Genomic DNA, 56,461 nt, shown 5'->3' with positions numbered 1-56,461 from the left:
GGCGCTGCTGATCAAGGAGCGCGAGGGCGGCGACAGCACGGTGACGGTGCTCACCGCCGGGCCCGAGCGTGCCACCGAGGCGATCCGCAAGGCGCTGTCCATGGGCGCCGACAAGGCGGTGCACCTCGTCGACGAGGGTCTGCACGGCTCGGACATGGTGCAGACCGGGTGGGCGCTGGCCCGCGCGCTGGGCACCATCGAGGGCACCGAGCTGGTCATCGCCGGTAACGAGGCCACCGACGGAACCGGTGGAGCCGTGCCGGCCATCATCGCCGAGTACCTCGGCCTCCCGCAGCTGACGCACGTGCGCAAGCTCACCGTCGAAGGCGGCAAGGTCACCGGCGAGCGCGAGACCGACGACGGCGTGTTCACCCTCGAGGCGAACCTGCCCGCCGTGGTCAGCGTCAACGAGAAGATCAACGAACCGCGCTTCCCGTCCTTCAAGGGCATCATGGCCGCCAAGAAGAAGGAAGTGACGAAGCTGACGCTCGCCGAGATCGGCGTGGAAGCCGACGAGGTGGGTGTCGCCAACGCCGGGTCCAAGGTGCGGACGTCGACGCCGAAGCCGCCCAAGACCGCGGGCGAGAAGATCACCGACGAGGGCGAGGGCGGCACGAAGATCGCCGAGTACCTGGTCGCCCAGAAGATCGTCTAGCAGATCGTCTAGGCACCCCCCTCCATTCCCCCCTTCCATCACCGAAAGACTCAGAGGCAACGAATCTCATGGCTGAAGTACTGGTGCTCGTGGAGCACGCTGAAGGTGCGCTGAAGAAGGTCACCTCCGAACTGATCACCGCCGCCCGCACACTGGGCGAGCCCTCCGCCGTCGTGGTGGGCAAGCCCGGCACCGCCGACGGGCTCGTCGACGGACTCAAGGCAGCCGGCGCTGCGAAGATCTACGTCGCCGAATCGGACGACGCCGAGAACTACCTGATCACCCCCTACGTCGACGTGCTCGCCTCGCTGGCCGAGTCCGCATCGCCTGCGGCGGTCATCCTGGCGTCCAGCGCCGACGGCAAGGAGATCGCCGGACGGCTCGCCGCACGCATCGGGGCGGGCATCCTCAGTGACGTCGTCGAGGTCCGCGAGGGCGGCGTCGGCATCCACTCGATCTTCGGCGGGGCCTACACCGTCGAGGCCGAGGCCGTCGGCGACACCCCGGTGATCACCGTCCGTCCCGGCTCGATCGAGGCGGCGCCGTCCGACGGCGCCGGCGAGGTCGTCAACGTCGAGGTGCCCGCACCCGCGGAGAATGCGACCAAGATCACCAAGCGCGAGCCCGCAGTCGCGGGTGACCGTCCCGAACTGACCGAGGCGACCGTGGTCGTCTCCGGCGGTCGCGGGGTCGGTAGCGAGGAGAACTTCAAGGTCGTCGAAGAGCTCGCCGACTCGCTCGGTGGCGCGGTCGGCGCCTCCCGTGCGGCCGTCGACAGCGGCTACTACCCCGGGCAGTTCCAGGTGGGCCAGACCGGCAAGACCGTGTCGCCGCAGCTCTACATCGCGCTCGGCATCTCCGGGGCGATCCAGCACCGCGCCGGCATGCAGACGTCGAAGACGATCGTCGCGGTGAACAAGGACGAAGAGGCGCCGATCTTCGAGATCGCTGATCTCGGCATCGTGGGCGACCTGTTCAAGGTCACCCCGCAGCTGACCGAGGCCATCAAGGCTCGCAAGGGCTGATCGCCAGCAGCTACACCGAACGGCCCCCGTCTCCGCGACGGGGGCCGTTCGCTGTCACAAGGGTGCACACCCGAACCGTCACCCAGCGCTCATGAACACGTCACGCACCGCTTGCCGTCGCGCCGATCTCCTGCGCGACCGTGCTGACCATGAGCACTGCTTCTGTACTCATCTCCGCCCAAGACGCCCAAGCCAACCCCGACGACACTGACGGGGCGGCCGGCCCGGCGCCCCGCTACTCGCTGCTGCTGTGCCGCGACGACGCCTCGATCGAGGCCGCCCAGCGGCTGCGCCACGACGTGTTCACCTCGGAGCCGGGCTTCGCGCTCGCCGACAGCGGAGCCGATCTGGACGCCGACCGCTTCGACGAGTACTGCGATCACCTGCTGGTCCGCGAGGAGCGCACCGGCGAGCTGGTCGGGTGCTACCGCATGCTCCCCCCGCCCGGCGCGATCGCCGCCGGGGGTCTCTACACCGCCACCGAATTCGACGTCTCGGCCCTCGATGCGCTCCGGCCGTCGCTGGTCGAGATGGGCCGCGCGGTGGTGCGCGACGGGCACCGCAACGGCGCGGTCGTGCTGATGATGTGGTCCGGCATCCTGGCCTACCTCGACCACAGCGGCTACGACTACGTGACCGGATGCGTCTCGGTGCCGGTCGCCGATCCCGCCGGGATCGAACCCGCCGGCACCCACCTGCGCGGCGTCCGCGACTTCGTGACGCGCCGCCACCGCGCACCGCGCGAACTCACCGTCCACCCCTACCGCCCGGTGATCGTCGACGGCCGGGCCCTCGACGACATCGCGCCGCCCGCCCGGGCATCGGTGCCGCCGCTGATGCGCGGATACCTGCGGCTGGGCGCCCAGGTCTGCGGTGAACCCGCCCACGATCCCGATTTCGGCGTCGGCGACTTCCCGGCTCTGCTCGACAAGCGCCGAGCTGACACCCGCTATCTGGCGCGATTGCGCTCTGCAGGTGCGGCGACCGCGGCGGTCAGCGCGTCGTGAACGCCCGTCCCCACGCCTGGTTACCCGCCGCGTCATGCGGCCCGACCTGTATTTCCGCGGGCAGTGCGACGTCGAGTCGGCGCGCCGCGGTCGTCTGCCGCGTCGCGTTGCGGGCCACGCTGACGGTTCTGCTGCTGCCCACCCTGCCGCTGCTGGCGGTGCCGCTACCCGGCCGGTCCCATCTGCAGCGCCGGTACTGCCGCGTCGTACTGCGTTGCCTGGGTATTCGAATCACCGTGTCCGGCGGGCCGATTCGCAACGTGCCCGGGGTACTCGTCGTCAGCGGGCACGTGTCCTGGGTGGACGTCTTCGCGATCGGAGCCGTCATGCCCGGCGCCTTCGTCGCCAAAGCGGAGATGATCGGGTGGCCCGGGCTCGGCGCGCTGGCCCGGCTGATGAAGGTCATCCCCATCGAACGGGACAACCTGCGCCGCCTTCCCGAGGTGGTTCACGCCGTGGCCGAAAGGCTCCGCGCCGGACGCACCGTCGTGGCGTTCCCCGAGGGCACGACGTGGTGCGGCCTGGCATACGGCCCGTTCCGCCCGGCGATGTTCCAGGCCGCGATCGACGCCGGCCGGCCCGTGCAACCCCTGCGGCTCAGTTATCACCACCGCGACGGGCGGGCGTCGACGGCCGCGGCCTACATCGGCGACGACAGCCTGCTCACCTCGATCCGCAGGCTCGTCACAGCGCAACGCACCGTCGTGCACGTGCGTGTCGAATCGCTGCAGCTGCCGGGCGAGGATCGGCGAGACCTCGCCGCGCGGTGCGAGGCCGCCGTGCGGGGGACCGATACCTCCGCGGTCACCGCCCGCGGCCAGCGCCACGCCCTGGCGGCCTGAGCTCTCGACTACGGGCGCGACTCCGGTCACGGCTATTGTGGAGCGTTGTGACTGCGTCCGCGGTGTATCTCGACCACGCTGCCACCACCCCGATGCGCCCAGCTGCCATCGAGGCGGTGGCCGCAGCGCTGACCTCGGTCGGGAACGCGTCCTCGCTGCACGGATCGGGCCGCTCGGCGCGGCGCCGGCTGGAGGAGTCGCGTGAGACGCTGGCCGGCCTGCTCGGCGCGCGCCCCTCGGAGGTGGTCTTCACCGCCGGCGGTACCGAAAGCGACAACCTCGCCGTCAAAGGCATTTACTGGGCCCGCCGCGACGTCGATCCCGCCCGCCGTCGGATCGTCACGACGCCGGTGGAGCACCACGCGGTCCTCGACGCCGTCGAATGGCTGGTCGACCACGAAGGAGCCGAGGTGACCTGGGTGCCGGTCGATCGGCACGGGGTGGTCTCGGCCGAGGCGTTGCGCACCGCGATCGGCGATCCCGCCGACGTCGCCCTGGTATCGGTGATGTGGGCCAACAACGAGGTCGGCACGATCATGCCGATCGCCGAGCTCGCCGAGGTCTGCGCGGCCGTCGGCGTTCCGATGCACAGCGATGCGGTGCAGGCCGTCGGCCAGCTCCCGGTCGACTTCGCCGCGTCCGGGCTGTCGGCGATGAGCGTCACCGCCCACAAATTCGGTGGACCCACCGGGGTGGGCGCGCTCCTGCTGCGGCGCGACACCGCGTGCACCCCGCAGCTGCACGGCGGTGGTCAGGAACGCGACGTGCGTTCGGGCACGCAGGATGTCGCGGGCGTCACCGGTATGGCGGCCGCGGCGCGCGACGCCGTCGAGACCATGGATGCCACGGCCGCGCGGGTTCGTGCCCTGCGGGACCGGATGATCGCCGAGGTGCTCGCGACCATCGACGACGTCGACCTCAACGGCCCGACGGGGGCGGACCGGCTGCCCGGCAACACCCACTTCACCTTCCGCGGGTGTGAGGGCGACTCGCTGCTGATGCTGTTGGACGCCAAGGGAATCGAATGCTCCACCGGTTCGGCATGCACCGCCGGGGTGGCGCAACCCTCACACGTGCTGACCGCGATGGGCGCCGACCCCGCCAGTGCTCGCGGATCGCTGCGATTCTCGCTGGGGCACACCAGCACCGACTCCGACATCGACGCGGTCTTGGCGGTGCTGCCCGCTGCCGTCGAGCGCGCACGGCAAGCGGCTCTGGCGAGCGCCGCGGGACGGGCGTAGTCATGCGGGTTCTGGTCGCGATGAGCGGCGGCGTCGACTCCTCGGTGGCGGCGGCGCGGATGGTGGACGCCGGACACGACGTGACGGGCGTGCACCTGGCACTGTCGTCCGCGCCGGGCACGCTGCGCACCGGCTCACGGGGATGCTGCTCGAAGGAGGACGCCGGCGATGCCCGCCGCGTCGCCGATGTGCTCGACATCCCCTTCTACGTCTGGGATTTCGCCGACCGGTTCAAAGAGGACGTCATCGACGACTTCGTCGAGTCCTACGCGAGGGGTGAGACTCCCAATCCCTGCGTGCGCTGCAATGAGCGAATCAAGTTCGCGGCGTTGGCGGCTCGCGCGTTGGCGCTGGGCTTCGATGCGTTGGCCACCGGTCACTACGCCCAGCTGTCGGACGGGCGGTTGCGCCGCGCTGTGGATCACGACAAGGACCAGTCCTACGTGCTGGCGGTGCTGAGTGCAGAGCAGTTGCGGCACGCCGTGTTTCCGATCGGGGACACCCCCAAGGCGCAGATCCGCGAGGAGGCCGCCCAGCGGGGACTGTCCGTCGCCGACAAGGCCGACAGTCACGACATCTGCTTCATCCCGTCCGGGGACACCCGAGCGTTCCTGGGGGCACGGATCGGCGTGCGCCGGGGCACCGTCGTCGACACCACCGGTGCGGTCCTGGCCGAACACGATGGCGTGCACGGGTTCACGATCGGTCAGCGCAAGGGCCTCGGGATCGCCGGTCCCGGCCCCGACGGCCGGCCGCGCTACGTCACCGGTATCGACGCCGACACCGCCACGGTCTACGTGGGTGACGTCGCCGATCTCGAGGTGCACTCGCTGCGCGGCGAGCGTCCGGTGTTCACCTCGGGGGTGATCCCCGAGGGGCCGATCGAGTGCACGGTTCAGGTGCGCGCCCACGGCGGTATGGCGGACGCGGTGGCACACGTCGACGATGGTGTCGTGGTCGTCGATCTTCGTACTCCGCTGCGCGGGGTGGCGCCGGGGCAGACGCTGGTCCTCTACCGCCCGGACCCGCTCGGGGACGAGGTGCTGGGCAGCGCCACGATCACCGAGGCGCGCTGACCGAAGACTTCCGCTCAGGCGCGAGGCTTTCGGCGCGCCCCGACCGTGACTACACGGCGAAGGGAAAGCTGGTTGGTGGCCCGGACAGATAATCCTTGGCCTTGCGGCCGAGCGAGTCGAAGATCTCCACCTCGCCCGCCTCGAGCCCGTCGAGGGCCACGCTGACGAGGTCGGCGGGATCGATGGCAGCTCCCTCGGGCAATTCGATTCCGTGCTCTTCTGCGAAGTCGAAGAGCGTCTGCGTGCCGATCAGACCCGGAATCAGTGCTGCGACATGCGTGCCCTGCCCGGCGAGTTCCATGCGCACGTTGTTCGTCAGACCCCACTCGGCCGACTTCGAGGCAGCGTAGGCGGCGTTTCCATCGACAGTCGTCCACGCGGCCGCCGACAGGACGTTGAGGATCGCGCCGCCTCCGTTGCGGGCCAGGACGGGTGCGAATGCACGGATCACCGCCAGGGTGCCGTGGTAGTTGGTGTCCATCACGGACCTGATCGCCCGGGGGTCGCCCGTGATCAGGTTGCCCCCGGCGGTGTCGGCCGCGTTGTTGATCAGAAGGTCGACGTCGCCGGCGATCTCGGCGGCGGCGTCGACCTGGGCGGCGTCGGTGATGTCGAGGCGCAGGGCGCGGACGCCCGGGATGTCGACGAGCTCCGGACGCCGCACGGCGGCGTACACCGTCGCACCGCGGCGAAGGAGTTCGACGGCGAACGACCGGCCGAGGCCGCGGTTCGCGCCGGTGACCAGCGCGGTGGCGCCGTTGATCTGCATGATGGTCTCCTTGTCGGGCGGTGAACATGACCATGCGGTCATGTTTTTTACTCTGGCAGAAGATGACCGGGCGGTCAACTTGATACCCTGAGGTCATGTCATCACCCGCCAGAACCCAGCGCGCCGATGCCGCCCGCAATCGCGCGTCGCTGCTGGCGGCGGCCGAGAAGGTCTTCGCCGAGAAAGGCCACGCTGCCTCTGTGGCCGACATCGCGGCAGAGGCCGGGGTGGCCAAGGGTACCGTGTTCCGGCACTTCGCCACCAAAGAAGATCTGATCGCCTCGATCGTCTGTGATCACCTCGCCGTATTGTCAGGCGCGGCAAGGGAACTCGCTGATGCTCCCGATCCGGGAGAAGCCCTGCTGGAGTTCCTCACCGTCGCCGCAGACCAGCGGCGTCAGCACGACCTGACGTTTGCCCAGACCGCCAGCGATCACGATCCCCGAGTGGTGAACGCGCGCACCGAATTACACGAGAGCCTCGATGTGCTCGTCGGGCGCGCCCGGGAGGCGGGAGTGATCCGCGCCGACATCACCGAAGCCGACGTCTTCCTGCTGATGTGTGCACCGGTCCATGCCGTCGAGAACGTCGCCGATCCGTCGCCGACGCTGTGGCGGCGCTACCTCGCGATCATCTTCGACGGGTTGCGCCCGCAGGGCGCCCACCCGCTCCCGCACCCCGCGCCGGTGCTTCCCTAGCGCCGATCAGCCCGGCACGTTGTCGGCGATGTTCGTCATCACCAGATCGGGCACCGAGTCGGGGAACGAACACGACGTCACCTCGATCAGCACCACCGACTTCACCCGGTAGTCACGGCCGCACGAGCCCGGACGGATCTGCACCGAATCACCCGTCGCGACGACGTCGCCGACCAGCATCGGGCCCCGTTCGGTACCCCCGCAGGCCGAAACGCGCCGGGTCAGGTCGGTCAGTGCGGTCACCGCGGTCGCGGTGTCGCGATAACCGGCAGCGGCCTGAGAGAGCAGACCGCCCCGTCGGGGGCTCTGGTACGTGGTCTTGTGGAACTCCTCGACGTCAGGTCCGAACACCTCGGTCTCGGCGAGCAGCCAGCCGCACTCCTGCGGAAGATCCCGGGCGAATGCGTCGGGGAGAAACCCTTGATCCGTCGGAATGTCCACCGGCACTTTGCTTTCCATTCCGGGTACCGGTGTCAGATCGGAACCGGCACCGCTGAGCGCCTGCATCTGCGACCGATCCAACAACACGGCGTCGACATCGACCGGCGACCGGGAGTTCTCGTCGAGCGCGGGTACCGGCCGCGTGGCGGAGCCCGCGACGGTCTGTGTACACCCGGAAACGACGACGGCCAGCGCGCACAGCAGCACACGGCCCGTCATGCCCCGACAGTAGTGCGTCGCCTATCGTCGGGCGAGTGAGTGCTTTCGCCGCCGCGACAGGGATCGGATCGTGGCCGGGTACGTCGGTCCGTGAGGCGGCCGAGGTTGTCGTGGGGGAGCTGCATCGGCTGCCCCATCTGGTCGAGCTGCCGGGCCGCGGCGTGGGCGCGGACCTGATCGGCCGCGCGGGCGCGTTGCTGGTCGACATCACCCTGGACACCGTGCCGCGCGGCTACCGCATCGCCGGGGGGCGCAGCGCCGCGACGCGCCGTGCGATGAGCCTGCTCGACGAGGACGTCGACGCGCTCGAAGAAGCCTGGGAGAAGGCGGGATTGCGCGGTGGCGACCGGGTGGTCAAGGTGCAGGCCCCCGGCCCGGTGACGCTCGCCGCGCACCTGGAACTGGGTGGCGGACACCGCGCGATCACCGATGCCGGCGCCGTACGCGATCTCACTGCGTCGCTGGCCGAAGGCGTGGCGGTGCATCGCGCTCAGCTGGAGCGGCGCCTGCAGGCCACCGTCGTCGTGCAGTTCGACGAGCCCACCCTGCCGGCGGCGCTGACCGGCCGACTGAGCGGAGTGAGCAGTCTGAACCCGGTCCACCCGGTGGACGCCGCGGTGGTCGTCGATCTGCTCGATCAGTGCGTCGCCCGCGTGGGCGGCGAGGTCGCGGTGCACTGCTGCGCCGCCGACATCCCATGGACTGTGTTGCAGCGCAGCACGATTGCGGCGGTGATGGTCGATGTCGGCACCCTGAGCGCGACCGATCTCGACGGGGTGGGGGAGTTTCTCGAATCCGGTCGCACGGTGCTGCTGGGTGCGGTGCCGGCGGTCGCGCCCTCGCACCGGCCCGCCGTCGAGGAGGTCGCGGCCGCGGTCGCCGCGGTGACCGATCGGCTCGGCTTTCCCCGGACCGTGCTGCGCGACCGGGTCGGTGTCACTCCGGCGTGCGGGCTGGCTGGTGCGACGGCCGAGTGGGCCCGGCGTGCGGTCGAGCTGGCGCAGAAAGTCGCCGACGGCCTGGCCGAGGACCCGGATTCCGCCTAGCGCCGAGGGGTGCCGCTCAGGCGGTGCGCAGATCCTTGCGCAGGATCTTCCCCGACGCCGATTTCGGTATGGCGTCGATGAATTGGACCTTGCGCACCTTCTTGTAGGGCGCCACCTGGCCCGCGACGAACTCGATGACCTCGTCCTCGGTGAGGTCCGCGCCGGCCTGCTTCACCACGTACGCCTTGGGTACCTCTTCGCCCTCGTCGTTGGTCACCCCGATGACGGCCGCGTCGGCGATTCCGGGATGGCCCAGCAGCACGGCCTCCAGTTCGGCCGGCGGCACCTGGTAGCCCTTGTACTTGATGAGCTCCTTGAGCCGGTCCACGATGTACACGCACCCGTGGGCGTCGACCTGGGCGAGATCTCCGGTGTGCAACCACCCGTCGTCGTCGACGGTGCTGCGGGTGGCCTCGTCGTTGTTGAGGTATCCGGCCATCACGTTGGGTCCCTTGAACCACAGTTCGCCGGTGGCGGACAGGCCTTCGTCCGGCGGGTTGATGTCTTTGCCGGTCTCCGGGTCGACGATCTTGGACACTGCGTTGGACACCGTCCACCCCACCGAACTCAGCGGTGCGTCGACGTGCATGTCGTGGGCACCGGCGTCGAACGGGGTGATGTGGCTGACCGGGCTGAGCTCACTCATGCCGTATCCCTGCACGACCCGGCAGTCCAGCCGCTGCGCCACGGCGCGACCGAGTTCGGCGTCCAACGGAGCCGCCCCCGACATCACCACCTTCAGGGAGGACAGGTCGTGCTCGTCGACCATCGGGTGCTTGGCGAGGGCGACAGCCACCGGCGGCGCGATGAACGCGATCGTGGCGCGGTGCTCGGCGATGTTGCCGAGGAACTTGGCGAGATCGAAGCTCGGCATGATGACCAGGCGGGCGCGGGCGTGCAGCGCAGCGTTCAGCAGCACGGTCATCCCGTAGATGTGGAAGAACGGCAATACCGCCAGCACCACGTCATCGGGCACCATGCCGTGCAGCGGTCTGATCTGTGCGACGTTGGCCACCAGGTTGCGGTGGGTGAGCATCACACCCTTGGGGTTGCCCGTCGTGCCCGAGCTGTAGGGCAGCGCCGCCAGATGCGACGACGGGGCGAACGTCACCTCCGGTGCCGCGGCGTTGCCGTCGAGCAGTTCGACGGCATTGGGGTGACCGTCTGCCGCCCGTCCTGCTCCGTCGAGCACCACGAGGTTCTCCGCGGGCAAACCGACCAGTTCGACGGCCTCGGCGGCCTGCGGTGCCAGCGCCGACACCGTGATCAGCAGCGCCGCCCGCGAGTCCGTCAGCTGCTTGGCGATGTCCTTCGCGGTGAACAAGGCGTTGATGGTCGTCGCCGTCGCCCCGGATCGCAGAATGCCGTGAAATGCCACCGCGAATGCCGAGCTGTTCGGGGCGAGGAGTCCGACCACATCGCCGACGCCCAACCCCCTGGCAGCGAGCGCACCCGCGAATGAGTCGATGCGCCCGACCATTTCGCGGTAGCTGGTCTGCCGGCCGGTGGTGGAGTCGATCAACGCGATGCGGTCCAGGTGCTCGGCGTCGGGGCCCGCCAGTCCGGAGAACAGGTAGTCGTAGACGCTCGCGGTGGGGATGTCGACTTCGGGGAAGGGGCTAGAGAAGCTCATGGTGTCTCCGATCGAATCATGTCCGGACCGCGCCGGCTCGCTCTTCGTCGAGCTGCGTCATCAATTTGTTCAACGCCACCGAGAGCGTAGTCAGCAGGCGCGACCGGCGGTGTCGGTGCGCTTCGATAGCCTGCCAGGGTGAGTCCGAAGGCGTCCCCTGATCCCGAGGCAGTGCTGGCCGAGCAGGCCGACGACGCCCCGGACGCGGAGGTCCGGCGGCAGTGGCAGGAGCTCGCCGACGAGGTGCGCCAGCACCAGTTCCGCTATTACGTGCGTGACGCGCCGGTCGTCTCCGACGCCGAGTTTGACACCCTGCTGCGCCGCCTGCAGGCGCTCGAGGACGAACATCCCGAGCTGCGCACCCCTGACTCACCCACCCAGCTCGTCGGCGGCGCCGGTTTCGCGACGGACTTCACCCCGGCCGAGCACCTCGAGCGGATGCTCAGCCTGGACAACGTCTTCGATCCCGAGGAGCTGGCTGCGTGGGCGGCGCGTATCGCGGGGGAGATCGGTCCGCATGCCCAGTACCTGTGTGAGCTCAAGATCGATGGCGTGGCACTCGCGCTCGTCTATCGCGAGGGGCGGCTCGTCCGCGCGGCCACGCGAGGTGACGGGCGCACCGGCGAAGACGTCACACTCAACGCGCGCACCATCGAGGACATCCCCGAAACCCTCACCGCCACAGATGAATTCCCTGTCCCCCCGGTGCTCGAGGTGCGCGGTGAGGTGTTCTTCCGGGTGGCGGACTTCGAAGAACTGAACGCGGGCCTGGTTGCCGAGGGCAAGCCCCCGTTCGCCAATCCGCGCAACAGCGCCGCCGGCTCACTGCGCCAGAAGAACCCCGCGGTCACCGCGAAGCGCCGGCTGCGGATGATCTGCCACGGACTGGGGCACATCGAGAGCCCCGGCGGCTTTCCGTTCGCGACGCTGCACGATGCCTACCGCGCGCTCGGCGCGTGGGGGCTGCCGGTGTCCGACCACACCGCCCAGGTCAAGGGTCTTCAGGCGGCCACCGAACGCATCGCCTACTGGGGTGAGCACCGCCACGATGTCGAGCACGAGATCGATGGCGTGGTGGTCAAGGTGGACGAGGTGGCGTTGCAGCGCCGACTGGGGGCGACATCGCGAGCACCCCGGTGGGCGGTGGCATACAAGTATCCGCCGGAGGAGGCGACCACCAAGCTCCTCGACATCCGCGTCAATGTGGGCCGCACGGGCCGGGTGACCCCGTTCGCCTACATGGAGCCCGTGAAAGTCGCGGGGTCGACGGTCGGGCTGGCCACGTTGCACAACGGGTCGGAGGTCAAGCGCAAGGGCGTGCTGATCGGCGACACGGTGGTGATCCGCAAGGCCGGCGACGTCATTCCCGAGGTGCTCGGACCGGTGGTGGATCTACGTGACGGCTCCGAGCGTGAGTTCACGATGCCGACGCACTGCCCCGAGTGCGGAACCGAGTTGGCGCCGGCCAAAGAGGGTGACGCCGACATACGCTGCCCCAACTCCCGGTCCTGTCCGGCGCAGTTGCGGGAGCGGGTGTTCCACGTCGCCGGTCGCGGCGCCTTCGACATCGAGGGACTCGGTTATGAGGCCGCCACCGCACTGTTGCAGGCCGGCGTCATCACCGACGAGGGCGACATCTTCGGGTTGACCGCCGACGATCTGCTGCGGACCGAGTTGTTCACCACCAAGGCCGGTCAGGTCTCGGCGAACGGCAAGCGGCTGCTGACCAATCTGGACAAGGCCAAGGCGCAACCGCTGTGGCGGGTACTGGTGGCGCTGTCCATCCGACACGTCGGTCCCACGGCAGCGCGCGCGCTGGCCACCGAATTCGGCAGCCTCGAGGCGATCACGTCGGCCTCGGAAGAACAGCTCGCCGCCACTGAAGGCGTCGGCCCGACGATCGCCGCCGCCGTCACCGACTGGTTCACCGTCGACTGGCACCGCGCGATCGTCGACAAGTGGCGGGCGGCCGGCGTCCGGATGGAAGACGAGCGCGACGCCAGCATCGAGCGCACGCTCGAAGGCCTGTCGATCGTCGTCACGGGCTCGTTGGCGGGCTTCAGCCGCGACGACGCGAAGGAAGCGATCATCGCGCGCGGCGGCAAGGCCGCCAGCTCGGTGTCGAAGAAGACGGCGTACGTGGTCGCCGGCGACGCCCCGGGGTCCAAGTACGACAAGGCCATCGAACTCGGCGTCCCGGTGCTCGACGAGGACGGTTTCCGCCGATTGCTCGACAGCGGCCCCGACGCGGTGTCGGAGGCCGTCCCGCCCGAGGGCTAACGCAGGATCGTCGCGATGATGCCGGCCAGGTAACCCAGCCGCGCCACCTCGCTGGGACGGAATTCGGGTCCGCCCGGCCGGCCGAGCACGATCGCGGTGTGGGTGTCGCCCAGCGGTGCGGCCGTCAACGTCGTGTCCATGTCGCGCCACACCTGGGGCACCCAGTCCGCGTGGCCGTCCAGCGCTTTCGGAGAATCCAGCGGCAGCCATGGGGTCTGCGCGGCCTGCGTCTCCGGGGCCCCTGAGCTGCCGACCACGCGCTGAGGTCCCTGCTCGGTCAGGCGCGTCACCGTGCACCAGCCGACCCGCAACACCTTGGGCGCCTCGTCGACCAGCACCTGCAGGCGGCGATCTTTGCCGTTCGCCGCGGCCACGTGGTCGATGAGCTCGAGCTCACGGTGCGCCTCGAGCAGCCCGGTGTGCGGCCGGATGCTGTCGACGTAGACGCCGCTGATCTTCTCGGCGGCGGTGATCAGCATGTCGGGCATCGCACCCGGGGGGAGTTCGACCACCAGGTCGTCGACGGCATAGCCGGAGGTGCGCTCGACCACGTCCAGGGACAGGATGTCGGCGCCGACGGACCCCAGGGCCACGGCCAGCGAACCGAGGCTGCCCGGGCGGTCCTCCAGCTCGACACGCAGCAGATACGACGGCACGCGCAACACTGTGTCACGGACTCCCGGGCGGCGGCGACTCGGACGCAAGCGCCGGAGTCGCGTTCAACTAGGCTTCGTGGTCGTGTCCCAGATCTCCCGAGACGAGGTAGCGCACTTGGCGCGGCTGGCCCGTCTGGCCCTCACAGACGATGAACTCGACAGCTTCGCGGGTCAGCTTGACGCCATCATCGGCCACGTCAGCCATATCCAGGCCGTCGACGTCACGGGCGTCGCCGCCACCGACAACCCGCTCGCGAGCGTGAACGTCTTCCGGTCCGACGAGCCGCAGCCGTGTCTGACACAGGAGCAGGCGCTGGCCGAGGCGCCCAACGCCGCCGAAGGACGCTTCGCCGTGCCGCGCATCCTGGGAGAGCCCGAATGAGCGAGACCGACCTGATCCGGCTCGACGCCGCCACGCTGGCCGGCAAGATCGCCGCCGGCGAGGTGTCCTCGGTCGAGGCGACGCAGGCCTGCCTGGACCAGATCGCCGCCACCGACGGCGACTATCACGCATTCCTGCACGTCGCGGGCGAGCAGGCGTTGGCCGCCGCCGCCGAGGTCGACAAAACTGTGGCCGCGGGTGAGCAGCTGAGCTCGCCGCTGGCCGGCGTTCCGCTCGCCCTCAAGGACGTGTTCACCACCGCCGACATGCCCACCACCTGCGGGTCGAAGATCCTCGAGGACTGGACGTCGCCGTACGACGCCACGGTGACGGCCCGGCTGCGCGCCGCGGGCATCCCGATCCTCGGCAAGACCAACATGGACGAGTTCGCGATGGGCAGTTCGACCGAGAACTCCGCCTACGGCCCCACCCGCAACCCATGGGACACCGAGCGGGTGCCCGGCGGTTCCGGCGGTGGCAGTGCGGCCGCGCTGGCCGCTTTCCAGGCACCGCTGGCCATCGGCTCGGACACCGGCGGGTCGATCCGCCAACCCGCCGCGCTGACTGCCACCGTCGGGGTGAAACCGACCTACGGCACGGTGTCGCGGTACGGGCTGATCGCGTGTGCGTCCTCGCTGGACCAGGGTGGGCCGTGCGCCCGCACCGTGCTGGACACCGCGCTGCTGCACCAGGTCATCGCCGGGTACGACCCGAGGGATTCGACGTCGAGCGACGCCGCGGTGCCCGACGTCGTCGCCGCGGCGAAGGCCGGCGCCGCCGGTGACCTGACGGGCGTGCGCATCGGGGTGGTCAAGCAGCTCCGTAGTGGCGAGGGCTATCAGCCCGGCGTGCTCGCGTCGTTCACCGCGGCCGTCGACCAGCTCAGCGCGCTCGGCGCGCAGATCACCGAGGTGGACTGCCCGCACTTCGACTACTCGCTGCCGGCCTACTACTTGATCCTGCCGTCGGAGGTGTCGTCGAACCTCGCGAAATTCGACGGGATGCGCTACGGCCTGCGCGTCGGCGACGACGGCACCCGCAGCGCCGAAGAGGTGATGGCCCTGACCCGGGCCGCCGGGTTCGGTCCAGAAGTCAAGCGCCGCATCATGATCGGTGCCTACGCACTCTCGGCGGGCTACTACGACGCGTACTACAACCAGGCGCAGAAGGTCCGCACGCTGATCGCGCGTGATCTGGACGAGGCGTACACGAAGGTCGATGTGCTGGTGTCCCCGGCGACGCCGACCACCGCGTTCCGCCTCGGGGAGAAGGTCGACGACCCGCTGTCGATGTATCTGTTCGACCTGTGCACGCTGCCGCTGAATCTGGCCGGGCACTGCGGGATGTCGGTGCCGTCGGGGTTGTCGAGTGATGACAACCTGCCGGTGGGCCTGCAGATCATGGCGCCGGCACTGGCCGACGACCGGCTCTATCGGGTGGGTGCGGCCTATGAAGTTGCCCGGGGTGCTCTGCCAACTGCGCTGTGACAGGGGAGGATGGAGACCATGCGCATCGGAGTACTGACCGGCGGTGGTGACTGTCCAGGACTGAACGCGGTGATCAGGGCGGTGGTGCGAACCTGCGACGCGCGGTACGGCTCCTCGGTCGTCGGGTTCCTCGACGGCTGGCGCGGCCTGCTCGAGGACCGCCGCATCCAGCTGGCCAACGACGACCGCAACGACCGGCTGCTCGCCAAGGGTGGCACCATGCTCGGCACGGCCAGGACCAACCCCGACAAGCTGCGCGCCGGCCTGGACCAGATCAAACAGACCCTCGAGGACAACGGCATCGACGTGCTGATCCCGATCGGGGGAGAGGGCACGCTGACCGCGGCGCACTGGCTCTCCGAGGAGGGGGTGCCCGTCGTCGGTGTTCCGAAGACCATCGACAACGACATCGACTGCACCGACGTCACATTCGGGCACGACACGGCCCTCCACGTGGCCACCGAGGCCATCGATCGGTTGCACAGCACCGCGGAATCACATCAGCGCGTGATGCTCGTCGAGGTGATGGGGAGGCACGCGGGGTGGATCGCGCTGAACGCCGGGATGGCCTCGGGTGCGCACATGACACTGATCCCCGAGCAGCCCTTCGACGTCGAAGAGGTGTGCCGGCTGGTCAAACGCCGCTTCCAGCGCGGTGATTCGCACTTCATCTGCGTCGTTGCCGAGGGCGCGAAGCCGGCCGAGGGCACCATGCAATTGCGCAAGGGCGGCATGGACGAGTTCGGTCACGAGAGGTTCACCGGCGTCGCTGCGCAGTTGGCGCTCGAGGTCGAGCAGCGCATCAAGAAGGAGGTGCGCGTGACCGTGCTGGGCCACGTCCAACGCGGTGGCACCCCAACGCCGTACGACCGGGTGCTGGCCACACGTTTCGGCGTGAATGCCGCCGACGCGGCGCACGCGGGGGAGTACGGCATGATGGTCTCGCTGCGGGGTCAGGAGATCGGCCGGGTGCCTCTCGCCGATGCGGTGCGCCAACTCAAGCTGGTGCCACAGAGCCGCTACGACGACGCCGCCGAGTTCTTCGGCTGAGTTTTTTCGGCGACCAGACACGAACTCGAGTGACTCGCCGGGAAAACACTCGAGTTCGTGTCTTCTCGCGGGAGAAAAGTGCCCGTCCGTTGCGGGGCACGGCAGACTGCACCCATGCACGGCGAGTCGCGGGAACCACTGCACGCGCGTCTCGTCGTCGATGAGGCCGGCGTCGTCGTCGCCGCCGATCCGGCCGTCGTTCCCATGCTCGGCGACCGCGCCGTCGCCGGCGCGGATCTGCGCGATGTCCTCGACGGCAGTACCGCGGCCGAAGTGCTCGACTACCTGGGCGGCCGACACCGGCACGCGGCCGTGTTCGACACCCGCGGGCTGCGCATCGTCGTCCGGCCGGCTGCGCGCGGTGATCGCTATGACGTCGATGTCGAGAATGTCGATGTCCAGCACGCCCGCCTGCGCCGTCTGCACCTGACCGAGGCGACGATCGAGTGCGTCACCGACATGATCATCTGGCTGGACCGAGACGGCAGGTACGTCTTCGTCAACGCCGCGGCCTGCAGTCTGCTCGGCTACACCGCTGACGAACTGTCCCGGCTCCGCGTGGTCGACGTCGACCCGTTCTTCGACGACGACATCTGGCGAGAGCACTGGCGCGACATCGTGGAACGCAAGTCCTTCGTCATCGAGACGGTGAACACCACGAAAGACGGAACCGACATACCGATCGAGGTGACGGTGAACTACGTCGACTTCGACGGTGAGGAGTACAACTGCTCCATCGTGCGGGACATCACCGAGCGCAAGGTCGTCGAGTCGCGGCTGCTTCAGCTCAACGAGGAGATCACCCGTCTGTCGATCACCGACGATCTCACCGGGATCGCCAATCGTCGCCGATTCGACGCGGTGCTGGCCGATTTCGTCGGCGACCATGTCGTCACGGGCGATCCTCTGTCGATCATCATGATCGACATCGACCACTTCAAGGTGTTCAACGATCACCTCGGCCACAGCGCGGGGGACGAATGCCTGAGACAGGTGGCCTCGGTTCTCGATCGGATAGCCGCCGCGCGGGGCGGGCTCGCGGCCCGTTACGGCGGCGAGGAGTTCCTGTGCCTACTTCCGCGCGCCGACGAGGCGGCCGCGGCTGAGGTCGCCCGGCAGTGCCAGATTGCTGTGGCGGAGCTGGAGATCGCGCATCCCGCGTCGATGACGGCCGCGGCCGTCACCGTCAGCGCCGGAGTGCTGACCTGCCGTCGCCCGTTCGACATCGCCCGTATTCTGACCGGCGTGGACGCCCAGCTCTACCGCGCCAAGAGGGAGGGCCGCAACCGGGTGGTGTACGGACCGGACACCGGCTCGGCAGCGCCCAGCACTTAGGATCGGGGCATGACTTCCGTGACCTCGGCCACCGCACCGCTGCTGGACTACGACCAGGTCATCGCCGCCTACGAGCCGGTTCTCGGCCTCGAGGTGCATGTCGAGCTCTCGACGCAGACCAAGATGTTCTGCGGCTGCCCGAACCGCTTCGGCGGCGAACCCAACACCCAGGTGTGCCCGGTGTGCCTCGGGCTGCCCGGTTCGCTGCCCGTGCTCAACGAGTCGGCGGTCGAGTCCGCGATCCGGATCGGGCTGGCGCTGAACTGCCAGATCGCGCCGTGGGGCCGGTTCGCCCGCAAGAACTACTTCTATCCCGATCAGCCGAAGAACTACCAGATCAGCCAGTACGACGAGCCGATCGCCGTCAACGGCCACCTCGAGGTGCCGCTCGACGACGGCAGCACGTGGCGCGTGGAGATCGAGCGTGCGCACATGGAGGAGGACACCGGGAAGCTGACCCACCTGGGCAGTGACACCGGCCGTATCGCCGGCGCGACGACCTCGCTCGCCGATTACAACCGCTCCGGCGTGCCGTTGATCGAGATCGTCACCAAGCCGATCGAAGGCGCCGGTGCCCGCGCTCCCGAGATCGCCCGCGCCTACGTGACCGCCCTGCGAGACCTGCTGCGCGCCTTGGACGTTTCCGACGTCCGCATGGATCAGGGCTCGATGCGCTGCGACTCCAACATCTCGCTCAAGCCGATCGGACAGGTCGAGTTCGGTACCCGCACCGAGACCAAGAATGTCAACTCGCTCAAGAGCGTCGAAGTCGCGGTGCGCTACGAAATGCGCAGGCAGGCAGCAGTTCTGGAGTCCGGTGGCACCGTCACCCAGGAGACCCGGCACTTCCACGAGGACGGCTACACCTCGCCGGGCCGCAGCAAGGAGACCGCTCAGGACTACCGCTATTTCCCCGAACCCGATCTCGAGCCCGTCGCGCCCAGTGATGAACTCGTCGAGCGGTTGCGCGGCACCATTCCCGAGCTTCCCTGGTTGTCGCGCAAGCGCATTCAGCAGGAGTGGGGCATCTCCGATGAGGTGATGCGCGATCTCGTCAACATCGGGGCGCTCGATCTGATCACCGCGACGGTCTCGCACGGCGCGTCCAGCGATGCAGCGCGCGCCTGGTGGGGAAACTTCCTGGTGCAGAAGGCCAACGAAAAAGGCGTGGAACTCGACGAGCTGCCCATCACACCCGCCCAGGTGGCCGCGGTGGTCAAGCTCGTCGACGACGGGAAGCTCTCGAACAAGCTGGCCCGCCAGGTCGTCGAGGGTGTGCTGGCCGGCGAGGGCGAACCCGACGAGGTGATGACCGCGCGCGGGCTCGCAGTGGTTCGCGATGATTCACTCATCCAGTCCGCGGTCGACGAGGCGCTGGCCGCCAACCCGGACATCGCCGAGAAGATCCGCGGCGGCAAGGTGGCCGCGGCAGGCGCGATCGTCGGTGCAGTGATGAAGGCGACCAAGGGGCAGGCGGACGCCGCGCGCGTGCGTGAGCTGGTCATGGCCGCCTGCAGTTGACGCTGCCGATGAAGCGCGCCCAAGACCTGGTACTGCGCCTGCTCTCGCATCCGCTGCGGCTGCTGTCGCTGCGCTCGATCGTCATCCTGGCTCAGGTCGGCGTGATCATCCTGGTGCTCACGCTCGGCATCTGGGTGTGGGTGGGCGTCACCAACGATCAATACGATCAGCTCGACCGTCGGTTGGACTCGCTGTCGAGCCTCGGCGACGTGAACACGCTGCTGCGCAGCGCGCAGGAAGGGGTGGGGCCCGAACCGGCCGAGGGCGGCCTCGTCCGGACAGCCCGCATCGGCCCGGTCGCCGTGTCGATGCCGCCCGACATCGTCCTGCCCGAGCTGCCCAACGGGTACGCCGACGCGACGATCGGCGGCGTCGAGTACCGCATCCGCACCATCACCACCGGCGCCGCGTCGATCGCACTCGGCGCGCCGCTGGCTGACACCCAGGCGCGCATCGACTCGCTGCACTGGCGGGTGTTCTGGATCTGCGCGGGCGTGATCCTGGCCACGCTGCTGGTGGGGTGGGTGATCGCGCTGATCATGGTCAACCCGTTCCGGCTGCTCGCGCAGCAGGCGCGTGCCATCAACGCCCAGTCCAATCCGGACGAGGTGCAGGTGCGCGGCGTGTGGGAGGCCGTCGAGATCTCCGAGGCGGTGGAGGGCATGCTCGCCCGGATCGGCAACGAGCAGCAGCGGACCCGGGCGGCACTGGAGTCGGCACGCGACTTCGCCGCGGTGGCCTCCCACGAACTGCGCACCCCGCTGACGGCCATGCGCACCAACCTCGAGGTGCTGATGACCCTCGACCTGAGCCCGGAGCAACGCCGGGAGGTCATCGGCGACGTCATGCGCACGCAGTCGCGGATCGAGGCCACGCTGTCGGCGCTCGAGCGACTGGCGCAGGGCGAGCTGACCACGGTGGCCGACTTCGTCCCCCTCGATGTCGCCGAACTGCTCGACCGGGCCGCCCACGACGCCCGGCACAACTACCCGGGGCTTGAAGTCTCGCTGGCGTCGTCGACGACGGTGCTGATGCTGGGGATGCCTGCCGGGTTGCGATTGGTGGTCGACAACGCGATAGCCAACGCCGTCAAGCACGGCGGCGCGACGCGGGTGCAGTTGAGTGTGATCAGCTCGGCCGACGGGGTCGAGATCGCGGTGGACGACAACGGTTCCGGCGTGCCGGAGGAGGAACGCAAAGAAGTGTTCCAACGCTTCCACCGAGGGACGACAGCGTCCCGCTCGGGCTCCGGCCTGGGCCTGGCGCTCGTCGCGCAACAGGCCGAGATCCACGGCGGCACAGCGGCTTTGGAGCACAGCCCGCTGGGTGGCACACGGCTGATCCTGCGCCTGCCCGGGTCCGGGCCCAGTTCGGTCTAGGTCTTCTCGTCGTTGGCGCGGGGGAAGCCACCGCCCTGCGGGAACAGCGGGAACACCACGTCGTCGAGCTTCTCCGCGTCTCCGGAGGTCTTGTTGACCGTGGCGCCCCAGATGTTGCCGTCGGGAGCGACTTGCAGCGCCCAGGCATGGCCGTGCTGATCCTTTCGGACCACCTCCGGCTCGCCGGTCACCGCGCCGGTGTCGGGTGCCATCCGCACCGCGACGGTCTGCTTGGTGTTGACGAGGTTCACCAGCACGGTGCCGTCGAGCGCGGCGCAGCCGGCCACCCCGGGCCGGTCCGGCCAGGACCACACCGTCGACACCTTGGAGTCCTTGGTGATGCGCTGCAGCCGGTCCGCGGTCGGTGTCCGGTCGGTGACGTAGAGCGATTCGTCGGACGGGTCGATGCACATGCCGCCGCCCGACCCCAGACCGGACAGCGCGGTGGTGGTGGGCGCCTGGTTGACCGTGGTGGGCTGCTCGATGCGCAGCAGCTTGCCGGCCATCGAGCCCGGATCGGCGGCCAACGCCGGGTCGCCCGCGTCGCCGGTCTGCACCATCAGCGTCGTGGGGCTGGTGAAGACCAGTGACCCGGTGTTACCGGTCGCGCCCTTCGGGATGCCGGTCAGGATCGGCTTGGGCACGTCACCGTCGGCGATGCGCACCACCCTGTTGTCGGTCGGGGTGCTGATGTAGGCGTAGGTCAACCGATCCTGCTGGTAGGTGGGCGACTGAACGATGTCCATCAGCCCGCCGTCGCCGCTGCCGTCGACCGGGATCGTCATCTTGACGAAGGGCTCGGCCCTCGTGGCGACCTGCTTGACCGCGCCGGTCACCCGTTCGGCCACCAGTGCCGACTGGCTGTCGGGCAGCATGATGAGCCCGCTGGTGCTCTCCAGGCAGCCCTGCATGACGCCTTGCGCCGGACACGCCTTGGGGAACGGTTGGGCGGGTAGGGGCGCCGGCGGCGGCGGCGTCGACGTGGGCCCGGGCGCCATCTGCGGCTTCGTCGTGAACGGCTGCGATTGCGCCGAATCGAAGCGCGCGCAGCCGGTGATGCCGAGCAGGGCTGCACTTGCCACCACGGCGGCTACCCGCAACGACCGGCGTCGACTCATGCGAGCCAGATTACGGATCGTTGCGCGGTGCTCGCCACGGCGGCCGGGTCGACCAGGTCAGACGGGTCGGTGCACCCGCCAAACACGTGGTCGGGCGCGCCGAGCGAATTCCCGGGTACGACCTGGTCAGCCCTTACCCTGCTAGGTGTGACCAGCCCGCAAGACTCACAACCCTGGCAGCGGCCCGCCGACTCGGGTGGCCGGCCCGCGTCGGCGCGTCTGGTGGACCCGGAAGACGATCTGCCCTCGGAGCACTACGGCGGCGACTTCGAGACGACCGCGATCCCTCGCTACGACACCGCCAAACCAGCTGGTCAGCAGCCGTTCGGCCTGCTGGGCGACGCCGAACCCCTGCCGTACGTCCAGCCGGGTGCCGGTCTGGCGCCCGGCTCCTACGGGGCGACGACGGCCGCGCCGACCGAGGTCGGAGCGTTCGACGAGCGTCGGGAGCGCGATCGCCGCGGCACCCAGGATCTCGGCCTGCTCGTGCTGCGGGTGGCCGTCGGGGTCCTGCTGGTGGCGCACGGCCTGCAGAACTTGTTCGGGTTGTGGGGCGGTCCCGGGCTGGGTGGTTTCCGCGACTACATCGCCGACGCCGGCTTCCGGTACGCCGACATCCTCAGCTATGTGGCCGCCGGTGGCGAGGTCGCGGCCGGCATCCTGCTGGTGCTGGGGCTGTTCACCCCGGTGGCAGCCGCGGGTGCGCTGGCCTACCTGATCAATGCCGTGCTCGCCGAGGCGTTGGCGGCCCACGACGACGCGCGATTGTCGGCGTTCCTCACCGATGGCCATGAGTACCAGGTGGTGCTCGTCGCGGCGGTCGCGGCGATCATCCTGACCGGACCCGGCCGGTACGGTCTGGACGCCGGTCGCGGGTGGGCCCGACGCCCGTTCCTCGGCTCCTTCGCTGCACTGGTCCTCGGCATCGGCGCCGGCGTCGCGGTCTGGGTGCTGCTCAACGGCGCCAACCCGTTGGCCTGACGTCTACTCGTACGGATTCGGTACCCGGCCGCCGCTGGCGGCCGTCAACACCGGCAGGCTCGCGAACGTGACCGCCGGCAGCGTGGTCTCGCTGCCGTCGGACCTCCGCGCCAGAGCCCACGCCTTGCGGCCGAAGCGCAGTCCCTCGATGTCCGTCCACCGCATCGTCTGAGTGCCGAAGAGTGTGCGCACCGTGACGGTGTCCCGGTCGGCGACCGTTCGGTAGCGCGCGATCGCGACCGACAGCGCGATGGGGATCAGCAGCAACACGGCGAACCAGCCGGGGCCGGCGAACACGATGGACAGCAAGGCCAGGGCGAAGAGCGCGACGGCGAGATGCGCCATGGGCGAGATGCGGATCACGACCGGGGCGGGCGACGTGGTGGAGGCCATGGACTCATCATTCCATCCGGGGCCTCGGTGGGAATTTGACCGAAGTCCGGTTCGCGGGCTACCGTCGGGAGCTATGCAGATCCCGGGCTCGCTCGTAGTAATTGGGTTGCGCGTTGATGCCGCGCTAGCCCCGGTCCGGGCATAGCACAACCGCATCGACGCGCAACCCTCGCTCAGCCTCCCGGCTGACGGGGGTTTTTTGTTGCCCCAGCACCGATTTGAGAAGATCTAACCCAAGCCATTCAGGCCGGACAGGACATAGAGGACACCGTGAGCGCACCCACCACGCGAGCACCTGAGCAGCCGGCGACCCCGGCCAACGGGACTCGCACCGCCGCCCCCGCCCCGTCGCAGCCCAAAAAGGTTGCGCCACTTCAGCTGACCGGCGCACAAGCCGTGATCAGGGCACTCGAGGAACTCGACGTCGACGTGATCTTCGGCATCCCGGGTGGTGCGGTGCTGCCCGTCTACGACCCGCTGTACGACTCGGTGAAGCTGCGCCACGTTCTGGTCCGGCACGAGCAGGGTGGCGGCCACGCCGCCAGCGGCTACGCCCACGCGACCGGCCGGGTCGGCGTCTGCATGGCGACCTCGGGCCCCGGGGCCACCAACCTGGTGACGCCGCTGGCCGACGCCTACATGGATTCGATCCCGGTGGTCGCCATCACCGGTCAGGTCGGCCGCGCGCTCATCGGCACCGACGCCTTCCAAGAAGCCGACATCTCCGGCATCACGATGCCAGTCACCAAGCACAACTTCCTGGTCCGCAATGGTGACGACATCGCGCGCGTCATCGCCGAGGCGTTCCACATCGCCGCCAGCGGGCGTCCCGGTCCGGTGCTCGTCGACATCCCGAAGGACGTGCTGCAGGGTCAGTGCACCTTCAGCTGGCCGCCGAAGTTCGAACTGCCCGGCTACAAGCCGAACACCAAGCCGCACAACCGGCAGATCCGTGAGGCCGCCAAGATGATCGCGGCGGCCCGCAAGCCGGTCCTCTACGTCGGTGGCGGCATCATCCGCGGCGAGGCCTCCGAGCAGCTGCTGGAACTGGCCGAGCTCACCGGCATCCCGGTGGTCACCACGCTGATGGCGCGCGGCGCGTTCCCCGACAGTCATCCGCAGAACATGGGCATGCCCGGCATGCACGGCACGGTGGCCGCGGTGGCTGCCCTGCAGCGCAGCGATCTGCTGATCGCGCTGGGCACCCGCTTCGACGACCGGGTGACGGGCAAGCTGGATTCCTTTGCCCCCGATGCCAAGGTGATCCACGCCGACATCGACCCCGCCGAGATCGGCAAGAACAGGCATGCCGACGTCCCGATCGTGGGTGACGTGAAGGCTGTCATCACCGATCTGATCGAGGCCCTGCGCCGTGACAGTGGACTCGGCTCGACTCCGCTGGCCAATTGGCGGGAGTACCTGAGCGGCATCCAGGCGACCTACCCGTTGAGCTACGGCCCGCAGAGCGACGGCAGCCTCTCACCCGAGTACGTGATCGAGACGCTGGGCAAGATCGCCGGCCCGGACGCGATCTACGTGGCCGGCGTGGGTCAGCACCAGATGTGGGCAGCGCAGTTCATCAAGTACGAGAAGCCCAAGACCTGGCTGAATTCCGGTGGTCTGGGGACGATGGGCTATGCGGTGCCTGCCGCGATGGGCGCGAAGATGGGCTGCCCGGACACCGAGGTGTGGGCCATCGACGGCGACGGCTGCTTCCAGATGACGAATCAGGAGCTCGCCACGTGTGCCATCGAAGGCGTTCCGATCAAGGTCGCGCTGATCAACAACGGCAACCTCGGCATGGTGCGGCAGTGGCAGACGCTGTTCTACGAAGAGCGCTACAGCCAAACCGATCTGGCCACACACACCCGTCGCATCCCTGATTTCGTCAAGCTGTCCGAGGCGCTGGGCTGTGTCGCGCTGCGCTGCGAGCGCGAAGAGGACGTCGCCGACGTGATCAACCAGGCGCGCGAGATCAACGACCGCCCGGTGGTCATCGAATTCGTCGTGGGCGCCGACGCCCAGGTGTGGCCGATGGTCGCCGCAGGCACCAGCAACGACGAGATCCAGGCGGCGCGCGGCATCCGCCCGCTGTTCGACAACGAAGAGGGACACGCCTGATGGCCACCACGCACACACTGTCGGTGCTCGTCGAGGACAAGCCCGGCGTGCTCGCCCGCGTTGCCTCGCTGTTCTCGCGGCGCGGATACAACATCCAGTCCCTCGCCGTCGGCGCCACCGAGCAGAAGGACTTGTCGCGGATGACGATCGTCGTCGACGTCGAGGACTCGCCGCTCGAGCAGATCACCAAGCAGCTCAACAAGCTCGTCAACGTGATCAAGATCGTGGAGCAGGACGAGGACAACGCGGTGTCGCGCGAGATCGCACTGATCAAGGTGCGCGCGGATGCGACAACCCGCGGTCAGGTCATCGAAGCCGTGAACCTGTTCCGCGCCAAGGTCGTCGACGTGTCCAACGAGTCGTTGACCGTCGAGGCCACCGGAACCCCGGCCAAGCTCGAGGCGCTCCTGCGCGTGCTGGAGCCGTACGGTATCCGAGAAATCGTCCAGTCCGGTGTGGTGTCGCTGTCGCGTGGCCCCCGCGGAATCGGCACCAAGTAGCTGAAAAGCACAGAGTAGAAAGAAGATTCACGACAATGGCAGTTGAGATGTTCTATGACGACGACGCGGACCTGTCGATCATCCAGGGCCGCAAGGTCGCCGTCATCGGCTACGGCAGCCAGGGGCACGCGCACTCGCTGAGCCTGCGCGACTCCGGTGTGCAGGTGAAGGTTGGCCTCAAGGAGGGGTCGAAGTCCCGCGAGAAGGTCACCGAGCAGGGCCTCGAGGTCGACACCCCGGCCGAGGTGGCCAAGTGGGCCGACGTGATCATGCTGCTGGCGCCCGACACCGCGCAGGCCGAGATCTTCGCGAACGACATCGAGCCGAACCTCGAAGACGGCAATGCGCTGTTCTTCGGTCACGGCCTGAACATCCACTTCGGCCTCATCAAGCCGCCGGCCAACGTCACGATCGGCATGGTCGCGCCGAAGGGCCCCGGCCACCTCGTGCGCCGTCAGTTCGTCGACGGCAAGGGCGTGCCCTGCCTGATCGCCGTCGATCAGGACCCCAAGGGTGAGGGTGAGGCGCTCGCGCTGTCGTATGCGAAGGCCATCGGCGGTGCCCGCGCCGGCGTCATCAAGACCACGTTCAAGGAAGAGACCGAGACGGACCTCTTCGGCGAGCAGGCCGTGCTGTGCGGCGGCACCGAAGAACTGGTCAAGACCGGCTTCGAGGTGATGGTCGAGGCGGGCTACGCGCCCGAGATGGCCTACTTCGAGGTGCTGCACGAGCTGAAGCTGATCGTCGACCTCATGTACGAGGGCGGCATCGCCCGGATGAACTACTCGGTGTCCGACACCGCCGAGTTCGGCGGCTACCTCTCGGGCCCGCGGGTCATCGACGCCGGCACCAAGAAGCGGATGCAGGACATCCTCAAGGACATCCAGGACGGGACCTTCGTCAAGCGCCTGGTCGCCAACGTCGAGGGTGGCAACAAGGAGCTCGAGCAGCTGCGCAAGGAGAATGCCGAGCACCCGATCGAGGTCACCGGCAAGAAGCTGCGCGACCTGATGAGCTGGGTCGACCGCCCGATCACCGAAACCGCTTAGTTTTGCCCGCGAAGTCGGTGCCGTTCCCCGCGAACGGCACCGACTTTCGTGTTTCTAGGAGAGGCGGTCGGCGGTGCTGACGACCCGCCGTGCCAGGTGGTCGAGCGCCGCCAGCGTGGCTTCGTCGAGCTCGTTGCGGTTCTCGGGACCCGTCACGTGGCCCACGCCGTACGGATTGCCGTCGGCGAACTTGACCCCGTCGGTGTAGCCGGGGGCCACGATGATCCCGCCGAAATGCATCAGCGTGATGTAGAGGGTCAGCAGCGTGGTCTCCTGGCCGCCGTGCGCGGTCTGTGACGACGTGAACCCGGCGTAGATCTTGTCGGCCAGCTTGCCCTGGGCCCACAGGCCGCCGAGGGAATCGATGAAGGCCCGGAACTGCGAGGCGGTGTTGCCGAATCGGGTGGGGGAGCCGAAGATCACCGCGTCGGCCCACACGATGTCATCGCCGGTTGCCGCCGGAAGGTCCTTGGTGGCTTCGTAATTCGCCGACCAGGCTGGGTTCTCTGCGAACGACTCCGGGTCGCGGGTTTCGGCGATGTGGCGCAGGCGCACCTCCGCGCCCGCGGACTCTGCGGTGGCGGCCACGCGGTTGGCCATCGCGGTGCCGTGTCCGGTGGCCGAGTAGTAGATCACTGAGAGCTTGGTCATGACGCGAGACTACGCGCGGCCCCCGCAGGATCAGGGTGACAAGCGCGGCAGATCTGTGATGCCGAATTCGCGGCGCAGCACGGTGCGCGCCGCGTAGTAGCCGGCCATGCCGTGCACGCCGGTGCCGGGCGGCGTGGCCGACGAGCACTGGTACGCCTGGGGAATCGGCGTGGTCCACGGGTTCAGTCGCAGTGTGGGTCCCACCATCGCCGCGAACAGCGTCGCGCCACCGACGATGATGTCCCCGCCGATGTAGTTCGCGTTGTGGTCGGCCATCCGGGCCGCGGGCACGCATCGCGCGGCGACCACGAGATCGCGGAACCCGGGTGCGGCACGCTCGAACAGGCCGGTGATCGTCTCGGTGAGGTCCATGGTGGAACCCGCCGGGACGTGGGCGTAGGTCCACAGCGGCCGCCGGCCCTGGTCGTCGATGCGCGACGGGTCGGCCACGTGCGGCAGCGCGGCCAGTGTCATCGGCCACTCGGCGTGGCGGCCCGCGGCGATCTCGCGTTCGGCCAGCGCCATCTGCGCCCGTGTGCCGCCCATGTGCAGGGTCCCCGCCTGGGCGAGGCGCTGGTCGCGCCACGGGATCTCGCCGGAGAGCACGAAGTCGACCTTGCAGACGCCGGGCCCGAACGTGTAGCGCTGCAGTGCTTTTGCGTAACGCGCCGGCACCGCGTCGCCGTAGATGTCGAGCAGTGCCGTCGGCGCGGTATCCCAGATGACGACTCCGCCGGGTGGCGTGGTGACCGGTTCGCCGAGCACCAGTTCGCCGCCGTGTGCCCGAAGATCGGTGATCAGGGCATCGGCGATCGCCTGCGTGCCGCCGACGGGCACCGGCCACCCCGCGGTGTGTGCCACCGTGCCCAGCATCAGGCCCGCGCCGCTGTTGACGGGTGAGGGCATCGTCGAAATGGCGTGTACGCCAACGCCGGTGAACAGAGCGCGGGAATCCTCGCCGCGCAACAGCCCCCAGGCCGGGCTACCCATCGCCAAGACCCGCAACCCGGTGCGCACGGTGGTGGGCAGATCCGGCGGCAGTGAACGCTTGTCGCCGAGGAAGAAGCCCAGCACCCCGTCGACGTGCTCGGTCAGCGGACCGAACAGCCGCCGCCAGGACGTGCCGTCGTCCAACTCCGCGCACGTGCGCTCCAACGAGCGGTAGGCGACCGCGGCCGGTCGGTCGGGCAGCGGGTTCGCGTACGACACATCCGGCGTGCGCAGCGCCACGCCGCGGGCCGCGAGATCGAACTCGGCGAAGAACGGGGAGGCGACCCCCAGTGGGTGGACGGCCGAACAGATGTCGTGGAGGACGCCCGGGTACTCGGGGTCCGGTGCGGAGCGGGCGCCGCCGCCGGCGGTGGGTTGACCCTCGATCACCCGCACCGACAGACCGGCCCGTGCGCAGATCACGGCGGCAGCCAGCCCGTTCGGACCGCTTCCGACGACGGTGACGTCCACCGCTCTATTAGAGCCCACTAGGCTGAGGCCTCGTGAGTCTGCCCGTGGTATTGATCGCCGACAAGCTGGCCCCCTCGACCGTCGAAGCGTTGGGCGACCAGGTAGAGGTCCGTTGGGTCGACGGCCCGGACCGGGAGAAGCTGCTGGCCGCCGTCGCCGACGCGGACGCGCTGTTGGTGCGCTCCGCCACCACAGTCGACGCAGAGGTCATGGCCGCGGCACCCAAGCTGAAGATCGTCGCCCGTGCCGGCGTCGGACTGGACAACGTCGATGTCGACGCAGCCACCGCCCGCGGTGTGCTGGTGGTGAACGCGCCCACCTCGAACATCCACAGCGCCGCCGAGCATGCGCTGGCGCTGTTGCTGTCGGCGGCCCGCCAGATCCCGGCCGCCGATGCCACGCTGCGCGCGCACACGTGGAAACGGTCGTCGTTCTCCGGCACCGAGATCTTCGGCAAGACGGTCGGTGTCGTCGGCCTCGGCCGGATCGGCCAGCTGGTGGCCCAGCGGCTGGCGGCGTTCGGCGCGCACATCACCGCCTACGACCCCTATGTCTCGCACGCCCGCGCGGCGCAGCTCGGCATCGAACTGCTCACCCTCGACGAGCTCCTCGCCCGCGCCGACTTCATCTCGGTGCACCTGCCGAAGACCAAGGAGACGGCAGGTCTGATCGGCACGGACGCGCTGGCCAAGACCAAGCCGGGTGTGATCATCGTCAACGCCGCACGCGGCGGACTGATCGACGAGCAGGCCCTGGCCGATGCGATCACCAGCGGCCATGTCCGCGGCGCCGGCCTCGACGTGTTCGCCACCGAGCCGTGCACCGACAGCCCGCTGTTCGAGCTGCCTCAGGTCGTCGTGACGCCGCACCTGGGTGCATCGACCGCCGAAGCCCAGGACCGTGCCGGCACCGATGTGGCGGCCAGCGTCAAGCTCGCACTCGCCGGCGAGTTCGTGCCCGACGCCGTCAACGTCGGCGGCGGCGCCGTCGGCGAAGAGGTCGCGCCGTGGCTGGATCTGGTCCGCAAGCTCGGCCTGCTCGTCGGGGCGCTGTCGGCGGAACTGCCCACCAACCTCTGCGTGCAGGTGCGCGGCGAGCTGGCCAGCGAGGAGGTCGAGGTGCTGCGCCTCTCGGCGTTGCGCGGCCTGTTCTCTGCGGTGATCGAGGATCCGGTGACCTTCGTCAACGCCCCGGCGCTGGCCGCCGAGCGCGGTGTCGAGGCGTCCATCGACACCGAATCGGAGAGTCCGAACCACCGCAGCGTCGTCGACGTCCGCGCGGTCGCTGCCGACGGCACCACGGTGAACGTGGCCGGCGCGCTCTCGGGCCCGCAACAGGTCGAGAAGATCGTCCAGGTCAACGGCCGCAACCTCGATCTGCGCGCTGAGGGCGTCAACCTGATCATCAATTACGACGATCAGCCCGGCGCGCTCGGCAAGATCGGCACCCTCCTCGGCAGCGCCGAGGTCAACATCCTGGCCGCTCAGCTCAGTCAGGACGCCGACGGAAAGGGCGCGACGATCATGCTGCGCCTGGATCGGAACGTGCCCGACGACGTGCTGGCCACCATCGGCCGCGACGTCAACGCTGCGACATTGGAAGTGGTCGACCTGACATGAGTGCTCCTGTGAAACTCGCGGTGATCGGCGGCGACGGGATCGGTCCCGAGGTGATCGGCCAGGCGCTCACCGTCCTCGACGCCGTGCTGCCCGGAGTGGAGAAGACCGAATACGAGCTCGGCGCGCGCCAGTATCACAAGACCGGCGAGGTGCTGCCTGACTCCGTGATCGACGAGCTCAAGGCGCACAACGCGATCCTGCTCGGCGCCATCGGTGACCCCTCGGTGCCCAGCGGTGTCCTCGAGCGAGGGCTGCTGCTGCGCATCCGCTTCGAGCTCGACCACCACGTCAACCTGCGTCCGGGCCGGCTCTACCCCGGGGTGCGCAGCCCGTTGGCGGGCGATCCGGAGATCGACTTCGTCGTGGTGCGGGAGGGCACGGAGGGGCCCTACACCGGTAACGGCGGTGCGATCCGCGTGGACACCCCGCACGAGATCGCGACCGAGGTCAGCGTCAACACCGCCTACGGGGTGCGTCGCGTCGTGCTCGACGCGTTCCATCGCGCGCAGGGTCGTCGCAAGCACCTCACGCTGGTGCACAAGAACAACGTGTTGACCTACGCCGGCTCGCTGTGGTGGCGCACCGTACAGAGCGTCGCGGCCGAGTACCCCGACGTCGAGGTGGCGTATCAGCACGTCGATGCGGCAACGATCCACATGGTGACCGATCCGGGCCGCTTCGACGTGATCGTCACCGACAACCTGTTCGGCGACATCATCACCGACCTGGCCGCGGCGGTGTGCGGCGGAATCGGGTTGGCGGCCAGCGGCAACATCGATGCGACGCTGACCAATCCGTCGATGTTCGAACCGGTGCACGGCAGCGCGCCCGACATCGCGGGGCAGGGCATCGCGGACCCGACCGCGGCGATCATGAGCGTGTCGCTGCTGCTCGCCCACCTCGGTGAGCTCGACGCCGCCGCCCGTGTCGACGCTGCGGTCGCCGAACATCTTGCGACCCGCGGGGACCAGACGCTGACCACCGCCGAAGTCGGCGAGCGCATCCTCGGGAAGCTGTAGCCATCCGGGTCGCGGCCACGCTGTCTGCGCAGTGCTGGCTGTTCGTCGTCGGATCGTCGCTGTTCGCGCTCGCCACCGCGCCTGGTGTCCCGGCGTGGCTGGGCGCGGGCGGGGCGAACCTGTTGTGTTTCTGCGGCTCCTGGTTCTTCACCACTGCGGCCGGCATCCAGCTGCTCCGCAGCAATCGCACCGACCGCGCGGAGTGGTCAAGCGCTGCAGTGCAATTGGTCGGCACGCTGCTGTTCAACGTCAGTACCGGTGCCTCGGTCCTGGCGCACGCCGTGGCCAGCGAGCGGCATTACGTGTGGGTGCCCGACGTGGCCGGTTCGACGGCTTTTCTGGTCAGCGGAGTTCTCGGTGTGGTCGCGGTCGGCGCGCTGATCGATCTGCGATCGCGTGACTGGTGGGCCGCGGCGGTCAACATGGTCGGTTGCGTGGCGTTCGGGGTGTCGGCGGCCGCTGCGTTCGTGCGCACGACAGGCGTCACCGAAGACGAACGGCTGGCCAATCTCGGCACCTTTACCGGGGCTCTGTGCTTCCTGGCCGCTGCCCTGATGCTGCTGCCGGGTCGCGCTCAGGCGCGCTCGTGGACCGACACCACCTCGTAAAGGTGCGGCCGAAAGTCTTCGGCGATGCCGGCGGCCACCGTCATGTGTTCCCGTGCAGCAGGATTCGACTGCATCGCGATGAATGATTCGGCGCTGTCCCACTGCGCATAGTTCACGACGCGCGTGCGGTCGAGGCTGATGTGAATGCTCGCAGAACCGAATCCCGGCAGATCGCGCATGACCTCCTCGGTGGCGTGGGTGAGAACACCGGCGAGTTCCTCGGCGCGTTCGGGTGCCACCGTGAACACGTTGATCAACGTGGTCCATCGGCTGTTCGGCTCGATCGTGGGCATGCTGTCTCCTATATGTCAGGTTCCTTACTTGAGCCCACAGTACCTCCGTGTAAGGTTCCTGTCATGACGGATGTCGAGAATGCGGTCGGATATCTGGTCAAACGCGTTCAGCAGTCGCTGCGCCGGACGTGCGACACGGCATTGCGCCCCACCGGCGTCTCGATGTCCCAGTACGCGGTGCTGCGCGCGCTCGCAGATCACCCCGACGCATCCGCGGCCGAACTCGCCCGCCTGTGTTTTGTCACCCGGCAGTCTCTTCAGGATCTCCTCGCGACACTGCGTGCCGGCGGCCTCGTGGCCGACGCGGCGACGAGTCGACCTGGCCGGGCGCGTGCGTTGGAGCTCACCGCCCAGGGAATGGCGCAGCTCTCCGCAGCGCACGACGCGGTGGGCGCCGTGGACGCGTCCATGACCGAGGGCATGCCGGCGGCAGAGCGCCGTCAGCTCGCGGTGTCGCTGCTGCGCTGTGCGGAGAATCTCGAGCGCGTCGCGGGCACCGCCGGGATCGCCAGCAGGGGGATGAGCGCACACACCGCGAACGCCGCCGGGTAACCGGCCGCGCCGATCAGCGCCCCGAACAACGGCGGTGTGACACCGGCGGTGAGCAGCCGCGTGGTGTTCTGCGTGCCCAGCGCGCGGCCGCTCCAGAACGGCCCCGCGATCTCGGCGATCGCGGTGAAGGCCAACCCGTTGTCGGACACCGTGACCACCGATGCGACGACCATCAGCGCGACACTGATCGGGGAGTCCAGCCAGTCGGTCAGCGCCAGCAGCCCCATCGACACGGCGGCGGCCGCGGCGATCGTCCGGATGGGTCTCATTCGAGAGCTCAGCACGTCGCCGGACCGGCGCAGCGTGAAGTCCGACCATCGGCCCGCGGCGATGCGCCCGCCGGCGCCGAAAAGCTGTGCGACGGTGACCATCGCGCCGGCGGACCCGGCGGACCATCCCCGGTCGGTGATCAACCAGGCCAGCGTGAACGTCCACACCATCGCCTGCGGAGCCACCAGCAGCAGCGAGGTGAGATGGATGCGCACCAGTAGTGACGAACCCCGGTACGGGTTGGCGAGGTCGGCGTCACTGGCTTCCGCGCGTGCGGGCCGCGGTGGGTCCAGCACCGCGACGGCGCACACGACGGCCGCGGCGGCGCAGACCACAGCGGGAAACAGCAGCGCGCCCGACACCCCGCGGGATTCGGCCAGTCGCGGAATCACCAGGGCGCCGAGTCCGACGCCGAGCGGCTGCGCGGTCTGGCGGATCCCCATGACCAGGCCCCGCTTCTCCGCGGCGAACCAGCCCACCACGAGGCGTCCACTGGCAGTGTTGCTGCTCGCCGCCGCCATGCCGCCGAGGAAGAGGAAAGCCCCGACCGCAGGTAACGAGTCCGCCGATGCGGCGCCGAAGCCGGCGGCCGCGGTCAACGCGGAACCCAGGGTCAACACGGTGCGCTCGCCGAAGCGGTCGACCACATAGCCCCAGGCGATCAGCGTCACCACCATTCCGAGGCTGGGCAGCGCCGACATCAGGCCGGCCTGCGCGAGGTCGAGGCCGCGTTCCCGATGCAGCGTCGGTATGAGAAAGGCCACACCGTTGATGAACACGTTGGCGCACAACGTGGCGCCGAGAGCGACGATCAGCATTGACCATCGGCGTGCGGTGCTGATCGAGGCGGGGTTCATCTGGCCATCGTGGCACGAACGTCTCAATATGCAGAACCCATATCTCAGTATGTGAGACTACCGGTATGTGAGCTGTGCGCTTGCCGCGGCGGCCGGCGCTGCCGCTAGGCTGAGCCCCATGCGTCTTGGTCGAATCGCCAGCCCGGATGGCGTGGCTTTCGTGTCCATCGAAGGGCCGGTCGACGAGCCCGGTGAAGCCATCGCCCGGGAGATCGCCGAGCATCCCTTCGGCACACCGACATTCACCGGCCGGCAGTGGCCGCTGGCCGATGTGCGCCTGCTGGCGCCGATCCTCGCCAGCAAGGTCGTCTGCATGGGCAAGAACTACGCCGCTCACATCGAAGAAATGGGTGGCGGCACCTTCGAGGATCCGATCATCTTCCTCAAGCCCAACACTGCGATCATCGGCCCGGGTACCGCGATCCAACTGCCGGCGGACGCGCATCCCGTGCACTTCGAGGGCGAACTGGCTGCGGTCATCGGTCGTCCGTGCAAGGACGTTCCTGCCTCGCGGGCTGCCGAGAACATCCTCGGCTACACGATTGCCAACGACGTGTCAGCGCGCGATCAGCAGAAGAAAGACGGCCAGTGGATGCGCGCCAAAGGCCACGACACGTTTTGTCCGGTCGGCCCGTGGATCGTCACCGATGTGGATGCAACTGATCTCGAGATCCGCACCGAGGTCAACGGTGAGGTCAAGCAGCGCAGCCGAACATCGTTGATGATCCACGACATCGGCGCGATCATCGAGTGGATCTCGGCGGTCATGACGCTGCTGCCGGGGGACCTGATCCTGACCGGCACGCCCGAGGGCGTCGGACCTCTCGAGCACGGCGACTCCGTCAGCATCAGCATCGAGGGCATTGGAACGCTCACCAATCCCGTTGTGCGCAAAGGAAAACAGTGACCGCCCTACCGATCGTCAGAGTCAGGTTCTGTCCGTCGCCGACGGGCACCCCCCACGTGGGGTTGATCCGCACCGCGCTGTTCAACTGGGCCTACGCCCGCCACACCGGCGGAACATTCGTGTTCCGCATTGAGGACACCGATTCGGCGCGCGACAGCGAGGACAGTTACCGGGCGCTCCTGGACGCATTGCGCTGGCTCGGCCTCGACTGGGACGAAGGCCCCGAGGTCGGGGGACCCTATGAGCCCTACCGCCAGTCGGGCCGTCGCGAGCTCTACACCGACGTGCTGCAGCGGCTGCTCGACGCCGGCGAGGCCTACGAGGCGTTCTCCACCGCCGAGGAGGTCGAAGCGCGCCACCTCGCGGCGGGACGCAACCCCAAGCTGGGGTACGACAACTTCGACCGCGACCTCACCGACGAGCAGCGCGCGGCGTTCCGTGCCGAGGGCCGCTCGCCGGTCATCCGGCTGCGCATGCCCGAGACGGACATGACGTGGGACGACCTGGTTCGTGGGGAGACGACGTTCCCGGCTGGTTCGATCCCGGACTTCGCGTTGACCAGGGGCAACGGAGAACCCTTGTACACCTTGGTCAATCCGGTCGACGACGCACTGATGAAGATCACCCACGTGCTGCGGGGGGAGGATCTGTTGCCGTCGACCCCGCGCCAGTTGGCGCTCTATGCCGCGCTCGAGCGGCTCGGCATCGCCGACGGCACACCGCGCTTCGCCCACCTGCCGCCCGTCCTGGGGGACGGGAACAAGAAACTGTCGAAGCGGGACCCGCAATCGAACCTGTTCCTGCACCGGGATCGCGGCTTCATTCCCGAGGGCCTGCTGAACTACCTTGCGCTGCTGGGGTGGTCGATCGCCGATGACCGCGACGTGTTCGGCATCGACGAGATGGTGGCGGCCTTCGACGTCGCCGACGTGAACTCCAATCCCGCGCGGTTCGACCAGAAGAAGGCCGACGCACTCAACGCCGAGCACATCCGGCTGCTCGAGCCCGCGGAGTTCACCCGCCGCCTCGCCGAATACTTCCGCGCTCACGGCCACGACACCGGACTCGACGACGACGCATTCGCCGAAGCGGCCGTCCTGGTGCAGACGCGGATCGTCGTTCTCGGCGACGCCTGGGGGCTGTTGAAGTTCCTCGACGACGCCTCCTTCGCGCTCGACGAGAAGTCGGCGGGCAAGGAACTGCGGCCCGACGCGGTCCCCGTTCTCGACGCCGCCCTCGGCGCTCTCGAGGCGATCGGGGAGTGGAGTAGCCCACGGATCGAAGAAGCGCTCAAGGCGGCGCTGATCGACGGGCTCGACCTCAAGCCCCGCAAGGCGTTCGGGCCCATCCGTGTCGCGGTGACGGGCTCATCGATCAGCCCGCCGCTGTACGAATCGTTGGAACTGCTGGGCAGGGACCGCACGCTGGCCCGGCTGCGCGCGGGCCGGGACCATGCCGGAGCGTCCGCGTGACGGGGGTGGAAAAACCACCCGAGAATCTTTGGTAGTCTGCTCGTCGGCTCGCAAGACGGCGCAGCGCGGCACAACCGCGAGGCGCCAGGGCCGGAAAATGGCCCGTGACCTGCGGTGACGGGCTGCCAATGGGGTATGGTGTAATTGGCAACACAGCTGATTCTGGTTCAGCCATTCTAGGTTCGAGTCCTGGTACCCCAGCCAACGCGCGGATTAGGTCAGCACTGTGTCCCTCAGCTATGCTTTCCGTCCGTAACAAGTTCTAGCCCCCGTCGTCTAGCGGCCTAGGACGCCGCCCTCTCACGGCGGTAGCGTGGGTTCGAATCCCATCGGGGGTACATCAGCTCGCAGGTCCTACCGGGCCTGCGAGCTTTTTCGTCTGAGCCGGCGGGTCAGAGCCGTCTTGTCAGGGCGTCCGCGGCGGCCACCAGATCGGCGGCCCAGCGTGCGCCCGGGCGCCGTCCCATCCGGTCGATCGGTCCGGATACCGACACGGCGGCGATTACCGCACCGCGGCCGTCGCGCACCGGTGCCGACACGCTCGCCACTCCGGGTTCCCGTTCGGCCGCGCTCTGCGCCCAACCGCGCTTGCGTACCTCCGCCAGAGCGCGGTCGGTGAATGCCGCATCAGCCAGGACGCTGCGCTGGGTGGCCGGATCCGCGTAGGCGAGCAGCACCTTGGCCCCCGAACCGGCGGTCATCGGCAGACGCGCGCCGACGGGCACCGTATCGCGAAGACCCGCAGGTGGTTCCAGTGCCGCGACACAGATCCGCGCGGTCCCGTCCCTGCGGTAGAGCTGCACACTCTCCCCGGTCAGCTCGCGCAAGCGCGGCAGCACCACCGCGCCCGCCGACACCAGGGGATCGCGGACATGACTGCCCAGTTCGGCCAATGCGGGGCCCAGGCACCACTGGCCATCGGCGTCGCGTGCGAGCAGCCGGTGCGTTTCCAGCCCGACGGCCAGCCGGTGGGCGGTCGCCCGCGGCAGGGCCGTGCGGTCGCACAGATCGGCGAGACCGCAGGGAGACTCGGCGACCGCGTGAAGGACCGTCACCGCTTTGTCGAGCACGCCGATACCGCTATCCTGTCTCACAAAGAGATACTAGCTTCCCAGATTGTGAGATCGTCAATGGACAAGGCGAACAACCCACGGACTCTCGCCGAGAAGGTGTGGAGCGATCACGTCGTCGCGGCGGGCGGCGGGCAGGGTGATGCCCGGGAGCCGGACCTCATCTACATCGATCTTCACCTCGTGCACGAGGTGACCAGCCCCCAGGCATTCGACGGGCTGCGGTTGGCGGGAAGGCCGGTGCGGCGCCCCGATCTGACGATCGCGACCGAAGACCACAACGTGCCCACCGTCGACATCGACAAGCCGATCGCCGACCCGGTGTCGCGAACCCAGGTGGAGACGTTGCGGCGCAACTGCGCCGAATTCGGTGTGCGGCTGCACCCGATGGGCGATGCCGAGCAGGGCATCGTCCACATCATCGGCCCGCAACTGGGTCTGACCCAGCCCGGGATGACGGTCGTGTGCGGTGACAGCCACACCTCCACCCACGGCGCGTTCGGTGCGTTGGCCATGGGCATCGGCACTTCTGAGGTCGAGCACGTGCTGGCCACGCAGACACTCCCGTTGCGGCCGTTCAAGACCATGGCCGTCACCGTCGACGGCGAGCTGCCGCCCGGCGTCAGCGCCAAGGACATCATCCTGGCCGTCATCGCCAAGATCGGGACCGGCGGCGGACAGGGGCACGTCATCGAATACCGGGGCAGTGCCATCGAATCGCTGTCCATGGAAGGTCGGATGACGATCTGCAACATGAGCATCGAGGCGGGTGCCCGAGCCGGCATGGTGGCACCGGACGACACCACCTTCGCCTTCCTCGAGGGTCGACCCCACGCCCCGAAGGGGGCCGCATGGGATGACGCGGTCGCTGCGTGGCGTCAACTCCGAACCGACGACGGTGCCGAATTCGACACCGAGGTCCACATCGACGCCGCCAGTCTCAGTCCGTTCGTCACGTGGGGAACCAATCCGGGCCAGGGTGTACCGCTGTCCGCCGCGGTGCCCGATCCGGAGGCGATGCTCGACGACGATCAGCGCCAGACGGCCGAAAAGGCGTTGGCATACATGGGTCTCGAAGCGGGTACCCCGATGCGCGACGTGTCCGTCGACGCCGTGTTCGTCGGCTCCTGCACCAACGGCCGGATCGAGGATCTGCGCGTGGTGGCCGACGTGCTGCGCGGGCGGTCCGTCGCCGACGGGGTTCGCATGCTGATCGTGCCCGGCTCGATGCGGGTGCGTGCGCAAGCCGAATCCGAAGGCCTGGGCGAGATCTTCACCGCCGCAGGCGCGGAATGGCGCCAGGCCGGCTGCTCGATGTGCCTGGGTATGAACCCCGACCAGCTCGCCCCCGGTGAGCGGTGCGCCTCGACGTCCAACCGCAATTTCGAGGGCCGGCAAGGCAAAGGTGGTCGTACACATCTGGTGTCGCCGGCCGTCGCCGCCGCGACCGCCGTCAGGGGCACCCTGTCGTCCCCGGCCGATCTGATCCCCGCGACCACCCACTGATAACGGAGACGCCGTCATGGAAGCATTCACCACTCACACCGGGATCGGCGTGCCGCTGCGCCGCTCCAATGTCGACACCGACCAGATCATTCCGGCGGTGTATCTGAAACGCGTGACGCGCACCGGATTCGAGGACGGTCTGTTCGCGGCGTGGCGCAACGATCCGTCGTTCGTCCTCAATCAGTCGCCATTCGACCGCGGTTCGGTTCTGGTGGCGGGGCCAGATTTCGGCACCGGCTCGTCACGCGAGCATGCGGTCTGGGCGCTGATGGACTTCGGCTTCCGGGTCGTCATCTCGTCACGATTCGCCGATATCTTCCGCGGCAACTCCGGCAAGGCCGGGCTGCTGGCGGCCGAAGTCGCCCAAGACGATGTCGAATTGTTGTGGAAGGTCATCGAGCAGCGTCCGGGGACGGAAATCACTGTCAATCTTCAAGATCGGACCATCGCGGCGGAAACGGTGCTGGTGCCGTTCAAGATTGATGACTACACCGCGTGGCGGCTGCTGGAGGGCCTCGACGATATCGGCCTCACGCTGCGGAAACTCGATCAGATCGAAGACTATGAGGCGCGGCGCCCGGAGTGGAAGCCGCGGACTCTGACGACCTGATCCGCGGCCGGCGGCGGTGAAATATCCGCTCTGCAATCCTCTTTTGGGGCGCCCCGGTAGGACACAAAGGGAGCCAAGCGGATTGAAAAAAGTTCGCTGAGATTTTCTGAAATTGCGCGTGGTTCTTGGAAATCAACGGGCAATGGGTTTACCGTGTCCTCTAGTCGGTCCAAAGAGGACCACAGTTCCCGGAGGTTTTGCATGAACAAGGCAGAGCTCATCGACGTACTCACGGAGAAGTTGGGCTCGGATCGTCGGCAAGCGACCGCCGCGGTCGAGAACGTCGTCGACACCATCGTGCGCGCCGTGCACAAGGGTGACAGCGTGACCATCACCGGCTTCGGTGTCTTCGAGCAGCGCCGCCGCGCCGCTCGTGTCGCCCGCAACCCGCGCACCGGTGAGACGGTGAAGGTCAAGCCGACGTCCGTTCCGGCGTTCCGCCCCGGCGCTCAGTTCAAAGCCGTTGTCGCGGGCGCACAGAAGCTTCCGGCCGAGGGTCCCGCCGTCAAGCGCGGCGTGACCGCTTCGAGCACCGCCCGCAAGGCGGCCAAGAAGGCTCCGGCGAAGAAGGCCGCCACCAAGGCTCCGGCGAAGAAGGCTGCGACCAAGGCTCCGGCGAAGAAGGCCGCCACCGCCACCAAGGCTCCCGCCAAGAAGGCTGCGACCAAGGCTCCGGCCAAGAAGGCCGCCACCGCCACCAAGGCTCCCGCCAAGAAGGCTGCGACCAAGGCTCCGGCCAAGAAGGCCGCCGCCCCCGCCAAGAAGGCGGCGCCTGCCAAGAAGGCTCCGGCCAAGAAGGCCGCGACCAAGGCTCCGGCCAAGAAGGCCACCGCCGCCAAGAAGGCAGCCCCTGCCAAGAAGGCTCCCGCCAAGCGCGGTCGCAAGTAAGCAGTTTCGACCGCACACACAGCTTCACCGACAACGCCGTGGGCCCACGCCCACGGCGTTGTTGCGTATCGGGCTAGCGGGGGGGCGCCAGCGGTGAACTGATGTGGTCCGCGCTGATCAACTGTTCGCCGGACAGCGTGAGTACCCACGTGCTGCCCTTGCGGTTGCGCGATTTGTCGGGACGCACGCCGTCGCGTTCACACCACCATGCGATCAGATCGGGGATGACCTCACCCTGCGTGCAGATCACGGGGTGAGACGTCGTATCGGCGATCTCCAGCACGCGCTGCCGGGCCCTCTTCGGCTTGTCCGCGTATGCCTCTGCGGTCAAAGCGGTTTCGGTGATCACCGGAACGCCCAATTCCTCGGCGAGGGGTCCGAGGGTTTGATGGCAGCGCACACGGTCGGCGGCGAACAGCTCGGCGGCGCCGAACGCCGTCAACAGATCCACCAGCGACTCAGCCTGTGCGCGGCCGTGCTTGTCCAGCGGCCGCTTGCGGTCATCGCCGGAATAGCGTGACTTGCTCCCCGCGGTGGCGTGCCGCACGACGAGCACCGTCTGGGTGGCGACCGGCAACTTGACGAACCGGCGGAGCACCTTGCGGTCCAGCGAGTAATGCACCTGGCTCATCGCGTCTTCGGCGGGCAGCCATTTCAGTTCGTCGACCTCTTCGTTCGCCGCGAACTCACCCCGGACGCTGCGCGCCATCCAATAGCGGACCCTCTTCGTGGTGTCCCCGACGGGGTAACTCACCGATGCCAGACGGCGCCCGAGATGCGCGCGGAAGCCCGTCTCCTCCTCTATCTCTCGCACCGCGGCGACCGGTTCGGTCTCTCCCCGCTCGAGTTTTCCCTTGGGCAGGGACCAGTCGTCGTAGCGCGGCCGATGGATCACCGCCACTTCCGGGGAGCCCGTGAATTCCTGTGGGCGCCACAGGACTGCGCCGGCGGCGAGGATGGGTTCGGTCTTCACAGCGCTTGGTGCCTGCTCTGCTCGATCGGACGATTACGGATGGCGGTGGCTTTCCATCAACGACACCTGGTGGTCTCGCACCGTCTGTCCTTCCTGTGGCAACGCTGTCCATTTTCCGTCGACGCCGAGCTCCCAGCACCGCGTCCGCGGATCCAGGGCGGATTCGAAGATGTTGCCGAGCGCTTCGGTCAACCGCGGGTCCTTGACCTGAGCCATGACTTCCACGCGGCGGTCCAGATTACGATGCATCATGTCGGCGCTGCCGATCCAGTATTCGTCGATGGCGCGGAAATGAATGATCCGTGAATGCTCGAGGAACCGGCCGAGGATCGAGCGCACCACGATGTTCTCCGAGAACCCTTCTCCGCCGGGCTTGAGCGCGCAGATACCGCGCACCACGACCTCGACCCGAACCCCGGCCTGAGAGGCCCGGTAGAGCGCATCGATGACCTGCTCGTCCACCAACGCGTTGGCTTTGAGGCGGATTCGCCCCTCCGCGCCGTCCCGGGTGGCCGCGATCTCGCGGTCGATGCGTTCGATGATGCCGCGGCGCACGCCGTACGGGGCGACGAGCAGGTTGCGGTAGGACTCCTTGCGGGAGTACCCGGTGAGCGAATTGAACAGGTCGGTGAGGTCGGCGCCGATGTCCGGAGCCGCCGTCAGCAGGCCCACGTCTTCGTAGAGACGCGCGGTCTTCGGGTTGTAGTTGCCCGTGCCGATGTGGCAGTACCGGCGGATCATCGATCCCTCGCGTCGCACCACCAGGCACGTCTTGCAATGGGTCTTGAGCCCGATGAGCCCGTACACCACGTGCACGCCGGCCTGTTCGAGTGCGCGCGCCCACTTGATGTTGGCCTGTTCGTCGAACCGGGCCTTGATCTCGACCAGCGCCACCACCTGTTTGCCTGCTTCGGCGGCGTCGATCAACGCGTTGACGATCGGTGAATCACCCGAGGTGCGATAGAGGGTCTGCTTGATCGCGAGCACGTTCGGGTCGGCAGCCGCCTGCTCGATGAAGCGTTGCACCGTGGTGGAGAACGAATCGTAGGGGTGGTGGACGAGGACGTCGCCGTCGCGCAGTGTCGCGAAAATGCTCTTGGGCGTTTCGCGTTCACCGAACGCCGGGGGTGTCGCCGGCACGAACGGACGGTCCTTCAGCGCCGGCCGATCGACCCCGTAGACCTGCCACAGCGATGAGAGATCCAGCAGGCCGGGCACTTCCACGACGTCCCCGGGCGCCACGTCGAGTTCGCGCAGGAGCAGTTCGAGCATGCCCTCGGTCATGTCATCGGAGACTTCGAGGCGCACGGGGGAGCCGAACCTGCGCCGCGCGAGCTCACGCTCGAGCGCTTTGAGCAGGTCCTCGTCGCGGTCTTCCTCCACCTCGAAGTCGGCGTTGCGGGTGATCCGAAAAGCGTGGTGCTCCACGATTTCCAGGCCGGGGAACAGTACCGGCAGGAACGCGGCGATCAGCTCTTCCATCGGGAGGAAGCGCGCGACGTCCGAGGTGTTCTCACGCGCCGCCAGCTCGACGAAGCGGTCCACGTTGTCGGGCACCTTGATTCGAGCGAAGTGCTGTCCGCCGTCGGGATGCTTGACGGTGATGGCGAGGTTGAGGCTCAGCCCACTCACGAACGGGAACGGGTGGGCGGGATCGACAGCCAGCGGCGTCAGCACCGGGAACACCTGCTCGTGGAAGTACGTGGAGAGCCGGCCGCGTTCGTTGTCGTCGAGTTCGGCCCACGTCACGATCACGATGCCCTCGTCGGCCAGCGCCGGGCGCACTGCGTCGAGGAACACCTGCGCGTGCCGGCTCGCGAGCTGCTGGGTGCGCTCGCTGATCCGGCGGAGTTGTTCGCGGGGAGACAGGCCGTCGGCCGAGCGGACGGACAACCCCATCTCGTCGCGGCGCTTGAGACCGGCGACGCGCACCATGTAGAACTCGTCGAGGTTGGACGCGAAGATCGCCAGGAACTTCGCCCGCTCCAACAGGGGCAGTGATGGGTCAGCCGCCAGCGCCAGGACTCTGGCGTTGAAGTCGAGCCAACTCAACTCGCGGTTGAGGTAACGGTCTTCGGGAAGCGGGTTCTCGACTGCCGGCGATGTGGCGGCCGGGGGCGCCTCGGGCGCGGTGTCGGGTACAGCCGCTGACTTGCTGTCCCCGGGGGCCTCCACCGTGGTGTCCGCGTCCTCCGGTCGGGTCTGCGCTTCGGTCATGCCCCGATGATTCCCTATTCGCGGGCGCCGCGGCTAGCAGGAGAGGTTCGCCGGGTACGCGTTCAGCGCAACGCGCCGATCACCTGCGACGTCGCGGGCCCGACTCCGAGTAGGCGGGCGTCCAGAAGATCCTGGGCGGTGTCGATGTCGCACCGTAATCCCGGCCAGTCGCCGGTCAATTCCGCCGCGCCCGAACGGCGATGCCGGGCGGACGATTCAGCGCCGAACAGCGGGCGCAGGGGGACGCCGAACGCGAACAGTGCCGCGGTCCCCGAGCCGTGCCGATCGCTCACGAAGCTGCGGGGATTGGCGCTGGCGGCGCTGATCGCCTCGGTCAGCTCGGCAACTCGTAGTGCCGGCAGATCGCCTTGCAGGGCAACCACATTGACGCTCTCGCGGCGGGCGAGCGCTTCACCGGCGGCCAGCGCGTTGTTGAGGGGATCGCGATGATTCGCCGGCGTGGGGTCATCGAGGGCCAGCGCCCCCAGGCGGCCGGCGGCGGCCGCGGCGTCGGCGTCGGGTGTCACCACGATGATCGACCGGACCGCCGGCACCGCGGTGGCGGCGGCGATCGTGTCCTCGAGCATGGCGAGCACCACACCCCCGCGGGCGGCCGGCGGGAACGCCGGCGCCAGCCGGGTCTTGGCCGCGGTCAGACGCTTGACAGCGATCACCACGCTGACGCCCGCGTCCGGGGTTCGGGCGCCGGCGGCCGATGAGGTGGTCATGCCGGTCACGAGCGCCATCCTGCCAGCAGTTATTCCCGACTAGTCTTGGAGCCGTGGTCGAGGCTGCGGTGATGGGTGCAGGGGCATGGGGTACGGCACTGGCGAAGGTGCTGGCCGATGCAGGAAATGGAGTGAGGTTGTGGGCGCGCAACCCCGAGCGGGCCGCCGAGATCAACCGCTCGCACTGCAACCCCGGATACCTCGACGTCCCCCTGCCGGCCTCGATCCGGGCCACCGGTGACTGTGTCGAAGCGCTCGACGGTGCCTGCACCGTGCTGCTCGCCGTACCGTCACAGACGCTGCGCGCCAACCTGACCGAGTGGGCGCCGTATCTCGGCGCAGACACCACTCTGGTCAGCGTGGCCAAGGGCATCGAGCTGGACACGCTGATGCGCATGAGCCAGGTGGTGGCGCAGGTGACCGGCGCCGATGCCGCCCGCGTCGCCGTGATCTCCGGTCCCAATCTGGCCAGTGAGGTCGCCGCCGAACAGCCCGCCGCCACGGTCGTCGCGTGCAGCGACTCCGGCCGCGCGGTGGCCCTGCAGCGGGCGTTGTCCACCGGATACTTCCGGCCCTACACCAACGCCGATGTGATCGGTGCCGAGATCGGCGGAGCGTGCAAGAACGTGATCGCCCTCGCCTCTGGGATGGCTGCGGGCAAGGGGCTGGGGGAGAACACCGCGGCCGCGATCATCACCCGCGGGCTGGCGGAGATCATGCGGCTGGGAATCGCTTTGGGCGCCAAGCCGGCAACGCTGGCCGGGTTGGCCGGCATCGGGGATCTCGTCGCGACGTGCATGTCCCCTCGTTCGCGCAATCGTTCCTTCGGGGAACGGCTGGGCCAGGGCGGCACGATGGAGGCGGCGATGGCCGCCACCGGCGGTCACGTCGCCGAGGGCGTGACCTCCTGCCGGTCGGTGCTGGCGTTGTCGGCGAGCTATGACGTCGAGATGCCGCTGACCGAAGCGGTGCACGGTGTGTGCCACAAGGGTCTGTCGGTCGAGGACGCGGTGGCGCTGCTGCTCGGTCGCTCCACGAAACCGGAGTGATCCCATGACCTACGGCGAGACCTACGGCGATTCCACCCGAAGCCTGAAAGCTATTGCTGCTGAACATGTTCCGGGTGACCCGGTGGGGCCGGTACCGGTGCCGGCGGCGGCATACCACCTCGGTGCCGACGAGGACGACACGCTGGACAGCTACGGCAGGCGGCACAACCCCACCTGGCGGCAGCTCGAATCAGCCCTCGCGACGCTGGAGGGCGCCGCCGCAGCGGTCGCGTTCGGATCGGGCATGGCGGCCATCACGTCGGTGCTACGCGCGGTGACCGAGCCGGGCAGCACGCTCGTCGTCCCGGCAGACGGTTACTACCAGGTGCGCGCCTACGCCACCGAATACCTCGCTCCTCGCGGCGTCACCGTCGTGCAGGCCACGTGCGCGCAGATGTGCGAGGCCGCTCGCGACGCCGATGTGGTGCTGGCCGAGACGCCGTCGAACCCGGGGTTGGATGTGGTGGATCTGCACCGCCTGGCGATGCAGTGCCGACCGCGTGGTGCTCTTCTGGCGGTCGACAACACGACGGCGACCCCGTTGGGGCAGCAGCCGCTGGCCCTGGGGGCCGACCTGGTGGTGGCCAGCGCCACCAAAGCGCTCTCCGGGCATCACGATCTGCTCGCCGGCTACGTCGCAGGCAACCGCGCCGACGTGATCGAGCGGCTGCAGCGCGAGCGACTGCTGGCCGGGCCCATCCTCGGCGCGTTCGAGGCGTGGCTCGTGCTGCGGGGCCTCGGCACGCTCGGCCTGCGCTTCGAACGGCAATGCCAGAACGCCGCGGCCCTTGCGATGATGCTGCGTTCCCACCCCGCGGTGACTGCCGTGCGCTACCCCGGTCTGCCCGACGATCCGTCCCACGCCATCGCGACCCGGCAGATGCGCCGCTTCGGCGGCATCGTCTCCGTCGAGCTGGCCGACGCCGATGCGGTACACGATCTCGTCCGTCGCAGTGCGCTGCTCGTCGGCGCCACCAGCTTCGGCGGCGTGCACACCTCGGTCGACCGCAGGGCCCGATGGGGCGACCCGGTACCACCCGGCTTCGCCCGCATATCCTGCGGGATCGAGGACACCGACGACCTGCTGGCCGATATCGACTCGGCCCTCGCCGGGGCCGGCCGGTAGCCTCTCCAGACTGTGACTGCCCGCACCCGCGTTGCCGTCGTCTATGGCGGACGGAGTTCTGAGCACGCGATCTCGTGTGTCTCCGCAGGCAGCATCCTGCGCAACCTCGATCCGGGGCGGTTCGAGGTGGTCGCCGTCGGTATCACCCCGCACGGATCGTGGGTGCTCGGCGACGGCCGCCCCGACGGGCTGGCCATCACCGACGGCAGGCTGCCCGGCGTCAGCGAGGCCTCCGGAACCGCGCTCGCGCTGTCGCCCGATCCGGCCCGGCGCGGACAGCTGCTGTCGATGGGGGAGGCCGCCGGTGACGTGCTGGCCTCGGTCGACGTGGTCTTCCCGGTCCTGCACGGTCCCTACGGTGAAGACGGCACCATCCAGGGCCTGCTCGAGCTGGCCGGTGTGCCCTACGTCGGCGCCGGTGTCCTGGCCAGTGCAGTCGGAATGGACAAAGAGTTCACGAAAAAGCTGCTGGCCGCCGCCGACCTGCCGATCGGCGACCAGATCGTGCTGCGGCCGCGGGACACCGCAGTGTCGCTGTCCGACCGTGAGCGGCTCGGGCTGCCCGTCTTCGTCAAGCCGGCCCGCGGCGGCTCGTCGATCGGAGTCAGCCGCGTCACGTCCTGGGACATGCTGCCGTCCGCGATCGAGCTGGCGCGGCGCCACGATCCGAAAGTGATCGTCGAGGCCGCCGTCCTCGGCCGGGAAATCGAGTGCGGCGTGCTCGAGTTCCCCGACGGACGGCTCGACGCCAGCACCGTCGGCGAGATCCGCGTCGCCGGGGTACGCGGCCGCGACGACGGCTTCTACGACTTCGAGACCAAATACCTCGACGACGCGGCCGAACTCGACGTCCCGGCCAAGATCGACGACGACGTCGCCGACGAGATCCGCGCCCTGTCGATCCGGGCCTTCCAGGCCATCGATTGTCAGGGCTTGGCGCGCGTCGACTTCTTCCTCACCGACGACGGCCCGGTGATCAACGAGATCAACACGATGCCGGGCTTCACCACGATCTCGATGTATCCGCGCATGTGGGCGGCCAGCGGCGTCGACTACCCGACGCTGCTCGCCACGATGGTGGACACCGCCGTCGCCCGCGGCACCGGCCTGCGCTAGCTGCTAGGCCGCGGGACCTGGATCGGCCGGCTGGGCCGGCAATGTCTCGGTCACGGCCTTCGACACCGTCTGGATGGCGTCGGGCCCCGAATCGCTCGGCAGCGTCAGCGCCACGTAGACCGGCCGGTCGACCGCGAACCAGGTGGCCCGATCGGCATCGCTCGGATCCTGGACCCGGAACCACGACACCGAGTCAACGACCGTGAGAGGTGCTCCGACCACGAAGTCCGCCGGGCGTTCCACGCCGCACCGCAGCACCAGCGGCTCGCCGCCGTCGTCGCGCTGCCACGCGACTGCCCCGGCCGGGGCGGGCTCGACGAGCGGCGCGCGCCGGTAGTCACCCAGTTTCTCTGGCAGCGTGCCGATCAGGCCGGCGCATTCGGGGCCGTCCGCCCGCGGGGCGGGCACCGCCGAGAGTGCCACGGGCGCGGGACTGCGTTGGTGTTGAGTGACGGCGGCGAACACGAGGAAGCCGACGGCCGCACCGACCGCGAGCACGATCGCCGCGATCAGCGCAGCGCGGGGCGGACCGTCGCCGGGGGTGTCGGCCATGGCGACACTCTACGGGCGGGCCACCTACGCCATCGCGCCGGCAATCGGGCACGTCAACGTCCGCGTGATGCCCGCGACCTGCTGCACCGTGGGCACGACGGCCGACGTCAGCTCGGCCAGCGTGGGGGCCCCTGCCCGCACGATCACGTCATAGGGTCCGGTCACCGACTCCGACGACAACACACCGGGAAGACCGGCGAGCTGCTTGGCGACGATCTCGGCGCGGCCGACTTCGGTCTGGATGAGCACGAAAGCCTCGACCACGCCGTGATCCCTCCGTTCGGTCTGCGCGGACACCGGCGGCGTCGACGGCGGCGCATAAACTCTGTGGGAAATTCAAGGTACCGCAGGTGAGCCCGGCGTTCAGGCCACGATCCTTCGCAGGCGAGGAGAGCAGACATGGCCGACGGCACGCTGGCAGCAGACGGCGAGTTCGCGGTCATCGACCGATTGGTCAGCGGGCGCCGGCAGCCGCCGTCCGTCGTCGTCGGGCCGGGCGACGACGCCGCGGTCCTGACGGGCACGGGCGCGACCGCGGTGAGCACCGACATGTTGGTGGAGGGCAGGCACTTTCGACTGGACTGGTCGACTCCGTACGACATCGGGCGAAAAGCCATCGCGCAGAACGCCTCTGACATCGAGGCGATGGGCGGCCGCCCCACCGCGTTCGTCGTCGGTTACGGCGCCCCCGGCGACACCGAGACAGCGCAGGCCGTCGCGCTGTCCGACGGACTGTGGGACGAGGCCACGCGGGTCGGCGCCGGCATCGTCGGCGGCGACATGGTGGCCGCCCCGCAGTGGGTGGTCTCGGTGACCGTGCTGGGTGATCTCGACGGCCGACCGCCCGTGTTGCGTAGTGGCGCCAGGCCCGGTGACGTGGTCGCGGTCGTGGGCGAACTCGGTCGGTCGGCCGCGGGTTACACGCTGTGGCACAACAACATCGAGGAGTTCGAGGCGTTACGCCGTCGCCACCTGGTGCCGGCGCCGCCGTACGGGCAGGGCGCCGTCGCAGCCCACGCGGGCGCCACGGCGATGACCGATGTCTCCGACGGGCTGCTTGCCGATCTCGGGCACATCGCGGCCGCATCGGGGGTCCACGTCGACCTCGCCGTCGCGCTGCTGCACGACGACCTCGACGAGCTCGGACCGGCCGCGCGCGCCGCCGGAGTCGACCCCCGGCACTGGGTGCTCGGCGGTGGTGAAGATCACGCCCTGGTGGCGACGTTCCCGGACGAACCGCCCCCCGGTTGGCGCGCGATCGGGCGGGTGCGGCGTCCCGCAGCGGGATTCGGCGCCGGCGCCGTCACCGTCGACGGCGCGGCATGGACCGGCAATGCGGGCTGGCAGTCGTACTGAATCGCCGGGGCGCTAAGTTGGCCTCTCGTGACAGCACGCCCCCTGCAGGACTTGGTCGACGAATCGTGGGCGAACGCCCTCGCGCCGGTGCACGCCCGTGTCACCGAGATGGGGGAGTTCCTGCGCGCGGAACTCTCCGCCGGACACCGCTACCTCCCCACGGGGGCGCAGGTGTTGCGGGCGTTCACGTATCCCTTCGACGAGGTCCGTGTCCTCATCGTCGGTCAGGACCCGTACCCGACCCCCGGTCATGCTGTCGGGCTGAGTTTCTCGGTCGGCTCTGATGTGCGTCCGCTGCCGCGCAGCCTGTCCAACATCTACACCGAGTATCAGCAGGATCTCGGCTACCCGGCGCCCGCCAACGGGGACCTGACCCCGTGGTCCGAGCAGGGTGTCATGCTGCTGAACAGGGTGCTGACCGTGCGCCCCGGGACGCCGGCCTCGCATCGGGGCAAGGGCTGGGAAGCCGTCACCGAGTGTGCAATCCGGGCACTGGTCGCCCGGGAACGCCCGCTGGTGGCGGTGCTGTGGGGACGAGACGCTGCCACCCTCAAGCCGATGCTCGGTGACACGGCCATCATCGAGTCAGCGCACCCGTCGCCGCTGTCGGCGTCACGGGGCTTCTTCGGGTCGCGGCCGTTCAGCCGGGCCAACGAGCTGTTGACGCAGATGGGTGCCGAACCGGTGGACTGGCGCCTGCCGTAGCAGGGCGGGCCGATCGGGAGTGACGAAGTGTGGTGTGGACGGCAATCAGCCGCGGGTGACCTTGCCGGCCTTCAGGCAGGAGGTGCACACGTTCACGCGCTGCTTGTTGCCGCCCGGACGGGCTACCGCGCGCACCGACTGGATGTTCGGATTCCACCGACGGCTCGTCCGGCGATGGGAGTGCGACACCGACTTACCGAAGCCGGGGCCCTTCCCGCAGATATCGCACACGGCAGCCATAGTGAGAACTCCTCATAAGTCAGCGCTTGGGGGTCAACGACCTAACGGGTGACCCGACAACCCGATCAGACTACCGGGCAGCGCCGAGGTTCGCCAAAACGGTGTCCATTGCTGTCCGGGGCAGTGGCTAGGCTGGCGCCGGCGCACGCTGCTTCAGTCACACCGCGGCGCCCTGGCGTGCGGAGGTGAGGATGTCGGCTCGGCGGCTCGATGCATCGGCGCTGCGGAGCTGGGCCCACACCGCGGTGTCGGATCTGATCAGCCACACCGATGAGATCAACGCACTGAACGTCTTCCCCGTCGCCGACGCCGACACCGGTACCAACATGCTGTTCACGATGCGCGCTGCCTGGGCGCACGCCGACTCCGCTGCCGCCGGCGACGACGTGACCGCGGTGGCGGCGGCGCTCGCCGACGGGGCGCTGCGCGGCGCGCGCGGCAACTCCGGGGTGATCCTGTCGCAGATTCTGCGTGCCCTGGCCGACGTCACCACCGCCGCCGGCGAGGATCGCGTGATCGCCGACATCGACGGCCGGCTGCTGGCCGCGGCGATGCGCCATGCCGTCACGCTGGTCGTCACCTCGATGGGTGAGGCCGTGCCCGGCACCATCACCTCGGTGCTGCAGGACGCTGCGGAGGCAGCCGCCCGGGAAGCCGACGACGGTGACGGCGGAGAGGCAGAGCTCTCCGAGGTGGTGGCTGCCGCCGCCCAGGCCGCCGTTGCGGCGCTGGACCGCACCCCGACACAGCTCGACGTGCTCGCCGACGCCGGTGTGGTGGACGCAGGCGGTCGGGGCCTGCTGGTTCTTCTCGACGCGCTGACCACCACGCTCACCGGGCGTGCACAGCCCCGCCCGCAGTACCGTCCCGAACCCGTCGATGCTGCCGCCGGGGAGTCGGCCCGCTCGGTGACCGCTGTGTCGAAGGCGGCGACCCCGCAGTTCGAGGTCATGTACCTGCTCAGCGGTGCCGAGCCGGCAGGGGTGGAGGTATTGCGGGCACGCCTGGACGAGCTCGGCGAATCCGTCGCCATCGCGGCGTCGGCGGAGACGGGCCGGTACTCCGTCCACGTCCATGTCGACGACGCGGGTGCCGCCGTGGAGGCCGCCCTGCAGGTCGGTGTCCCCAGCCGCATCCAGATCACGTCGCTGACCGGCGGCGCTGACCGTCACCCGGCGGGCGGCTGGGCGCGGGAGCGTGCAGTCTTGGCCGTCGTCGACGGAGACGGTGCCGAGGAGCTGTTCACCAGCGAGGGCGCGCAGATCCTGCGCCCGGAGCCCGGGTTACCCGTGAGCGCTCACCAGTTGCTCCACGCGTTGGTCAACACCGGCGCCGAACACGTCATGGTGCTGCCCAATGGTTACGTCGCCGCCGAGGAGCTGCTCGCCGGCTGGGCGGTGGCGTCGGACTGGGGGATCACGATGGTGCCCGTGTATTCCGGCTCGATGGTGCAGGGGCTGGCTGCGCTGGCCGTGCACGATCCGGGCCATCGACCGGTCGATGACGGCTACACCATGACCAGGGCCGCGGCCGGGGCGCGCCACGGATCAGTGCGCGTCGCCGCCGAAGAAGCGCTGACGTGGGCCGGTGCGTGCCGGCCGGGGGACGGACTGGGAATCGCCGGTGACGAGGTCGTCCTCGTGGGCGACAGCGTGACCGCTGTGGGTGCCGGGCTGATCGACCTGTTGCTGGCCGCCGGTGGCGAGCTGGTGACCGTACTCACCGGCTCAGGCGTCGGGCCCGACGTCGCCGATGCCCTGCGCGACCACGTCCACCGCGAGCACCCGGGGACCGACATGGTCAGTTTCCACACCGGCCACGGCGGCGACGTGCTGCTGATCGGAGTCGAATGACGTGGCGACACTGAGTGATCGGCTCGACTTCGTGCTGGGCCGCAAGGCTGCCGAGCCCCTCGAGGAGCATCTGGGGCTGCGTACCTGCGGTGACCTGGTGCGGTACTTCCCCCGCAAGTACAGCGACGCCATGAGCGTGCGCGACGAGGGTGAGGAGCTCGATCTCGAAGAAGGCGAACACATCACGTTCGTCGACGTCATCACCGAGGCCACTCTGCGCTACACCAACCGGCAACCCAAGCGGGAATTCCTGGTCGTGACGCTAGGACAGCGCAGACCCAAGGTCACCGCCACGTTCTTCAACGCCAAGTACCTGAAGCATTCACTGGTCAAGGGCGCCAAGGTGATGCTGTCGGGCGAGGTCGGGTATTTCCGGGGCGTCATGCAGCTCACGCATCCGGCGTTCCTGATCCTGCGCGACGACGGCACCATGAAGGGCACCAAATCCCTGTCGACGATCGCCGACGCCGCCGGGGCCGCCGGAACGGACGTCCTCGCTGCGTTCGAGAAGGAGTACTTCCCGATCTACCCGGCGACGGCCAAGGTGCAGACCTGGGACATCTACGCCTGTATGCGCCAGATGCTGGCCGTGCTGGACCCCGTACCCGATCCCTTGCCCGAATGGGTTGTCCGAGAACATGATCTGATGTCCGAGGACGCTGCGTTGCGGGCGGTGCACATCTCCGAGGACACCCACGAGCGGGAACGGGCGATCGAACGCCTGACCTACGACGAGGCGATCGGGCTGCAGTGGGGTCTAGTGGTGCGCCGGCACAGCGAGCTGAGCGGGACCGGACCCGCCGCTGCGCCCCGCGCCGGCGGGCTGGCCGCGGCGATGGCGGCGCAGCTGCCGTTCGAGCTCACCGCCGGACAGCGCGATGTGCTCGACGTGATCTCTGCCGAGCTCGCGGGGGCGCACCCGATGAACCGGATGCTGCAGGGCGAAGTCGGTTCCGGCAAAACGGTTGTCGCACTGCTGGCGATGCTCCAGATGATCGACGCCGGTTATCAGTGCGCACTGCTGGCGCCGACCGAGGTGCTCGCCGCGCAGCACGCCCAGTCGATCCGCGCCATGCTGGGGCCGCTGGCGATGGCGGGCCAACTCGGCGGCACCGATCAAGCCACCGCGGCGACCTTGCTGACCGGGTCGATGTCGGCGCAGCAGAAGCGCGATGCCCGCCGGGAGGTGGCCGGCGGAACCGCCGGCATCGTGATCGGCACGCACGCACTGCTGCAGGATGCCGTGGAATTCGACCGCCTCGGCATGGTCGTCGTCGACGAGCAGCACCGGTTCGGTGTCGAGCAGCGAGATCGATTGCGCGCCAAGGCTCCTGAAGGAATCACCCCGCATCTTCTGGTGATGACGGCGACACCGATTCCGAGGACGGTGGCGCTCACGGTCTACGGCGACCTCGAGACATCGACGTTGCGGGAGCTGCCGCGTGGCCGCCAGCCCATCACGACGACCGCGATCTTCGTGGGTCAGAAGCCGACGTGGCTGGCGCGCGCCTGGCAGCGGATCGTCGAAGAGGTCGGCGCCGGCCGGCAGGCCTACGTGGTGGCCTCCCGCATCGACGAGAACGACAAGCCGGCCAAGTCCGGTGGACACGACGCGGGACAGGGTGGGCCTCCGCCGGTCACCGTGGTCCAGATGTTCGAGCGGCTCAGCAACGGGCCGCTGGCCGGGTTGCGGTTGGGCCTGATGCACGGGCGGCTCGCCGCCGAAGACAAGGATGCGGTGATGTCGGCGTTCCGCGCCGGCGACATCGACGTGCTGGTCTGCACGACGGTGATCGAGGTGGGCGTCGACGTGCCCAACGCCACGGTGATGGTCGTGATGGATGCCGACCGCTTCGGCATCAGCCAACTGCATCAGTTGCGCGGCCGAATCGGCCGCGGCCAGCATCCGAGCCTGTGTCTGCTGGCCACCAACCTTCCGGAGACCTCGAAGGCGGGTCAGCGCCTCACCGCCGTGGCCGGCACCCTCGACGGGTTCGCCCTCGCCGACCTCGATCTGCTCGAGCGCAGTGAGGGCGACGTACTGGGTCTGCACCAATCCGGCCGCGCGATCACCCTGCGTTTCCTGTCCCTGGCTCTCCATCGCGAGATCATCGAGACCGCAAAAGAGCTGTGCGAGAGGGTGTTCGATCACGATCCGCAGGACCCCGGGATGGCGGTCCTGTCGGCTCCGTTCGTCGACGCCGACCGCGTGCAATACCTGGACATGTCGTGACGCGCAGGCAGCTGCTGTGGCTCGCGGTCGCCTCAGCTCTGGCCGTCATCGTCGCCGTCCAGGTCGGCACCTCGCCGCGCGGGCCGTCGCGCTTCATCGCCCAGGCCGAGATCCCCACCGTCGCGCCGGGTGTCGACGTCCTCGCGGGCGTCGCCGAGATCCCTGCACGCACGCGCAGCCACGACTATCGCCGCGATGCGTTCGGCGAATCGTGGACCGACGACACCACGGCTCCGGGCGGGCACAACGGCTGCGACACCCGCAACGACATCCTCGACCGCGACCTGAGTGAGAAGACGTACGTGGCGATCAAGCGATGCCCCACCGCGGTGGCCACCGGCACCCTCCTCGACCCGTACACCAGCAGCGTCGTCGCGTTCACCCGCGGCAACCAGATCGGCGCGGCCGTGCAGATCGACCACATCGTGCCCCTGGCGCTGGCCTGGGACCTCGGGGCCCGCGGCTGGCCGGACGACCTGCGCACCCGGTTCGCCAACGACCCGGCCAATCTGCTGGCGGTCGACGGACAGGCCAACCAGGACAAGGGAGACAAGGAGCCGGCGCTGTGGATGCCGCCGAATGCGGCATTCCACTGCCAGTACGCCATGCAGTTCATCGCAGTTCTGCGCGGCTACGGGCTACCGGTCGATGCACCGTCGGTACCGGTGCTGCGGGAGGCTGCCGCGACCTGCCCGACGGGCTGAACTCAGGACGAGGAGCCCGAACCGGTTCCCGCGCGGTTGAACTGACCGGGACCGGTTACCGACGGATCCCAGGGTCCGCCCGACGAGGGGCCCGAGGTTGGCGACCAGTCGCAGTCGTTCGCCCCCCACGCGAACGGGCCCCAGCAGCCCGGGTCCCACGGCTGCTGGGCGACCGTGGTGGTGATGACGGAGGCGGGCAGCAGCGCCACACCGACCGCCACCCCGATCGCCGAAACAGCCACGACCGCACGTTTCACCATCATCGTCACCTCTCGCTGGGATCGTGCGTCTATTGCACCGCGCAGACACCGAGTTCCGCTAGACCCGCCGGTGATCATGCCTCGAGCAGAGGCTGACCCAGGTATCCGTCGGTCGGCACCCCGGGCAGGATCGCGAAGGTGGCGCTGCCGACCGTGGTGATCCACGCGTTGAGCGCGTCGGCGCCGGCCAACCGCCGCAACACGGGGACGAATTGACGCATCGGAGCGCGTTGATAGGCGGCGAACACCAGTCCGCATTCACCCGCCGCGTCGTCGTAGTTGTAGCCGCGGCGCAGGAAGTGTTCGTCGTCGGTCCGCGCATGCGCCAGCGCGATGTGCGCGTTGGGTGGTATCACCGGGATGCCGTTCTCCTGAGCCGCGAAGTCCGGTTCGTCGAACTCGCGCGCACCCGTCAGCGGCGCTCCCGTGTCGAGTCGACGCCCCAATGCCGTCTCCTTGCTCGTCCTGTCGAGCTCGTCCCAGGTGTCCATCTCGGCGCGGATCCTGCGGATCACGGCGACCGTCCCGCCCGCGAACCACCGGTGCTGCTCGCCGGCATCCCACACGTAGCGGTCGAATTCGCCGGGTGCACGCAGGTTCGCGGTGCCGTCGACCTGGCCCATGAGGTTGCGCATGGTCGTGCCGTCGGTATCGGCGCCACG

Annotated in this window: 55 protein-coding genes and 2 tRNA genes (2 of these 57 only partly in view); 38 read left to right on the top strand and 19 right to left on the bottom strand. The window is 68.8% G+C overall.

Features of this window, described 5'->3' with window-relative positions; genetic code table 11:
• The 6 genes from DMB80_RS03895 to mnmA form a co-directional block, all read left to right on the top strand.
• Positions 1 to 655: the 3' portion of an electron transfer flavoprotein subunit beta/FixA family protein gene (locus DMB80_RS03895; protein ID WP_111508625.1), read on the top strand. 137 nt of this gene lie to the left of the window's left edge; only the last 655 of its 792 coding nucleotides appear in the window; the start codon falls outside the window, past its left edge; the stop codon is at positions 653 to 655.
• 68 nt (positions 656 to 723) lie between these two features.
• Entirely contained in the window at positions 724 to 1,680 is a 957-nt protein-coding gene (locus tag DMB80_RS03890; RefSeq protein WP_046362377.1) for an electron transfer flavoprotein subunit alpha/FixB family protein, read from the top strand.
• Positions 1,681 to 1,829: 149 nt separating this feature from the next.
• The gene (locus DMB80_RS03885) at positions 1,830 to 2,687 is read left to right on the top strand and encodes a GNAT family N-acetyltransferase (RefSeq protein ID WP_111508716.1); all 858 of its coding nucleotides are present in this window, start codon (positions 1,830 to 1,832) and stop codon (positions 2,685 to 2,687) included.
• Positions 2,684 to 3,529, top strand: coding sequence for a lysophospholipid acyltransferase family protein (locus DMB80_RS03880; RefSeq protein WP_111508624.1), 846 nt, complete (start codon positions 2,684 to 2,686; stop codon positions 3,527 to 3,529). The genes DMB80_RS03885 and DMB80_RS03880 overlap by 4 nt, the downstream gene beginning before the upstream one ends.
• A gap of 47 nt (positions 3,530 to 3,576) precedes the next feature.
• Positions 3,577 to 4,770, top strand: coding sequence for a cysteine desulfurase family protein (locus DMB80_RS03875; protein WP_111508623.1), 1,194 nt, complete (start codon positions 3,577 to 3,579; stop codon positions 4,768 to 4,770).
• Between the two features lie 2 nt (positions 4,771 to 4,772).
• On the top strand, positions 4,773 to 5,846 hold the full coding sequence (gene mnmA, locus DMB80_RS03870) for a tRNA 2-thiouridine(34) synthase MnmA (RefSeq protein ID WP_111508622.1): 1,074 nt from the start codon (positions 4,773 to 4,775) through the stop codon (positions 5,844 to 5,846).
• Between the two features lie 49 nt (positions 5,847 to 5,895).
• Here the strand turns inward: mnmA and DMB80_RS03865 are convergent, their stop codons facing one another.
• On the bottom strand, positions 5,896 to 6,615 hold the full coding sequence (locus tag DMB80_RS03865; RefSeq protein ID WP_111508715.1) for an SDR family NAD(P)-dependent oxidoreductase: 720 nt from the start codon (positions 6,613 to 6,615) through the stop codon (positions 5,896 to 5,898).
• 95 nt (positions 6,616 to 6,710) lie between these two features.
• On the opposite strand from DMB80_RS03865, the gene DMB80_RS03860 reads away from it, so the two are divergent.
• The gene (locus DMB80_RS03860; RefSeq protein ID WP_111508621.1) at positions 6,711 to 7,313 is read left to right on the top strand and encodes a TetR/AcrR family transcriptional regulator; all 603 of its coding nucleotides are present in this window, start codon (positions 6,711 to 6,713) and stop codon (positions 7,311 to 7,313) included.
• 6 nt (positions 7,314 to 7,319) lie between these two features.
• On the opposite strand, the gene DMB80_RS03855 is transcribed toward DMB80_RS03860, so the two are convergent.
• Positions 7,320 to 7,973: a sensor domain-containing protein gene (locus DMB80_RS03855; RefSeq protein ID WP_111508620.1), complete on the bottom strand. Its 654-nt coding sequence runs from the start codon at positions 7,971 to 7,973 to the stop codon at positions 7,320 to 7,322.
• Between the two features lie 35 nt (positions 7,974 to 8,008).
• On the opposite strand from DMB80_RS03855, the gene DMB80_RS03850 reads away from it, so the two are divergent.
• Positions 8,009 to 9,019 carry a uroporphyrinogen decarboxylase/cobalamine-independent methonine synthase family protein gene (locus tag DMB80_RS03850; RefSeq protein ID WP_111508619.1) on the top strand — a complete coding sequence of 337 codons (1,011 nt, stop codon included), beginning with the start codon at positions 8,009 to 8,011 and terminating at the stop codon, positions 9,017 to 9,019.
• 16 nt (positions 9,020 to 9,035) lie between these two features.
• Here the strand turns inward: DMB80_RS03850 and DMB80_RS03845 are convergent, their stop codons facing one another.
• On the bottom strand, positions 9,036 to 10,652 hold the full coding sequence (locus DMB80_RS03845; RefSeq protein ID WP_111508618.1) for a 4-coumarate--CoA ligase family protein: 1,617 nt from the start codon (positions 10,650 to 10,652) through the stop codon (positions 9,036 to 9,038).
• Between the two features lie 171 nt (positions 10,653 to 10,823).
• Between DMB80_RS03845 and ligA the strand changes: the two genes are divergently transcribed.
• On the top strand, positions 10,824 to 12,932 hold the full coding sequence (gene ligA / locus DMB80_RS03840) for an NAD-dependent DNA ligase LigA (protein WP_420812119.1): 2,109 nt from the start codon (positions 10,824 to 10,826) through the stop codon (positions 12,930 to 12,932).
• On the opposite strand, the gene DMB80_RS03835 is transcribed toward ligA, so the two are convergent.
• Complete coding sequence (locus tag DMB80_RS03835; protein WP_082133149.1) at positions 12,929 to 13,588, bottom strand: ACT domain-containing protein; 660 nt, start codon at positions 13,586 to 13,588, stop codon at positions 12,929 to 12,931. The genes ligA and DMB80_RS03835 overlap by 4 nt on opposite strands.
• A gap of 82 nt (positions 13,589 to 13,670) precedes the next feature.
• Here DMB80_RS03835 and gatC point away from each other — a divergent pair, with 82 nt between their 5' ends.
• The 6 genes from gatC (at position 13,671) to DMB80_RS03805 (ending at position 20,742) form a co-directional block, all read left to right on the top strand.
• On the top strand, positions 13,671 to 13,970 hold the full coding sequence (gene gatC, locus DMB80_RS03830) for an Asp-tRNA(Asn)/Glu-tRNA(Gln) amidotransferase subunit GatC (protein ID WP_073684635.1): 300 nt from the start codon (positions 13,671 to 13,673) through the stop codon (positions 13,968 to 13,970).
• Complete coding sequence (gatA, locus tag DMB80_RS03825; protein ID WP_111508616.1) at positions 13,967 to 15,457, top strand: Asp-tRNA(Asn)/Glu-tRNA(Gln) amidotransferase subunit GatA; 1,491 nt, start codon at positions 13,967 to 13,969, stop codon at positions 15,455 to 15,457. Before gatC ends, gatA begins: the two co-directional genes overlap by 4 nt.
• Positions 15,458 to 15,475: 18 nt before the next feature.
• Positions 15,476 to 16,507 (top strand): ATP-dependent 6-phosphofructokinase, encoded by a 1,032-nt coding sequence (locus DMB80_RS03820; RefSeq protein WP_111508714.1) that lies wholly within the window; start codon positions 15,476 to 15,478, stop codon positions 16,505 to 16,507.
• Positions 16,508 to 16,621: 114 nt separating this feature from the next.
• Positions 16,622 to 17,842 (top strand): GGDEF domain-containing protein, encoded by a 1,221-nt coding sequence (locus tag DMB80_RS03815; RefSeq protein WP_205538513.1) that lies wholly within the window; start codon positions 16,622 to 16,624, stop codon positions 17,840 to 17,842.
• A gap of 9 nt (positions 17,843 to 17,851) precedes the next feature.
• On the top strand, positions 17,852 to 19,363 hold the full coding sequence (gatB, locus tag DMB80_RS03810) for an Asp-tRNA(Asn)/Glu-tRNA(Gln) amidotransferase subunit GatB (RefSeq protein ID WP_111508615.1): 1,512 nt from the start codon (positions 17,852 to 17,854) through the stop codon (positions 19,361 to 19,363).
• Positions 19,364 to 19,371: 8 nt separating this feature from the next.
• A complete protein-coding gene (locus tag DMB80_RS03805) occupies positions 19,372 to 20,742 on the top strand; it encodes a sensor histidine kinase (RefSeq protein ID WP_111508614.1) in 1,371 nt (456 codons plus the stop codon).
• Here DMB80_RS03805 and DMB80_RS03800 read toward each other — a convergent pair.
• Positions 20,739 to 21,860 (bottom strand): PQQ-dependent sugar dehydrogenase, encoded by a 1,122-nt coding sequence (locus DMB80_RS03800; protein ID WP_111508613.1) that lies wholly within the window; start codon positions 21,858 to 21,860, stop codon positions 20,739 to 20,741. The two genes, DMB80_RS03805 and DMB80_RS03800, sit on opposite strands and share 4 nt — an antisense overlap.
• A gap of 147 nt (positions 21,861 to 22,007) precedes the next feature.
• On the opposite strand from DMB80_RS03800, the gene DMB80_RS03795 reads away from it, so the two are divergent.
• A complete protein-coding gene (locus DMB80_RS03795) occupies positions 22,008 to 22,841 on the top strand; it encodes a DoxX family protein (RefSeq protein WP_162938399.1) in 834 nt (277 codons plus the stop codon).
• A gap of 3 nt (positions 22,842 to 22,844) precedes the next feature.
• Here the strand turns inward: DMB80_RS03795 and DMB80_RS03790 are convergent, their stop codons facing one another.
• A complete protein-coding gene (locus DMB80_RS03790) occupies positions 22,845 to 23,234 on the bottom strand; it encodes a PH domain-containing protein (RefSeq protein WP_111508612.1) in 390 nt (129 codons plus the stop codon).
• A gap of 270 nt (positions 23,235 to 23,504) precedes the next feature.
• On the opposite strand from DMB80_RS03790, the gene DMB80_RS03785 reads away from it, so the two are divergent.
• The 3 genes from DMB80_RS03785 to ilvC are packed head-to-tail and all read left to right on the top strand — an operon-like array spanning position 23,505 to position 26,904.
• On the top strand, positions 23,505 to 25,355 hold the full coding sequence (locus tag DMB80_RS03785; RefSeq protein ID WP_111508611.1) for an acetolactate synthase large subunit: 1,851 nt from the start codon (positions 23,505 to 23,507) through the stop codon (positions 25,353 to 25,355).
• A complete protein-coding gene (gene ilvN, locus DMB80_RS03780; protein WP_240431000.1) occupies positions 25,352 to 25,855 on the top strand; it encodes an acetolactate synthase small subunit in 504 nt (167 codons plus the stop codon). The genes DMB80_RS03785 and ilvN overlap by 4 nt, the downstream gene beginning before the upstream one ends.
• A gap of 47 nt (positions 25,856 to 25,902) precedes the next feature.
• Entirely contained in the window at positions 25,903 to 26,904 is a 1,002-nt protein-coding gene (gene ilvC, locus DMB80_RS03775; RefSeq protein WP_240430999.1) for a ketol-acid reductoisomerase, read from the top strand.
• A 54-nt stretch (positions 26,905 to 26,958) separates the two neighbouring features.
• On the opposite strand, the gene wrbA is transcribed toward ilvC, so the two are convergent.
• Both wrbA and DMB80_RS03765 read right to left on the bottom strand, forming a co-directional pair.
• Entirely contained in the window at positions 26,959 to 27,555 is a 597-nt protein-coding gene (gene wrbA, locus DMB80_RS03770; protein ID WP_046362359.1) for an NAD(P)H:quinone oxidoreductase, read from the bottom strand.
• A gap of 30 nt (positions 27,556 to 27,585) precedes the next feature.
• Complete coding sequence (locus DMB80_RS03765; RefSeq protein ID WP_205538510.1) at positions 27,586 to 29,016, bottom strand: phytoene desaturase family protein; 1,431 nt, start codon at positions 29,014 to 29,016, stop codon at positions 27,586 to 27,588.
• 32 nt (positions 29,017 to 29,048) lie between these two features.
• Here DMB80_RS03765 and serA point away from each other — a divergent pair, with 32 nt between their 5' ends.
• Genes serA through DMB80_RS03750 form a run of 3 tightly spaced genes read left to right on the top strand, consistent with a single transcriptional unit; the run spans position 29,049 to position 32,262 of the window.
• Positions 29,049 to 30,635, top strand: coding sequence for a phosphoglycerate dehydrogenase (gene serA / locus DMB80_RS03760; protein WP_111508607.1), 1,587 nt, complete (start codon positions 29,049 to 29,051; stop codon positions 30,633 to 30,635).
• A gap of 8 nt (positions 30,636 to 30,643) precedes the next feature.
• Complete coding sequence (locus tag DMB80_RS03755) at positions 30,644 to 31,654, top strand: 3-isopropylmalate dehydrogenase (protein ID WP_046362356.1); 1,011 nt, start codon at positions 30,644 to 30,646, stop codon at positions 31,652 to 31,654.
• A gap of 38 nt (positions 31,655 to 31,692) precedes the next feature.
• A complete protein-coding gene (locus tag DMB80_RS03750; protein WP_420812118.1) occupies positions 31,693 to 32,262 on the top strand; it encodes a hypothetical protein in 570 nt (189 codons plus the stop codon).
• Here the strand turns inward: DMB80_RS03750 and DMB80_RS03745 are convergent.
• Positions 32,229 to 32,555, bottom strand: coding sequence for an antibiotic biosynthesis monooxygenase family protein (locus DMB80_RS03745; protein WP_111508605.1), 327 nt, complete (start codon positions 32,553 to 32,555; stop codon positions 32,229 to 32,231). The genes DMB80_RS03750 and DMB80_RS03745 overlap by 34 nt on opposite strands.
• A 63-nt stretch (positions 32,556 to 32,618) precedes the next feature.
• On the opposite strand from DMB80_RS03745, the gene DMB80_RS03740 reads away from it, so the two are divergent.
• The gene (locus tag DMB80_RS03740; RefSeq protein WP_111508604.1) at positions 32,619 to 33,107 is read left to right on the top strand and encodes a MarR family winged helix-turn-helix transcriptional regulator; all 489 of its coding nucleotides are present in this window, start codon (positions 32,619 to 32,621) and stop codon (positions 33,105 to 33,107) included.
• On the opposite strand, the gene DMB80_RS03735 is transcribed toward DMB80_RS03740, so the two are convergent.
• Positions 32,996 to 34,234, bottom strand: a complete 1,239-nt coding sequence (locus tag DMB80_RS03735; RefSeq protein WP_111508603.1) for an MFS transporter — start codon at positions 34,232 to 34,234, stop codon at positions 32,996 to 32,998. The two genes, DMB80_RS03740 and DMB80_RS03735, sit on opposite strands and share 112 nt — an antisense overlap.
• 118 nt (positions 34,235 to 34,352) lie before the next feature.
• Between DMB80_RS03735 and DMB80_RS03730 the strand changes: the two genes are divergently transcribed.
• The 4 genes from DMB80_RS03730 (at position 34,353) to DMB80_RS03715 (ending at position 36,951) form a co-directional block, all read left to right on the top strand.
• Positions 34,353 to 35,141, top strand: a complete 789-nt coding sequence (locus DMB80_RS03730) for a fumarylacetoacetate hydrolase family protein (RefSeq protein ID WP_111508602.1) — start codon at positions 34,353 to 34,355, stop codon at positions 35,139 to 35,141.
• Positions 35,138 to 36,613, top strand: a complete 1,476-nt coding sequence (gltX, locus tag DMB80_RS03725; RefSeq protein ID WP_162938398.1) for a glutamate--tRNA ligase — start codon at positions 35,138 to 35,140, stop codon at positions 36,611 to 36,613. The genes DMB80_RS03730 and gltX overlap by 4 nt, the downstream gene beginning before the upstream one ends.
• A gap of 129 nt (positions 36,614 to 36,742) precedes the next feature.
• A tRNA-Gln gene (locus DMB80_RS03720) sits at positions 36,743 to 36,817 on the top strand.
• A 61-nt stretch (positions 36,818 to 36,878) separates the two neighbouring features.
• Positions 36,879 to 36,951 (top strand) — tRNA-Glu (locus tag DMB80_RS03715).
• A 54-nt stretch (positions 36,952 to 37,005) separates the two neighbouring features.
• On the opposite strand, the gene DMB80_RS03710 is transcribed toward DMB80_RS03715, so the two are convergent.
• Positions 37,006 to 37,707 carry an IclR family transcriptional regulator gene (locus tag DMB80_RS03710; protein WP_046362351.1) on the bottom strand — a complete coding sequence of 234 codons (702 nt, stop codon included), beginning with the start codon at positions 37,705 to 37,707 and terminating at the stop codon, positions 37,006 to 37,008.
• A 36-nt stretch (positions 37,708 to 37,743) separates the two neighbouring features.
• Here DMB80_RS03710 and leuC point away from each other — a divergent pair, with 36 nt between their 5' ends.
• The 3 genes from leuC to DMB80_RS03695 all read left to right on the top strand — a co-directional run bounded on the left by leuC (position 37,744) and on the right by DMB80_RS03695 (position 40,687).
• A complete protein-coding gene (gene leuC, locus DMB80_RS03705) occupies positions 37,744 to 39,189 on the top strand; it encodes a 3-isopropylmalate dehydratase large subunit (protein ID WP_111508601.1) in 1,446 nt (481 codons plus the stop codon).
• 16 nt (positions 39,190 to 39,205) lie between these two features.
• The gene (gene leuD / locus DMB80_RS03700) at positions 39,206 to 39,799 is read left to right on the top strand and encodes a 3-isopropylmalate dehydratase small subunit (RefSeq protein ID WP_046362349.1); all 594 of its coding nucleotides are present in this window, start codon (positions 39,206 to 39,208) and stop codon (positions 39,797 to 39,799) included.
• A gap of 201 nt (positions 39,800 to 40,000) precedes the next feature.
• Complete coding sequence (locus tag DMB80_RS03695) at positions 40,001 to 40,687, top strand: HU family DNA-binding protein (protein WP_111508600.1); 687 nt, start codon at positions 40,001 to 40,003, stop codon at positions 40,685 to 40,687.
• 73 nt (positions 40,688 to 40,760) lie between these two features.
• Here the strand turns inward: DMB80_RS03695 and mutT1 are convergent, their stop codons facing one another.
• The 3 genes from mutT1 to cofC all read right to left on the bottom strand — a co-directional run bounded on the left by mutT1 (position 40,761) and on the right by cofC (position 44,605).
• A complete protein-coding gene (gene mutT1 / locus DMB80_RS03690; protein WP_111508599.1) occupies positions 40,761 to 41,660 on the bottom strand; it encodes an 8-oxo-(d)GTP phosphatase MutT1 in 900 nt (299 codons plus the stop codon).
• A 33-nt stretch (positions 41,661 to 41,693) separates the two neighbouring features.
• Complete coding sequence (locus DMB80_RS03685; protein WP_111508598.1) at positions 41,694 to 43,877, bottom strand: RNA degradosome polyphosphate kinase; 2,184 nt, start codon at positions 43,875 to 43,877, stop codon at positions 41,694 to 41,696.
• Between the two features lie 62 nt (positions 43,878 to 43,939).
• Complete coding sequence (gene cofC / locus DMB80_RS03680) at positions 43,940 to 44,605, bottom strand: 2-phospho-L-lactate guanylyltransferase (protein ID WP_111508710.1); 666 nt, start codon at positions 44,603 to 44,605, stop codon at positions 43,940 to 43,942.
• Positions 44,606 to 44,676: 71 nt separating this feature from the next.
• Here cofC and DMB80_RS03675 point away from each other — a divergent pair, with 71 nt between their 5' ends.
• Genes DMB80_RS03675 through DMB80_RS03665 form a run of 3 tightly spaced genes read left to right on the top strand, consistent with a single transcriptional unit; the run spans position 44,677 to position 47,896 of the window.
• On the top strand, positions 44,677 to 45,654 hold the full coding sequence (locus DMB80_RS03675; protein WP_111508709.1) for an NAD(P)H-dependent glycerol-3-phosphate dehydrogenase: 978 nt from the start codon (positions 44,677 to 44,679) through the stop codon (positions 45,652 to 45,654).
• Positions 45,655 to 45,658: 4 nt separating this feature from the next.
• On the top strand, positions 45,659 to 46,780 hold the full coding sequence (locus DMB80_RS03670; RefSeq protein WP_111508597.1) for a cystathionine gamma-lyase: 1,122 nt from the start codon (positions 45,659 to 45,661) through the stop codon (positions 46,778 to 46,780).
• Between the two features lie 12 nt (positions 46,781 to 46,792).
• Positions 46,793 to 47,896: a D-alanine--D-alanine ligase family protein gene (locus tag DMB80_RS03665; RefSeq protein ID WP_111508596.1), complete on the top strand. Its 1,104-nt coding sequence runs from the start codon at positions 46,793 to 46,795 to the stop codon at positions 47,894 to 47,896.
• 3 nt (positions 47,897 to 47,899) lie between these two features.
• Here DMB80_RS03665 and DMB80_RS03660 read toward each other — a convergent pair whose 3' ends face one another.
• Entirely contained in the window at positions 47,900 to 48,448 is a 549-nt protein-coding gene (locus DMB80_RS03660) for a DUF3515 domain-containing protein (protein WP_111508595.1), read from the bottom strand.
• 24 nt (positions 48,449 to 48,472) lie between these two features.
• A complete protein-coding gene (locus DMB80_RS03655; RefSeq protein ID WP_111508708.1) occupies positions 48,473 to 48,712 on the bottom strand; it encodes an Lrp/AsnC ligand binding domain-containing protein in 240 nt (79 codons plus the stop codon).
• 135 nt (positions 48,713 to 48,847) lie between these two features.
• On the opposite strand from DMB80_RS03655, the gene DMB80_RS03650 reads away from it, so the two are divergent.
• Together DMB80_RS03650 and DMB80_RS03645 are read left to right on the top strand one after the other, a co-directional pair.
• On the top strand, positions 48,848 to 49,804 hold the full coding sequence (locus tag DMB80_RS03650) for a thiamine-phosphate kinase (RefSeq protein ID WP_111508594.1): 957 nt from the start codon (positions 48,848 to 48,850) through the stop codon (positions 49,802 to 49,804).
• Positions 49,805 to 49,831: 27 nt separating this feature from the next.
• The gene (locus DMB80_RS03645) at positions 49,832 to 50,509 is read left to right on the top strand and encodes a uracil-DNA glycosylase (RefSeq protein WP_111508593.1); all 678 of its coding nucleotides are present in this window, start codon (positions 49,832 to 49,834) and stop codon (positions 50,507 to 50,509) included.
• A gap of 45 nt (positions 50,510 to 50,554) precedes the next feature.
• On the opposite strand, the gene rpmB is transcribed toward DMB80_RS03645, so the two are convergent.
• The gene (gene rpmB, locus DMB80_RS03640; protein WP_014815134.1) at positions 50,555 to 50,749 is read right to left on the bottom strand and encodes a 50S ribosomal protein L28; all 195 of its coding nucleotides are present in this window, start codon (positions 50,747 to 50,749) and stop codon (positions 50,555 to 50,557) included.
• 191 nt (positions 50,750 to 50,940) lie between these two features.
• On the opposite strand from rpmB, the gene DMB80_RS03635 reads away from it, so the two are divergent.
• Genes DMB80_RS03635 through DMB80_RS03625 form a run of 3 tightly spaced genes read left to right on the top strand, consistent with a single transcriptional unit; the run spans position 50,941 to position 55,539 of the window.
• Positions 50,941 to 52,602, top strand: a complete 1,662-nt coding sequence (locus DMB80_RS03635) for a DAK2 domain-containing protein (RefSeq protein ID WP_111508592.1) — start codon at positions 50,941 to 50,943, stop codon at positions 52,600 to 52,602.
• Position 52,603: 1 nt separating this feature from the next.
• On the top strand, positions 52,604 to 54,835 hold the full coding sequence (gene recG, locus DMB80_RS03630; protein ID WP_111508591.1) for an ATP-dependent DNA helicase RecG: 2,232 nt from the start codon (positions 52,604 to 52,606) through the stop codon (positions 54,833 to 54,835).
• Entirely contained in the window at positions 54,832 to 55,539 is a 708-nt protein-coding gene (locus DMB80_RS03625; protein ID WP_111508590.1) for an HNH endonuclease family protein, read from the top strand. The genes recG and DMB80_RS03625 overlap by 4 nt, the downstream gene beginning before the upstream one ends.
• Positions 55,540 to 55,541: 2 nt before the next feature.
• Here DMB80_RS03625 and DMB80_RS03620 read toward each other — a convergent pair whose 3' ends face one another.
• Together DMB80_RS03620 and DMB80_RS03615 are read right to left on the bottom strand one after the other, a co-directional pair.
• Positions 55,542 to 55,781, bottom strand: coding sequence for a hypothetical protein (locus DMB80_RS03620; protein WP_162938397.1), 240 nt, complete (start codon positions 55,779 to 55,781; stop codon positions 55,542 to 55,544).
• A 92-nt stretch (positions 55,782 to 55,873) separates the two neighbouring features.
• Positions 55,874 to 56,461: the final stretch of a Dyp-type peroxidase gene (locus DMB80_RS03615; protein ID WP_111508588.1), read on the bottom strand. The gene runs 603 nt beyond the window's last position; 588 of the gene's 1,191 nt are visible here — the last part of the coding sequence; the start codon falls outside the window, past its right edge — the gene reads right to left on this strand; the stop codon is at positions 55,874 to 55,876.

Source organism: Mycobacterium kyogaense (genome assembly GCF_003254575.1).
GTDB classification, from domain to species: domain Bacteria; phylum Actinomycetota; class Actinomycetes; order Mycobacteriales; family Mycobacteriaceae; genus Mycobacterium; species Mycobacterium kyogaense.
Note: the sequence above shows the minus strand (reverse complement) of the source record. Positions and strands in the feature narration are given on the sequence as shown.

Bases quoted from the DNA above. Each gene is read 5' to 3' on its own strand.
- DMB80_RS03800 (WP_111508613.1), bottom strand. From the start codon at position 21,860: ATGAGTCGACGCCGGTCGTTGCGGGTAGCCGCCGTGGTGGCAAGTGCA.
- gatA (WP_111508616.1), top strand. From the start codon at position 13,967: ATGAGCGAGACCGACCTGATCCGGCTCGACGCCGCCACGCTGGCCGGC.
- DMB80_RS03855 (WP_111508620.1), bottom strand. From the start codon at position 7,973: ATGACGGGCCGTGTGCTGCTGTGCGCGCTGGCCGTCGTCGTTTCCGGG.
- DMB80_RS03860 (WP_111508621.1), top strand. From the start codon at position 6,711: ATGTCATCACCCGCCAGAACCCAGCGCGCCGATGCCGCCCGCAATCGC.
- DMB80_RS03820 (WP_111508714.1), top strand. From the start codon at position 15,476: ATGCGCATCGGAGTACTGACCGGCGGTGGTGACTGTCCAGGACTGAAC.
- cofC (WP_111508710.1), bottom strand. From the start codon at position 44,605: ATGACCACCTCATCGGCCGCCGGCGCCCGAACCCCGGACGCGGGCGTC.
- ilvC (WP_240430999.1), top strand. From the start codon at position 25,903: ATGTTCTATGACGACGACGCGGACCTGTCGATCATCCAGGGCCGCAAG.
- DMB80_RS03695 (WP_111508600.1), top strand. From the start codon at position 40,001: ATGAACAAGGCAGAGCTCATCGACGTACTCACGGAGAAGTTGGGCTCG.
- leuC (WP_111508601.1), top strand. From the start codon at position 37,744: ATGGACAAGGCGAACAACCCACGGACTCTCGCCGAGAAGGTGTGGAGC.
- mnmA (WP_111508622.1), top strand. From the start codon at position 4,773: ATGCGGGTTCTGGTCGCGATGAGCGGCGGCGTCGACTCCTCGGTGGCG.
- DMB80_RS03845 (WP_111508618.1), bottom strand. From the start codon at position 10,652: ATGAGCTTCTCTAGCCCCTTCCCCGAAGTCGACATCCCCACCGCGAGC.
- DMB80_RS03740 (WP_111508604.1), top strand. From the start codon at position 32,619: ATGACGGATGTCGAGAATGCGGTCGGATATCTGGTCAAACGCGTTCAG.
- rpmB (WP_014815134.1), bottom strand. From the start codon at position 50,749: ATGGCTGCCGTGTGCGATATCTGCGGGAAGGGCCCCGGCTTCGGTAAG.
- wrbA (WP_046362359.1), bottom strand. From the start codon at position 27,555: ATGACCAAGCTCTCAGTGATCTACTACTCGGCCACCGGACACGGCACC.
- DMB80_RS03650 (WP_111508594.1), top strand. From the start codon at position 48,848: ATGGCCGACGGCACGCTGGCAGCAGACGGCGAGTTCGCGGTCATCGAC.
- DMB80_RS03745 (WP_111508605.1), bottom strand. From the start codon at position 32,555: ATGCCCACGATCGAGCCGAACAGCCGATGGACCACGTTGATCAACGTG.
- DMB80_RS03730 (WP_111508602.1), top strand. From the start codon at position 34,353: ATGCGTCTTGGTCGAATCGCCAGCCCGGATGGCGTGGCTTTCGTGTCC.
- DMB80_RS03635 (WP_111508592.1), top strand. From the start codon at position 50,941: ATGTCGGCTCGGCGGCTCGATGCATCGGCGCTGCGGAGCTGGGCCCAC.
- DMB80_RS03865 (WP_111508715.1), bottom strand. From the start codon at position 6,615: ATGCAGATCAACGGCGCCACCGCGCTGGTCACCGGCGCGAACCGCGGC.
- DMB80_RS03885 (WP_111508716.1), top strand. From the start codon at position 1,830: ATGAGCACTGCTTCTGTACTCATCTCCGCCCAAGACGCCCAAGCCAAC.
- gatB (WP_111508615.1), top strand. From the start codon at position 17,852: ATGACTTCCGTGACCTCGGCCACCGCACCGCTGCTGGACTACGACCAG.
- DMB80_RS03735 (WP_111508603.1), bottom strand. From the start codon at position 34,234: ATGAACCCCGCCTCGATCAGCACCGCACGCCGATGGTCAATGCTGATC.
- DMB80_RS03660 (WP_111508595.1), bottom strand. From the start codon at position 48,448: ATGGCCGACACCCCCGGCGACGGTCCGCCCCGCGCTGCGCTGATCGCG.
- DMB80_RS03670 (WP_111508597.1), top strand. From the start codon at position 45,659: ATGACCTACGGCGAGACCTACGGCGATTCCACCCGAAGCCTGAAAGCT.
- DMB80_RS03890 (WP_046362377.1), top strand. From the start codon at position 724: ATGGCTGAAGTACTGGTGCTCGTGGAGCACGCTGAAGGTGCGCTGAAG.
- leuD (WP_046362349.1), top strand. From the start codon at position 39,206: ATGGAAGCATTCACCACTCACACCGGGATCGGCGTGCCGCTGCGCCGC.
- DMB80_RS03675 (WP_111508709.1), top strand. From the start codon at position 44,677: ATGGGTGCAGGGGCATGGGGTACGGCACTGGCGAAGGTGCTGGCCGAT.
- DMB80_RS03790 (WP_111508612.1), bottom strand. From the start codon at position 23,234: ATGGCCTCCACCACGTCGCCCGCCCCGGTCGTGATCCGCATCTCGCCC.
- DMB80_RS03685 (WP_111508598.1), bottom strand. From the start codon at position 43,877: ATGACCGAAGCGCAGACCCGACCGGAGGACGCGGACACCACGGTGGAG.
- DMB80_RS03805 (WP_111508614.1), top strand. From the start codon at position 19,372: ATGAAGCGCGCCCAAGACCTGGTACTGCGCCTGCTCTCGCATCCGCTG.
- DMB80_RS03815 (WP_205538513.1), top strand. From the start codon at position 16,622: ATGCACGGCGAGTCGCGGGAACCACTGCACGCGCGTCTCGTCGTCGAT.